We start from the raw sequence: 55,847 nt of genomic DNA, 5'->3' as shown, positions 1-55,847 counted from the left end.
ACCTCCGAGCGCTTCTGCCCCGGCGGCATGCGCACGAGAATCGCTTCGAGCTGCCGGCCGGCCGACACGTTCGTCAGTCGTCCGAACAGATTGGTCGAGTCGGCGAAGCTGAAAAAGCGCAATTGCTCGCCACGGCACACCGAGCGTTCCTCGCTCGGCGTCTCGACGAAATACTGCACGTTCACGCCGAGCGCCTGCGCAATGCCGGCCAAGGAGGTGATGGACGGCGAAGCCAGGCCACGCTCGACCTGGGACAAAAACGGCTTTGAAATACCAGCGGCAGTGGCCGTATCGTCAAGCGTGCGCTTCAGGCGCTGCCTGAGCGCACGAATCTTTCCGCCCAGCTCCAGCGCCGCACTTCGGGGCTGCGTATTTTCAGTGGAAGCAACCATAGCAGGCCGAAATCCGATCGTCAAAAAAAGTTTGATGGAAAGTAACGAAGTTTGATCGATATGGCTTAATCTTCGTCTTCATGACCGTGTCAACGAGACGGCCTGCGCCTTGGCGCACCCCGCGCAACGCTGCTGCGAGGCGTCATCTTGCCAGATCGCTCGTGCAATTCGTGCTCGATTCGCAGCATTCCTGATGGAAGAGTTTGCGCAGCGTGCCATCGCGGCCACGGAAAAACGGGTTGTCGCCGCATCGGTCGCGGGATTTCCCGAAGTGACGGACGGCAACCGCGTCATGACAATCGCGGCCGCACCGAAGCGCGACCACCTCGCGTCCGGCCCATCGTCATGGCCGGCACCAGCCCACCGGCTGCCTGCCGCCCCGTTTTACGCGCCCCTATCCGGTCGCCCCGAGGTTCATCCAACATGAATGCCGTTCCAAACCCCGCGCACGCAATGCGTGCCCACGCCGCCGCAACCCCTCGCGCCGCACGGCCGCGATGCAAACGTTGTCGTCATCACGCGAGCACCGCCCCACCCGCCTGAGCATCGCCCCTCTTGCCGACGCGCCGCCTTCCGGCGCCGCGACATTCCGAATCCGCCGCATTCGTCACGCACGATGCCGCGCTAAAAACGATATTCGAGGACAACGATGCCCGTCTCAACACCTGTTTCCAAAACGCGATCATTCGCAACGGTCTTTCTGATCGAAATGTGGGAGCGCTTCGGCTATTACGGCATGGTCGCGCTGATGGTGCTGTTCATGGTCGAGAAGCTCGGCTTCGACGACAGCAACGCGAACCTGATCTGGGGCGCGTTCGTGGCGCTGATCTACGCGGCACCGTCGGTTGGCGGCTGGATCGGCGATCACGTGCTCGGCACGCGCCGCACGATGCTGATCGGCGCCGCCGTGCTCGGCCTCGGCTACCTGATGCTCGCGATGCCGAACGACAATCTTCAGTTCCTCTACGCATCGCTCGGCGTGATGGTGGTGGGCAACGGCCTGTTCAAGGCCAATGCCGCGAACCTCGTGCGGCGCATCTACGAAGGCGACGACGCGCGCCTCGACAGCGCGTTCACGATCTACTACATGGCGGTCAATATCGGCTCGACCGTCTCGATGCTGGTCACGCCGTGGATCAAGGATCGCTGGGGCTGGCATCCGGCCTTCGCGGTGTGCTGCGCCGGGATGCTGGTGGGCCTCGTCAACTACACGCTGATGCAGCGCACGCTCAGGCATGTCGGCTCGCAGCCCGACGACGCGCCGATTCGCTGGGGCCGCGCGGCGGCCGTGGCGGGCGGCGGCGTGGTGCTCGCGCTGGTCACCACGTTCCTGCTCGGCCACAAGGCGCTGGCGGTCGCGGCCGTCTGGACCGCCGCGTTCGTGGTGCTGGCGATCTTCGTCTACATGATCGCGAAGGCCAACCGCTCGGAGCGCTCGGGCCTGATCGCCGCGCTGGTGCTGATCGCGCAGGTGATCCTGTTCTTCATCTTCTATCAGCAGATGTCCACCTCGCTGACCTTGTTCGCATTCCGTAACGTCGATCCGGGTTTCACGCTGTTCGGCACCACGCTGTTCACCTGGAGCGCTGGCCAGTTCCAGGCGCTCAATCCGATCTGGATCATGCTGTTGAGCCCGGTGCTCGTGTGGATCTACAACTCGCTGGCGAACCGCGGCGTGAACGTGCCGGTGGCGCTCAAGTACATGCTCGGCTTCGCCGTGGTGGCGGCCGGCTTCTTCGTGTTCGCGGCGAGCGGGCGCTTCGCGGTGGACGGCCGCGTGTCGTCGTGGTTCATGGTTGGCGGCTACGGCCTCTACTCGCTCGGCGAGTTGCTCGTCAGCGGCCTCGGCCTCGCGATGATCGCGCGCTACGTGCCGGCGCGCATGGGCGGCTTCATGATGGGCGCGTACTTCGTCGCCACCGGCATTTCGCAGTATCTGGGCAGCGTGGTCGCGAACCTCGCGAAGATGCCGTCGCACGACCTGCCCGCCACGGCGTCGCTGCCGCTGTACGTGCACCTGTTCTCGACGCTCGGCTGGGTGGCGGTGGGCGGCACGCTCGTGTCGTGCCTGCTGCTGCCGCTGATGGCGAAGCTTTCGCGTGCGCATCAGAGCCACGCGCAGGCGCGCGAGCAAGAGAGCGCCGCCCTGCACGCAAACGGCGCGGCCACTCAGTAATATCCCTCGGCGCGCGGCTCGCGCGCCACAGTCGACCGGCGAAGCGCGCCACGGCGTCCTACACTGAAAGCAGCCCACACCCGGGCCTGCTGGAGAGTGAGATGAACAAAAGGACGATGCGGATCGTGCGCACGCTGGCCGACATCCGTCGTGCGCAACGCTGCACCGCGCTGCGCGCCGCGCGGGCGGCGGCCGAAGCGGATGCCGAACTGGCTCGCGCCGCCGAACCGTCGGACACCGCCGACGAAGCCGACAGCGACGACGCCGCCACCCCTGAATCCGTCTCCCGTATTCGCTCACCTTCGCGGTGAGCGAAGCGGGCCGGAACGAAAAAAGCGCCGAAGCCCGGCGCTTTACCTCGTTGCTCGATCGCGCTGCGCCCTACGCGGGCGCACGCCGCATGCGCTGCCACCAGCCACCCGAACTCGCGAGCGTCAACAGGCAACCGAGCGCGATCGTGTCGGCCGCCAGACCCACGCCGAACGGCGAGAAGCGCGGGCTCATCGCTGCGTGGTGCATCAGCGAATCGAGCGTGAGCGAGATCGCGGTGCCCACCACATAGCACACCAGCCCGCGCTGCCCCACGGCCACCACCGGCTGCACCGCACGCGCGAGCTTGCCCACCCAGCCCGAACGCACGAGGTCGGCCATCAACCACGCTACCGCCAGGAAACTGAGCACGCGCGGCCACGCCAGGTCGCGCTTCATCAAGCCTTCGGGCAACGGCAGCCCCGAAAACAGCTTGTAGTACGCGCACACCAGCACGATGCCGAGCGCCACGCCAGTCAGCACCGCGCCGTAGCGCCCGGCCGCGAGGCCGCGATAGATCGGCTGGCAGCGCACCAGCGCGCCCAGCACGAACATCAGTTGCCACGCGAACGGGTTGAAGCTCCACTTGAACGAGGGCGTATCGAGCAGTTGCGCGCCGAGCCACCCTGACGCGAGCCACGCGGCGAAACTGCCGGCGAACAACCACACCGGCCAGCGGCGCGCGAGCGGCACGATGGCCGGCACGGCCAGCGCGAACAGCACGTACATCGGCAACACCGACGCCAGGTACGGCTGGCGCTGGAACGTCAGCACTTCGATCAGGCCGGTCAGCGGCGTGGCCAGCATCACGCTGACATCGTCGAGCGCGAGGTTCGGCGATTCGATGCCGTAATGATCGAGCACGGCGGACACCACCAGCATCAACGTGGTGGTGGCCAGGAACGCGCGATAGATCTGCACCGCGCGCCGCATGAAGCGCCGGCGCGCGACATCGGCGCCATAGCGCTCCGACATCGAGACGAACGCGCTCGCCGCCGCGAAACCGCCGAGGAACACGAACACCTCGGCCGCATCGCACAGCGCGAACGAATGCAGCGTGAACTTCGACACGATGCTGCCGCCGATATGGTCGACGACGATCATCAACAGCACGATGCCGCGAAAGAAGTCGATTTCGATCACGCGGCCCGAGCGCGCCGGCGCGGCCGCGTTGCGCGCGTTGGTCACTGCCATGACGGACGCTCGGAACAAAGCGGCGCGCGAGCGGAAGCCCGACCGGGCATCGAGAGCAAAGCGAAGGACTGCGTAGCGAGGAGCGACGACAAGCGCGCGGCGAGACACGTATGCCTGACTCGCGTGCGCCGGAGCGCCGGGGCGAAGACTGGACCGTTCATCGGAAAGGGACCGCATACGGAAGTGGGACGGTCCAGAAAGTCTATACGTCGCTACGGGCATACCCTAAGTAACAAAATGCAACCAATTCTTCCGATCCGTGACTGTCAGCCTTGCCAGACAAGCGTCAGCGATCCGTCATCGATTTTTGCCAGTTTTGATCGCAGAACGAAACAATCGAAATGACACGCGTGGAATTCACTACGTGATCCGAAAGAAAATGCAGGAAGGAGCGCGGCGCGCACAGGCGAGGTGCAAGCCGCCGAGCGGGGTCAGTGCGCCTGCACGCGCCGCATGATCAGATAGCTGTGCCAGGCCGTCAGGGCGACGGCGATCCAGATCGGGCCGTAGGTGCCGAGTTGCTGCGCGCTCAGCGATTCGCCGAGCAGCAGCACGGCGGCCGCGACGATCAACACCGGCTCCACGTAGCCGAGGATGCCGAACAGCGCCATCGGCAACATCCGGCTCGATTTCAGATAACAGCCGAGCGCGAGCGTCGACAGCACCCCGAGGCCCGGCAGCCACACCGACAGCAGCATCGCATGGCCGCCGACCGGCGTGCCGATCGTGACGAGCGTGAGCACCGCCACCGGCAGCAGCGCGAGCATTTCGACGGCGAACAGCGTGAGCGGCTCGACATCCATGCGCCGGCGCAGCATGAAGTACGGCGGATAACCGATCGCCACCACCAGCGTCGGCCACGCGAACGCGCCCGTCACCCACAGCTCGTGCAACACGCCGAGCGCCGCGAACGCGATCGCGCACCATTGCAGCAGCGACAGCGATTCGCGATAGACGAAGCGCCCCACCAGCACCATCGTCAGCGGCAGCAGGAAATAGCCGAGCGACACTTCGAGCATGCGCCCGTGCAGCGGCGCCCACAGAAACAGCCACAGCTGCATGCCGAGCAACGCCGCGCCGCCGATCACGGCCAGCGCGACGCGACGGCTGCCGAGCATGCGCCGCAGCAGCGCGGCGAGTTCGCCGAAGCGGCCTCGCAACGCCACCAGCGCGAGCGCGCCGGGCAAGGTCCAGACGATGCGCCACGCGAAGATGTCGAGGCCCGTCAGGGGCGCGAGCAGCTTCGCATAAACCGACATCAGCGCGAACAGCGCCGAAGCGGCCACCGACAGCGCGAGGCCGCGCCGTGCTTCCGGAAATTCCTGAATCATCGCTCCCGCCGGCCCCGATCAGTTTTGCTGGAACCGCTCGAAGCGCTTGTCGGTCTGGCGTTCCTCGAACTCCACCTCGCTCACGCGCGCGGCGGGCGGGCCGTGACGCAGCCAGGCGAGCATCCGGTCGATGTCGGCGGCCGGGCCCTGGATCATCGCCTCGACCGAGCCGTCCTCGAGATTGGAGACCCAGCCGCGCAGCCTCAGCGCATGGGCCTCGCGCACGGTGGCATGACGAAAGCCGACACCCTGCACCACGCCGCGCACGCGCACGTAGAGGGTTTCCACCCGTTCGTCGAGATCCTTGCCGCTCATGTCGCTCCTCATCCGTTTGCATCAAAGCCCCGCATTGTAGTCGCGTCGCATGGCGCGCGCCGGACGCCCGCGCCATGCGCAGCACGTACAATCGCGCATCACGCATAACCGCCGCGCACCGCGTTCGAACCGCGCGACATCAAGGAATGGCATGACTGATACACAACGCGATCTCGTACTCGTGACCGGCGCGTCCGGCTTCGTCGGCTCGTCGGTGGCGCGCATCGCGCAGGCCCAGGGCTATCGGGTGCGCGTGCTGGTGCGCGCCTCCAGCCCGCGCACCAACGTCGCCGGGCTCGACGCCGAAATCGTCACCGGCGACATGCGCGACGAGGCCTCGATGCGCCAGGCGCTGCGCGGCGTGCGCTACCTGCTGCACGTGGCCGCCGATTACCGGCTGTGGGCGCCCGATCCGCTCGAGATCGAGCGCGCCAACCTCGAAGGCGCCGTCGCGACGATGCGCGCGGCGCTGGCCGAAGGCGTCGAGCGCATCGTCTATACCAGCAGCGTGGCCACGTTGAAGGTGACCAGCTCGGGCCAGTCCACCGACGAAACCTCGCCGCTCACGCCCGAGCAGGCGATCGGCGTCTACAAGCGCAGCAAGGTGCTGGCCGAGCGCGCCGTCGAACGGATGATCGCCGAGGACGGGCTGCCGGCCGTGATCGTCAACCCGTCCACGCCGATCGGCCCACGCGACGTGAAGCCCACGCCGACCGGCCGCATCATCGTCGAGGCGGCCACCGGCAAGATCCCGGCCTTCGTCGATACGGGGCTGAACCTGGTTCATGTGGACGACGTCGCGCACGGCCACTTCCTCGCGCTCGAGAAAGGCCGCATCGGCGAGCGCTACATCCTAGGTGGCGAGAACCTGCCGCTGCAACAGATGCTGGCCGACATCGCCCAGATGGTCGGCCGCAAGCCGCCGACCATCGCGCTGCCGCGCGGGCCGCTCTACCCGATCGCGTACGCCGCCGAGGTGGTCGCGAAGTTCACCAAGCGCGAGCCGTTCGTGACCGTCGACGGGCTGAAGATGTCGAAGAACAAGATGTATTTCACGTCGGCCAAGGCCGAACGCGAACTCGGCTATCGCGCACGGCCCTACCGCGAAGGTCTCGCCGACGCGCTCGGCTGGTTCCGCGGGGCGGGCTATTTGACGCGCTAGCGCGTCAGCGCCGCGCGGCGGGCGTGCATCGCCGCCCTACCAGCACTTTGTTACACGTCAAGGTCGAACCGGGGGCGATGCACCGGTTAAAATCGCGGGTCCTACGTAGAGAAGGCACGCATGAACCTGAACGACCAGATCGAAGCGCTCGGTGCGGGCATCGATCAGCTCATCCACACCGCGCAAACGGTCGCGGGCGCCGCGAAGGCCGCGATCGAATCCGCGGCTGCCGATCGGGCTGCCGCCCAAGCCGCCGGTGAGGAAGCGAGCGCCGCACGCGCCAGCGCCGAACAGTTTTCCGCCGGGCAAGCGGCGGCCCACCTCGCCGCCAAGCAGGCCAGCGCCGATCGCGCGGCCACCGAAGCCCTCCATGAACAGATGCGCGCCGTGCAGGCCGCCGCCGAAGCGGCTGCCGCACAGGCCGTCACCGACAAAACCTCGGCCGAAGCGCTGGCCGCGCGCGTCGGGATCGATCGCGAAGCGGCCGATGCCGCACTCACGCAGGCCACCGCGCAGCGCGAAGCCGCGGAAGCCGCAACCAAGCGAGCCGCACATGAGCGAGACAACGCAGAACGCGCAATAAGGCAGGCGCAGACGGAACGCGAAGCGGCCGACCTCGCCATCAAGCAGGCCACCACCGAACGCGACGCAGCCGAGCTGGCCACCCAGCAGGCCGCCAGCGAATGCGCCACGGCCAAGGCCGCGATTTCGCAAGCGCTGGCCGAGCGCGAAGCCGCGCATGCCGTGGCCCGGCAAGCCGCCGAGGATCACGAAGCCGCGCAAGCGGCCGCGAAACAGGCGGCCGAGGATCGCGCCGCCGCCGAGGCGATCAGGCAGCAAGCTGCGGCCGACCGCGCGGCTGCCGAAGCGGCGGCCGCGCAGGCGGCAGCCGATCGCGACGCGGCACACGCCGCGCGCCGCGAGGCCGAGAGCACGCAAGCGGCGAGCGCCGCCGTGGCCGTCGCGTCTGCGCAAGCCATCGGCGACACCGCCACCACCGACCTCGCCACCAAGCAAGCCGCAGCCGACCGCGAAGCCGCCGATGCGCTGATGCAGCAGGCCGCCGCCGATCTCGACGCGGCCGAAGCCGCTCATCGTCAGGCCCGCGCCGAGCGCGACGCCGCGCAGGAAGCGGCGGCGCAGGCCGCGCGCGACCGCGAAGCGGCCGATACGCTCGCCGCGCAAACGCGCGCGGAACGCGCCGCGCTGGCCGACGCCTCCGCGCAGTTCGAAGCGGAGCGCGCGGCCGCGCAGGCCACGGCCGCACTCGCCTCGGCCGACAAGGCCGCCGCCGAATTGCTCGCCGCCCAGGCCGCCTCCGACAAGGCAGTGGCCGAAGCGGCGCTGCGCGAAGCCACGGCGAAGGAAGCCGCGCTCGAGCACGCAGCAGCAGCCGAAACAGCCACCGAAACCGCCAGCGCACCGGCGCCGCAGGCCGTCGAAACCGGCGCCGACGCGAAACTCGTCGTCGCCCGCCCGTCGCTGGACGCCGTGACGCTCACGATCGGCACGAACCAGGTGCCGTTCCCGCCGTCGCAATTGAGCCAGTTGATCGAGGAACTCGCACACGCGCGCGCCTCGATGACGACCGAGCAGCCCAAGGGGCTGCCGGCCGGCTGGCGCTTCGTGTCGACCCGCAATCCGATGATGGCGGTGCAGAAGCAGGCGAACGGCGATCGCCTGCTGGTCGCGCGTCACACCGGCTACGGATGGGTGCCGTTCACGTTCTCGCCGGACACGGTGATCCAGATGTACATGCTGCTGACGCAGTAAGGGCAGCAGGCCGGAACGGCCTCAAAGGCAAAACGGCACACGATCGCGAGATCGATGTGCCGTTTTTCATTGAAGCATGCGCGATGCAAGACGCGGAGGATTGTCAGACTTGAGCACGCCGATGGACATCGCCACGCGCGAATTCGTCTGGGCCGTCATGTCCGAATTTTTCGTCGACAACGAGATCGACTACGACGCCGAAGCGGCCAGACTTGCGCGCTTTCCGTTCGACGCACTGCGCACGATCTTCTTCGAGGATGTCGCGCCAGTCTGCGGCCCCAACCTGCTGACGCCGGTTCCGCCGGTCTGGCTCGGCTTCGACACGAGCACGCTGGTGGCCGAAATCCGCGCGCGGCGAGCCAGACGTGAGCGCTCGCTCACGCACCGGCTGCGCCACCGGGCGGCGGTGCTGTATTACCGGCTCGCGCTCGCCAACACCTGGAAGGCGGTGGCCGCGGCGCTCGAGCGGGCGCAAGCGCTGCCGCCGTCCGCGCCTTAACGCTCTTAACGCTCCACCGGCGCCTGCACGCGCGCCTTCCACTGGCCGCCCTTGCCTCGCCAGTAACGCCACGCCGACGCGAACGTCGCGCCGTTGTAGAACAGCGCGACCAGCGGCAACGCGGGCGCCCACAGCAGCGAACGCCGGTAATAGGCCAGCATCGGCGCGTAGGAGGCGCTCATCGCCGCCCACGCGAGCCAGGCCGGCCAGGCCTGCGCACCGTACGCGAGCGCCGCGACGGGCGGCAGCAAATAGATGATCGACATGCCGAGCAGCGTGCCGGCCAGCAGCAACGGCGAGTAGCGCAACTGCGTGAACGCGGTGCGCGCAATCATGTTCCAGATGTCGCGCCAGCTGTCGTACGGGCGCAGCGATACGCTGCGATCGGCCAGGTCGAGCCGGATCGGATGATGCCGGCCGCCGCGGTGCTTGATCTGCGCGGCCAGGCTGCAGTCGTCGATCAGCGCGCCGCGAATCGATTCGATGCCGCCCGCTTCCTCCAGCGCCGCGCGCCGCACCAGCATGCAGCCACCGGCCGCGCCGGCCGTCTTGCGGCGCGTGTCGTTGATCCACGAGAACGGGTAGAGCTTGGCGAAGAAGAACACGAACGCCGGAATCAGCGCCTTTTCCCAGAACGAATCGCAGCGCAGGCGCACCATCAGCGAGACCAGATCGCGGCCCTCGGCCTGCGCGCGCGTCACCAGTTGGGCCACGGCGTCGGCCGGATGGCCGATGTCGGCATCGGTCAGCAACAGGTAATCGGCCGGCAAGCCGAGCGTGCGGACCGCCGCGATGCCCTGCGATTGCGCCCAGACCTTGCCCGACCACCCGGCCGGCAACGGCTGCGCGGCGAGCACCGTGAGGCGATCGGCGTGCCGGGCAGCCAGCGCGGCCGCGCGCGCGGCGTCGGCGGTGCCGTCGTTGCTGTGGTCGTCGACCACGATCACGTGGAAGGCGCCCGGATAATCCTGCCGCACCAGCGACGTGACGGCCTCGCCGATCACGTCCACTTCATTGCGCGCCGGCACCACCACGGCCACTGCCGGCCATTCGCCGGCCGCGCGCGCCGGGGCCGGCAGCGGCGCCGGCGGGTTGGCGCGCCAGAAACCGCCGCGCGCGAACAACAGCACGCACCAGATAATCAGGGACAGACAAGACAGGCCAAAAACGATCTGGAGCGTCATACCCCGCCCTCCGCCGCACCGTTTTCCGACCACCCGCGCACGCGCTGCAGCAGCGCCAGATACGGGGACACACCCTTGAATTGGACTTCCATCCGGATCGCCTGTGAGGCCCGCGCGGCCAAGCTCCGCCGCAGGGCGCGTTCAAAACCGCGTAGTTTATCCGGGTTCCGTGGGGCCGGTTGCGACGGCGATTTCGGGTGCGCTGCAACACCTTCTGGCGCAGACAAAGCACGACCGGGCCGATAGCGTTAAAATGCGCGATTAATCTGGCGGTCGGTGCATGCGAACCGGTCGCCATAACATCGAGTTGGGGCGATCGGGCCGGCCTGCCGGCCGTCTCAAACCCCGCGTAGTCGTCGGAGTTCGCCCTTTATGCGTGTCATTCTTGCCCAACCCCGGGGCTTCTGTGCCGGTGTAGTCCGCGCGATCGAGATCGTCGATCGTGCGCTGCTCCAGCACGGCGCGCCTGTCTACGTCCGGCACGAAATCGTTCACAACCGCCACGTCGTCGACAACCTGCGCAACAAAGGGGCGAAGTTCGTCGAGGAACTCGACGAGGTGCCGCACGGCGCCGTCGCGATCTTCAGCGCCCACGGCGTGGCGCAAACGGTCGAGAAGGATGCCGAGGCGCGCGGGCTGGATGTGCTCGACGCCACCTGCCCGCTCGTCACGAAAGTGCACGTGCAGGGCCGCCAGTATGTCGCGGGCGGCCGCCGCCTGATCCTGATCGGGCATGCCGGCCACCCGGAAGTCGAAGGCACGATCGGCCAGATTCCCGGCGAAGTCACCCTCGTGCAGAGCGAAGCCGAGGTTGCCACGCTGTCCCTGCCGGTCGATACGCCGGTTGCCTACGTGACGCAGACCACGCTGTCCGTCGACGACACGCGCGGCATCATCGAAGCACTGACGCGCAGGTTCACCGACATCGTCGGCCCGGACACGCGCGACATCTGTTATGCAACACAAAACCGCCAGGCCGCCGTGCGCGAGCTGAGCAGCCAGGTGGACGTACTGATCGTCGTCGGCGCGACGAACAGTTCGAACTCGAACCGTCTGCGCGAGATCGGCACCGAAAGCGGTGTGCCGAGCTATCTCGTGGCCGATGGTTCGGAAGTGCGCGCCGAATGGCTCGCGAACGCGCAAACCATCGGCCTCACGGCCGGTGCGTCGGCGCCCGAGGAAATGGTCGAGGACGTGATTGCCGCGCTGCGTGCGCTGGGCCCCGTCGACGTCGTCACCATGACCGGCCGCGAGGAAAAAGTCGAATTCAAGTTGCCGGCGAAGCTTCTGCAAGCTGTCGCCCGCGAAGTCTAAGGAGGACATCAATTGTCTATTCCGCTGCTCCAGCAAGTCCGGGTCGGCGCATACATCATGCGCAACCACCTGTCCGGCAACAAACGCTACCCGCTCGCGCTGATGCTCGAGCCACTGTTCCGCTGCAACCTGGCCTGTAACGGCTGCGGCAAGATCGACTATCCGGATCCGATCCTGAACCAGCGTCTTTCCGTCGAGGAATGCCTGGGCGCCGTCGATGAAGCCGGCGCGCCGATCGTCTCGATCGCGGGCGGCGAGCCGCTGCTGCACCGCGACATGCCGGAAATCGTCAAGGGCATCATGAAGCGCAAGAAGTTCGTGTACCTGTGCACGAACGCGCTGCTGATGGAAAAGAAGATGGACGACTACGAGCCGAGCCCGTATTTCGTCTGGTCGGTCCACCTCGACGGCGATCGCGAAGCGCACGATCATTCCGTGTCGCAGGAAGGCACGTACGACAAGGCCGTGGCCGCGATCAAGGAAGCCAAGCGTCGCGGCTTCCGCGTCAACATCAACTGCACGCTGTTCAATGATGCGATCCCCGAGCGCGTGGCGAAGTTCTTCGACACGCTCGAGCCGATGGGCGTCGACGGCATCACCGTGTCGCCGGGCTACGCCTACGAGCGCGCGCCGGATCAGCAGCACTTCCTGAACCGCGACAAGACCAAGACCCTGTTCCGCGAGATCTTCAAGCGCGGCGAGGGCGGCAAGCGCTGGTCGTTCAGCCAGTCGTCGCTGTTCCTCGACTTCCTGGCCGGCAACCAGACCTACAAGTGCACGCCGTGGGGCAACCCGGCGCGTACCGTGTTCGGCTGGCAGAAGCCGTGCTATCTGGTCGGCGAAGGCTACGTGAAGACCTTCAAGGAACTGATGGAAACGACGGAGTGGGACAACTACGGCGTCGGCAACTACGAGAAGTGCGCGGACTGCATGGTCCACTGCGGCTTCGAAGCCACGGCCGTGGTCGACACCATCACGCATCCGCTGAAGGCGTTCGCACTGAGCCGCAAGGGCATCAAGACCGACGGCGCGTTCGCACCGGATATCCCGATCGACAAGCAACGTCCGGCCGAGTACGTGTTCTCGCGCCACGTCGAGATCAAGCTCGAGGAAATCACGATCGCCGGCAAGGGCAAGCTGCAGAAGCCGGCCAAGGCCGCCAGCGCGGTTTGAGGTTGACGGCCGGCTAGTTCGCTAGCCCGGCCTGCGACGATCGAAACAAGGGCGCCCCGGAGTCGATCCGGGGCGCCCTTGTATTTTGAGCGCTGCCGAGGCACGGTACGGGCATCCAACCATGCCGGCCGCTACACCCGCCCATGACCGCCCCCACCCTCGCCTGCCTCCAAACCGCCCGCGCCCTCGTCGATCGAGCCTGGGCCAACCAGGCCGCCTACGACGACACGCTGCGCGAAGCCGTCGCGCTGCTCGATGCGGAACGCCTGCGCCACCCGCACGACGTGGCCGTGCTGACCTGTCTCGGCGCGGTTCTGTGCGATCTCCAGCAGCACGCGCAGGCGCGCGAGTATCTCGAACAGGCCGTCGCCGAAGGCGCAACGGACCGCAACACGCACTTCAACCTGTTCGTCGCCCTGCTCGGCTGCGCGACGCAAGCCAAGGCGCAGGCCGCGCTGAAACGGGTGGAAGGGCTCGAAGCGAACCCCGCCACCTGGCAGGCCTACTTCGACCCGCACGCGCGATGACGATGCGGCGCGACTCATGCCCGACGCACACCTACCGCCCCTCGCTCACCGCATTCCCGGCCTCACCGCGCGCCGCCGACTGCCGGCTCAACACCACCGTCAACACCGCCGACAACGCCAGGCTCGCGCCCACCACATACAAGCCCGCCGCATAACTGCCCGTCACGCCCTTGAGCCAGCCGATCGCGAACGGCCCGACGAAGCCGCCCAGGTTGCCGATCGAGTTGATCATCGCGATCCCGGCCGCCGCGCCGGAGCCGGACAGGAACAGGCTCGGCATGGCCCACAGCGGCGCCTTCGCGGCGCTGATGCCGATGTTGACGATCACCAGCGCGGCAATCACGCCGACGATGGTGCTCGCGCCGCCCGCGAACACGAAGCCGACGCACGCCAGCGCGCATGGAATCACCACGTGCCAGGTGCGCTCGCCGCTGCGATCGGAATGCCGCGCCCAGAGGATCATCGCCACCACCGCGAGCACGCTCGGAATCGCGTTGAGCAAGCCCGTCTGCAAGGCGTCGAAGCCGTACTGCCGGATGATCAGCGGCGCCCACAGCCCGAGCGTATACAGCCCGGCCGAGGTGCCGAAATAAATCAGCGCGAGCGCCAGCACACGCATGTCGCGCAGCGCGGCGATCGGCCCGATGGTGTGGTCGACGCGCGCGTGCCGCGCCTCGGCTTCCGATTTCAGCTTGGCGATCAGCCAGTCGCGCTCGTCGGCGGCAAGCCAGCGTGCGTCGGCCGGCTTGTCGGTCAGCGCACGCAGCACCACGAAGCCGAGAATCACGGCCGGCACGGCCTCGATCACGTAGAGCATCTGCCAGTCGCGCAGGCCGAACACCGACGGCAACTGCATGATCGCGCCGGACATCGGCGAGCCGATCGCGGTCGAGATCGGCGCGGCGGCCATGAACCACGCGGCGGCCACGGCGCGCTGGCGCGTCGGGAACCACTGCGCGAGGTAATAGATGATGCCGGGGAAGAAACCGGCCTCGGCCACGCCGAGCAGGAAGCGCACCGAATAGAAGCTGGCCGGCCCGGTGACGAGCGCCGCGGCGGCCGAGACGATGCCCCACGAGATCATCACGCGCGCGATCCAGATGCGCGCGCCGACCTTGCTGAGGATCAGGTTCGACGGCACCTCGAACAGGAAGTAGCCGATGAAGAACAACCCGCCGCCGAAGCCGAACGCGGTGGGGGTGAGGCCCAGATCGGCGTTCATGGTCAGCGCGGCGAAGCCCACGTTGACGCGGTCGAGGAAGCTGACGAAGTAAAGCAGCATCACGAACGGAATGATCCGCCACATGAGCTTGCGCGTGACGCGGCGCTCGAGATCGGTGTGCATGCGTGTCTCCTGCGGCCTCCCGGCGCGATGCCGCGCGACGAAGCCGAATATCGTGATCGACGGGCTTCTACGGCCCCGTTCGATGGCGCGCCGCCCGAATGACGCGCGGCGCAACGTGATGCATGTCGTACAGAACAACCGGCGGCGGCGGGCTCGCGGCCCGCGCGCCGCCGCACCTCAGGCCGCGACGGCCGCGCGCTGCGCCAGCCGCTCGCACACCGCTGCCGTGACCTGCTCGGTGGTGGCGTTGCCGCCGAGGTCGCCGGTGTGCAGCGCCGGGTTCGCCGTGGCCGCTTCCACGGCCTGCATGACGCGCGCGGCGGCCTCGTGCTCGCCCAGGTGTTCGAGCAGCATCACCACCGACCAGAACGTGCCGATCGGGTTTGCGACGCCCTTGCCCATGATGTCGAACGCCGAGCCGTGGATCGGCTCGAACATCGACGGGTAGCGGCGCTCGGGATCGATATTGCCGGTCGGCGCGATGCCGAGGCTGCCGGCCAGCGCGGCGGCCAGGTCGCTGAGGATGTCGGCGTGCAGGTTGGTGGCGACGATCGTGTCGAGCGAGGCCGGCCGGTTGATCATGCGCGCGGTGGAGGCGTCGACCAGTTCCTTGTCCCACTTCACGTCCGGGAATTCCTTGGCGATCTGGTTGGCGATCTCGTCCCACATCACCATCGCGTGACGCTGCGCGTTGCTCTTGGTGATCACCGTCAGCAGCTTGCGCGGGCGCGACTGCGCCAGCCGGAACGCGAAGCGCATGATCCGCTCGACGCCGGCACGCGTCATCATCGACACGTCGGTGGCGGCCTCGATCGGATGGCCCTGATGCACGCGGCCGCCCACGCCCGCGTATTCGCCCTCGGAGTTCTCGCGCACGATTACCCAATCCATGTCCTTCGGGCCGCAGCGCTTGAGCGGCGCGTCGATGCCGGGCAGGATGCGGGTCGGGCGCACGTTCGCGTATTGATCGAAGCCCTGGCAGATCTTCAGGCGCAGGCCCCACAGCGTGATGTGGTCGGGCACGTCGGGGTCGCCGGCCGAGCCGAACAGGATCGCGTCCTTGTCGCGCAGCGCGTCCAGCCCGTCGGCCGGCATCATCACGCCGTGCTGGCGGTAGTAATCGGCGCCCCAGTCGAAATCCTCGAAATCGAACCCGAAGCCCGCGCCCGAAGCGGCCAGCGTTTCGAGCACGCGGCGGCCGGCCGGGATCACTTCCTTGCCGATGCCGTCGCCGGGAATGGTGGCGATGCGATAGGTCTTCATGCAGTTGTCTCCGTTTGGCTGTCTGTCAGTGCAATGACGGTAACGCGGCAGCCGGTATAAAAACCGGTGCTAGACTCAAAGCATCTTTAACTTTGATTCACAAGTGGCCGTCATGACCGATGCCGTGCAGCCCGCCGACCTGGCGTTCTTCTCGACGCTCGCCGCCTCGGGCAGCCTCAGCGCCGCCGCACGCGAGCTGGGCCTCACGCCGGCCGCGGTCAGCAAGCGGCTTGCGCAGATGGAGCAGCGCGCGGGCGTGGCGCTCGTCAACCGCACCACGCGCCGGATGGCGCTGACGCCCGAGGGCGATGTCTACCTGGAGCGCGCGCGGAAGATCCTCGACGAGATCCAGCAACTGGGCGATCTGCTGTCGAACGCCAACGGCCAGCCGCGCGGCCTGCTGCGCGTGAACGCCACGCTCGGCTTCGGCCGCAGCGCGGTCGGCCCGGCCATCTCGCGCTATGCGCGCCGCTATCCCGAGGTGGACGTGCAGTTGCAGCTGTCGGTCACGCCGCCGCCCTTGACCGACGACAGCTTCGACATCTGCATCCGCTTCGGCGAGCCGCCCGACACGCGCGTGGTGGCGCGCCGGCTCGCGTCGAACCGTCGGCTGCTGTGCGCGTCGCCGGCCTATCTGGCCGAGCGTGGCATGCCGCGCAAGCCGGCCGACCTGGCACGCCACAACTGCATCGGCATCCGCCAGGGCGACGAAGCCTATGGCGTCTGGCGGCTCACGCACGGCCGCGGCAGCGCGCGCACCACCGAGGCGGTGCGGATCGGCGGCAGCCTGACCACCAACGACGGCGAGATCGCCGTCAAATGGGCGCTCGACGGGCACGGCATCCTGATGCGCGCGGAATGGGACGTGCTCGACTATCTGGCCGATGGGCGACTGGTGCTGGTGCTGCCCGATTGCGAGACGCCGGCCGCCGACATTTATGCCGTGTATCCGCGTCGGCTGCAGATGTCGGCGCGCGTGCGCAGCTTCGTCGATTTCATCGCGGCGGAGTTCGCGCAGCCGCGGGTGGGGGCCGGCGGGTCGGTGGGAAGTGCGGTCGGAAGCACTGTCGGAAGCGCTGCGCCCCCGCCGGCGGCCGAAACCGCGCCGGCCAATCGGCGGGCGAAGCGCGGGCGTTGATTGCGTTTCGACGCGGGTCGATGCGAACCGGCGCGAACCGATGCAGTCGCATGCTTATCGACAGCTCCACGCCGCCCTGCCCGCCCGTAACCCGCCGTAACGCGCGCCACCTGGCTCCACGCGCACGAAACCGCGCCACCCGCGCCCGTGCGGATTGCGGCTGCGCGCACCGCGATGCTATCGTCGCCCGGTGCGGCGCCGGAGACAGCCGCGCCCCCGTCACGCTCCGAACCCCGATGACACCGACCACCCCCGACTCGAAACGGCCCACCACGGCCGGCCTGTTCCTGATCTTTTCGCGCATCGGCCTGACCAGCTTCGGCGGCGGCCTGAGCGGCTGGTTCATGCGCGAATTCGTCGAAACGCGCGGCTGGCTGACCGAGGAGGAATTCCTCGACGGCCTCGCGCTGTCGCAGGCGCTGCCCGGCGTCAACGTCAAGAACCTGGCGATCTGGATCGGCTACCGGCTGTGCGGCTGGCCCGGCGTGTTCGCGGGCTTCTGCGGGATCATCTTTCCGCCCGCCGTGGTGATCGTTCTGCTCGGCTTGCTGTTCGCCGAGATCACGCGCTTCCCCATAGCGCACATCGCGCTGGCCGGTGCGGCGGCGGCGGCGATCGGCTTGTCGCTGTCGATGGCGATCACGGCCGCGCGGCGGCTGCCGCGCCGCGTGGTGCCCTACGGCGTGTTCGCGGCCACCTTCGTGGCGGTCGCGGTGTTCAAGGTGCCGGTGCTGTGGACGGTGCTGACGGCCGGCGTGCTCAACGTCGCCTACGAATACTGGCTGCTCACGCGCGGCCGCCGCACCTGAGGCCCCGCCATGTCACGCACGCTCGTCGCCCTGTTCGCGCTGTTTGCGCCGCTGTCCGTGGCCACCGTCGGCGGCGGCCAGACCATCATTGCCGACATGCAGCGGCAGGTGGTGGACGTCCACCACTGGATGACACACGCGCAATTCGTCAACGATTTCGCGGTCGCGCGGCTCGCGCCCGGCCCCGGCTCGCTGCTCGCCACGCTGGTCGGCTTCCAGGTGGGCGGCCTCGCCGGCGCGCTGGTGGCCACGCTCTCGCTGTTCGGCCCGACCGCGTTCGTGATGGTCGCCGTCACGCACCTGACGGCCCGCCATCGCGACGCGCCCTGGCAGCTCGCGCTGCAATCGGGGCTGCGGCCGGTGGCGGCGGGGCTGATCCTCGCGGCTGTCTATACGCTGCTGCAGGGCCTCGATGGCGGCTGGATCGCGATCGCCACGGCGCTCGTCTCCACCGCGCTCGTGATGCGCACGCGCATCAACGCGCTGGTGCTGATCGCGGGCGGTGCGGCGCTGTTCGCGATGCTGCATGCGATCGGCGTGCTGTGAAGCGGCGGCTTGCCGGCGTGACGAGTGCCGACGAAGCCGCCGCATCGAAGCCGATACCCCCAAGCCACCGCAGGCCAACGCGACACGCCGCGACGCGCATCCGACATGTTGCCGGTATGCGCCTAAAAATAAGACTTGGCCGATATCCAAACCGGAGCCGATCGGACAGAATGGGTTCGTTGGGCGTCGCACCTGGGCGTCCAACCTAGAGAGTTGAGACGATTGGCCGCTCCTTGAGAGCGGTCTTTTTTTGTGTGCCGCGTTCACAATTTTCCCGCTGCCTTTCGTCGCCCTCCGCATGCCCCCCTCCGTCACGTTACGCACACGTAACATCCCGGGTCACATCACCCCTCGCGCAACACCTGAACCCTTGATTTCATGGGAGTTTTCACGCTGGCAAGCTTATTGCTGAGATACCTGCAACCCATCTCACCCCCACGCTCGTGGAGCTTCACATGGATATCGCAGGCGTCGCACACTCGCTGCTGGACATCAACGAATTCGACGTGATCGACGGCGACACGCTGATCCGCGAATCGCGCAACGCATCGCCGGTTCGCAGCGGCGGCCCCTCGGTCATCGACGCGCCGCCGCTGACGCTGTACGGCGCTTATCGCCAGGGCGTGGCCGACTATTTCGCGCGCCGCCCGAACCCGTACCGCAACGGCAGCCGGCTCTCGGACGTCTGGCACGAAGGCCGTCTCGAAGCAGCCACGCGTACCGCGCGCAAGGCCCACTGAACACGGCGCGCGCGGCGCGCATTCACCCCGCCTCGCGTGCTTACAACACGCCGCCGCGCGCCCTGCCCGGCAGTCAACGCATTCAATCCGGCATCGACCAATCGAACAGCGCCGCCTTCAGGCGCGTCACCGCATCGTCCGTCATCGTCTCGTTGGCCACGTGATGGAGCCAGGCCGGCGACGCGTCGCTTTGCTCGCCCACACCGCGCACGATGCCCGTCAACGTCAGTGCCTCGACATGGCCGGTTTCGGTGGCTACCGGCAGCGCGACGGCCAGCGTTTCGCCAATGGCGGCCAGCGCACGGTCGGACGCAATCGAAAAGCCGCTCGGGCTGACGTCGAGCACCAACCCCACACCTTGCGCATCGCCGGCCGTGTAGCGCGCGGCGAGCCGCACCGGCACGCGCGCATCGCGACGTTCGCGCACGCGCTTCAGGTTGGCGGGCGTCGACAGGATCAGATACGGCGCCGGCTCGTACGCCACCGCCTCGACCACCGACGTGAACCAGTAGACGGCCGACTGACCGATCGCCATCGCATCGACCTGATCGTTCGGCGCGAAATCCACAGCGCGCGGCTGCAGCGGCCGCACGAACAGCGGGCCGGACGGATGGGTGCCGAGCAGGCGGAAGCGGTTCAACTGGCGCATCGTCGAGCCGCGGCGGCGCAGGCCGATCATCGCGTCGGCAGGCAGCGCCAGACGCGGCACCGCCGACGCGGACGCTGCCGATTGCAGCGCCGCCGCATTCGCTTCGGCGTCGGCCAGTTGCGCGTCGGACACGCAGTCGGCCTGGGCGCTGTCGCGTTCGACACGGCGCACCGGCGCGAAACGCGCGAACAGGAAGGCGATGGCGTCGGCGTCGAGCGTTGCGCCGGCCGGCATCAGCGGTGCGCCGCCGGCATCGAACAGCGGCCAGGGCAGCGGCGCATCGGCCGTCAGATCGGTGGCGACAACGGGCAGGACGGGACGGGTTTCGGTCATCGGGCTCACTCTGGGCGTGGGAATGTTGATTCGTATGACGGCTGCACACGAAAAAACCTGAGCACGCAGTGATACCTCAAAACGCGGCTGCCCGCATCCATCACGGGATTTTTGTATTGCCTCGATGAATGCGTCGACATGAAAATCGTCGGGTTCGGATTCGGCGCCGAACGGCGCCCATGAAAAAAGCGCGGGCCGACAAGGCCCGCGCTTCGTTTGTGCTTCCACACCGCTTACCGGCTCAACAGCACTTCCCCGCCCCGCTGCCGTAGCGCGCGTTCTGCCGCTCGCGGAAAAACGCCTCGTACGTCATCGGCTCGCGATCGGGGTGCGTCGCGCGCATGTGCGCGACGTAGGTTTCATAGTCGGGCACGCCGACCATCAGCCGCAGCGCCTGGCCGAGATAGCGGCCCGCGCTGCGCAGGTCGTCGCCGAGATCGGTGAACATGGTGCGCCCCCGTGCCGTTCAGCGGCCGCTGCCGAGCGCCTGCCCGGCGGGCAGCGGCTCGAACGGCGTTTCGCTCGAAGTGGGCCTGGCCGCGCGGCGCGCGCGCAGCACGGCGATCACGCCATATATCGCGATGCTGACCACCACGAACATGAACAGCCCCGCCAGCACCGCGTCGATGTAGTCGTTGACGATGATCCGCTGCATCTGCGCGATCGACTTGGCCGGCGCGAGCACGGTGCCTGCATCCACCGCGGCCTGCAGCTTCGCCGCGTGCGCGAGGAAGCTGACCTTCGGGCTGGCGTCGAACAGCTTCTGCCAGCCGGCCGTCAGCGTGCACATCAGCAGCCACACGGTCGGCACGATCGTGACCCACGCGAAGCGCTCGCGCTTCATCTTGAACAGCACGACGGTGCCGAGGATCAATGCGATCGCCGCGAGCATCTGGTTCGAGATGCCGAACAGCGGCCACAGCGTGTTGATGCCGCCGAGCGGATCGACCACGCCCTGATACAGGAAGTAGCCCCACGCGGCCACGCACAGCGCGGTGGCGACGAGGTTGGCCGGCAGCGATTCGGTGCGCTTGAGCGCCGGGTGGAACGTGCCGAGCAGGTCCTGCAGCATGAAGCGGCCCGCGCGCGTGCCGGCATCCACGGCCGTCAGGATGAACAGCGCCTCGAACAGGATCGCGAAGTGATACCAGAACGCCATCATCGCCTGGCCGCCGATCACTTGATGGAGGATCTGCGCCATGCCCACCGCCAGCGTGGGCGCGCCGCCGGCCCGCGCAACGATGGTGGTTTCGCCCACCGCCTGCGCGGTTTGCGCGAGCATCTCGGGCGTCAGCACGAAGCCCCATTGGCTGACGGTTTGCGCGACGGCTTCGGGCGTCGTGCCGAGCACGGCGGCCGGCGCGTTCATCGCGAAATAGATGCCCGGCTCGATCACGCTGGCGGCCACCAGCGCCATGATCGCCACGAACGATTCCATCAGCATCGCGCCGTAGCCGATGAAGCGCAGGTTCGCTTCGTTGTCGACCAGCTTCGGCGTGGTGCCCGAGGCGATCAGCGCGTGGAAGCCCGACACCGCGCCGCACGCGATCGTGATGAACAGGAACGGGAACAGATGGCCCGACCACACCGGGCCGCTGCCGTCGACGAACTTCGTCAACGCGGGCATCTTCAGCTCCGGCGCGACGAACAGGATGCCGATCGCGAGGCCGAGGATCGTGCCGATCTTCAGGAACGTCGAGAGGTAATCGCGCGGCGCGAGCAGCAGCCACACCGGCAGCACCGAGGCGATGAAGCCGTAGCCGATCAGGATCCACGTCAGTTGCGTGCCCGAGAACGTGAACAGCGCGGCGAGCACCGGCGAATCGTGCACGTGCTGGCCGAACGCGATCGACGCCATCAGCAGCACGAAGCCGATGATCGACACCTCGCCGATCCGGCCCGGGCGGATATAGCGCGTGTAGATGCCCATGAAGATCGCGATCGGGATCGTCGCGGCCACCGTGAAGGTGCCCCACGGCGAATTGGTCAGCGCCTTCACGACGATCAGCGCGAGCACCGCGAGGATGATCACCATGATCAGGAACGCACCGAACAGCGCGATCACGCCGGGCACGGTGCCCAGTTCCATCTTCACGAGATCGCCGAGCGAGCGGCCGTTGCGGCGCGTCGAGATGAACAGCACGATGAAATCCTGCACCGCACCCGCGAACACCACGCCGGCCAGCAGCCACAGCATGCCGGGCAGGTAGCCCATCTGCGCGGCCAGCACCGGCCCGACCAGCGGCCCGGCGCCCGCGATGGCGGCGAAGTGATGGCCGAACAGCACGTACTTGTTGGTCGGGACGTAATCGAGGCCGTCGTTGAACTTGACGGCCGGCGTCATGCGCAGGCCGTCGAGCTGCACCACGCGAGTGGCGATGAAACGGCTGTAGAAGCGGTAGGCGATCAGGTAGACGCAGATCGCCGCGATCACGATCCACAGCGCACTGATGCGCTCGCCATGGGCGAGTGCGATGGTTCCGAACGAGAACGCGCCGAGCAGCGCGACTGCAATCCAGAGCAGGGTTCCGGAAGCCCGATTCATGGTGTCTCCTGGCTATTTTTCGACATCGTCGCGCCGCAAGACAGCGCGAACTGGCGGACGCGCGAGGCCCGTTTCGACGGGCCCGGCGCTGCCGCGTATTGTTCGCGTTCGGGGTTCCGCTCACAAGCGGACAACTACGTAAGCCCGCTACGTAGCAATGCGTACGGGTAAGTCAGGGGAGCACCGGCGGACGCCGGCGCGGCGGGGGTCAGCCGTGGGGTTCAGCCATGCGCCACGTCGCGCACCGAGATGGCGGCCACGTCCACGCGCGACGGCAGGATCGCATCGCGTTGCGCGCGATCGGCCACGCGTTGCAGCACGGCGATGTCGTCGTTCGTCACGGCGCGCTGCGCGATCGACGCACGGCCGGTGATGTCGGCGGCCGCATCGGGCGGCAGGCGCGTCAGCGACGCATACACCTTCGCGTAATCGGCCGGATGCGCGAGCGCCCAGCGGCCGGCCTGTTCGAGCCGCGTCAGCACGTCGGCCAGCGCGGCGCGCTTGGCGCGATCGGCCAGCGTGGGCGCGGGCGAGGTCAGGAAGCCGAGGCCCGAGTTGATGCCGCTGCCGTCGCGCACGATGCGCGCGCCGCGCCGCACCACGTGGCCGTAGTAAGGATCGAACGTGGCCCAGATGTCGATGCGTTTCGATTCGAACGCCGCGAACGCATCCACCGGCAGCACGAAGCGCACCTCCACGTCGTGCCGCGACAGCCCGCGCTCTTCCAGCGCGCCATACAGTTGGTACTGCGAAATGCTGCCGCGCGCCGACGACACGATCACCGTCTTGCCCTTCAGGTCGGCCACGCTGCGCACCGGCGAATCGGGCTGCACCACGATGCCGAGCGCGGCGGCCGAACCGGCGCGCGTCGCGACGATACGCAGGTCGGGATCGCCGAGCGCCGCCGTCAGCACCGGCAGGTCGCCCGCGGGCGCCAGGTCGATCGCGCCGGCGCGCTGCGCCTCGAACAACGGCGCGGCGCCCTGGAAATTGGCCCAGCGGAATTGGTAGCGCGTGCCGTCGAGCACGCGCGCGGCCTCGGCCAGCGCGCGCAGGCCGCCGGCCTGGTCGCCGAGCACGAGCGTGACGTTCGAGACATCGACATCGCCCTGCGCGGCGAGCGCGAGTGGCGGCGCGACGGCGAAACCGGCGAGCGCCGCGCCGGACAGCCCGGCGAGATCGGCAAGTCGGCGCAACGCGCGGCGGCGGGCGGGCGACAGTGCGGGCAACAGCGGCTGGGAGGATTCACGACGCATCGATGGCGGCCCCGAATGGCGCCGCGCCCCGGTGGCGCGGCAGGCCGCCAAGATTAAGGAAGCGCGCCGCCGCGACCAACCATCGAAATGCGAAATGCTTATCAGCGGCGGCGGGCCGCTTCAGGCAAGCCTCAGGAACGCAGCGAACGGATGAAGCCCACCGCCAGCACGGCATAGAAGCCGCCGCAGAACAGGCCGAAGGCCTTGCGCGTGCGCGCGAAGAACGGCCCGGCCGCGCGCGCCGAAAACGCCAGCGCATAGCCCATGAAGATGCCGGTGCCGAGCAGCGCGCAGAAGCCCACCAGCACGAAGCTCGTCCAAGCCGGTGCGTGCGGCGACAGCCCGAGCGAGGTCACGGTCAGCCAGGTCAGGATCGCCTTCGGGTTGGTCAGGTGGATGCCGAGGCCTTGCAGATAGAAGCGCGTGAGCCGACGGCCGTGCGCCGGCGCGGCCACGGCCAGCGGGTCCTGCGGCGACAGCGCGCCGCGCACCGCCTTGTACGCCAGCCAGAACAGATACAGCGCGCCCAGCACCTTGAGGGCGATCAGCCATTGCCGGTACGACATCAGCAGCGCGGACATCCCGGCCGCCGCCGTCACGCCCCAGCACAGCGAGCCGCTGATCACGCCGGCCGCCATCGCGAACGCCGGCTTGCGGCCGTGATGGAGCGCCGTGTTCGCGATCGACAGATTGGCGGGGCCGGGCGACAGCGTGCCCACCAGATAGACGGCGAACGCGACGCCGAGATTGGAAACCACTTCGACGGACATCGTGACGATCCTTGGGGGCGGTGGCGAAGCACGGAGGGCGACGCGGGCGCATCGGCGCGCGTCGGGGTCGGCCGATTATGCGCCGCGCCACGGCGCGCGACAGAGACGCCTGCCACGGCGCACGGCCGGAACTGTCACGTCGTTTCGAGCGGACACTTGGCGGCGAGCGGGAAGAAAGCGAACCATGAAATGGCGATGCACGCGATGGCGCAAGATGAATCGGCAATTCGAATTCCGATTAAAAATCGAAATTCATTATTGCGATTATTGGAGTGTCGCGCATAAAAAAGAGCGGCCGAAGCCGCTCAAGCGTGACTCGTCTGTCTACCCACAGAAAGTGGAAACGAGTGCGCGAACACTAACACCGATCACATCACGCTATTGATCCGATTTAGTTAATTAATCATTGCAGAATCACAAGGAATCAAGCACCGCAGCCTTGCTGCTCAATCCTTGGGCAGAATTGTTTCCAATTCAGACGAAAGTGCGCGGAACAAGCCAGGTGATTCGGCTTCATTTTTTCATTTAAAAGAATAATACGGAAAATCTAACAAATCTTTCTGTGCAATCCGTGCGTATTGTTTTCGATACAACACTGAATTTCATTTTTCCGAATTAAATCTGACTGGTTAGTCTCACGTCACTCCAAAACCACCACACGCAACCCAACTGCCAATAGGAGCTGACACACATGAAACGCATCGCCCTGACGCTCGTTTCGCTCGCATCCATCGCAGCGATGAGCAGCGCCCACGCCCAATCGAGCGTGACGCTGTACGGCCTGATCGACACGTCGCTGACGTACGTGAACCACGCCCAAGGTTCGAAGAATTCCTGGCTGCTGGGCAACAGCAGTAACGGCAACCTGTCGGGCACGCGCTGGGGCATCAAGGGCAGCGAAGATCTCGGCAGCGGCCTGAAGGCGATCTTCCAGTTGGAAGACGGCTTCAACCCGAGCACGGGCGGCCTGGGCCAAGGCGGCCGCATGTTCGGCCGTCAGGCGTTCGTGGGCCTGTCCAGCGACCACTTCGGTACGGTCACGCTGGGCCGCCAGTACGATCCGCTGATCGACCTGATCCAGCCGATCACGGCCGACAACTACTTCGGCAGCGCGTTTGCCACGGCAGGCGACGTCGACAACTACGACAACAGCTTCCGCGTCGACAATGCCGTCAAGTACACCTCGCCGCTGATCTCGGGCGTGCAGTTCGAAACGATGTACTCGTTCGGCGGCATCGCCGGTTCGACGAGCTCGAAGCAATCGTACTCGGCAGCCGTGTCGTACAACGGCGGCCCGGTGGCCCTGGCTGCCGGCTACTACTACGCAGCGAACACGGCCGGCAACGCAGGCCAGCGCGCAGGCTGGTCGAGCACCTCGGACGGCACGTTCGACGGCCCGATCAACGGCGGCTACCAGACGGCTCACTCGCTCGGCATCGCACGCGTGGCCGGCCAGTACACGTTCGGCGCATTCACGGCCGGCGCGAGCTACAGCAACGCGCAATACAGCCGCGACGGCGCCTCGACGTTCGCCAAGGCCGAGCGCTACAACACGGGCCAGGGCTTCCTGAACTACCAACTGAACCCGTCGCTGCTGCTGGGCGTGGGCTACAGCTACACGAAGGCCACCGGCGACACGTCGGCAACGTATCACCAGGCATCGCTGGGCGCGGACTACACGCTGTCGAAGCGCACCGACATCTACATGACGGCCGCCTACCAGCACGCCAGCGGCACGACGCGCGACTCGGTCACGGGTCAGACGGTGGCCGCGCAAGCGTCGATCGGCTCGTACGGCTACGCCGGCACGAACTCGCAAACGCTGGTCAACCTCGGCCTGCGTCACCGCTTCTAAGCATCGGCGCAACGGCACGGGCGGTTCGCTTCGAATCGCCCGCGGCACCCGCGCAAACGAATGGCCGCCCTCGGGCGGCCATTTTCATTGCAGCGACGACAGCGGCAGCGCGTTACAGCGCGCCGTCGAGAATGCGCCGGTAGAACGCATGCTCGGCGTCGAGCGCGTGCGCCTGGTTCGCGGCCTGGCGGAAGCCGTGCCGCTCGTCGGCGTAGTAATGCACCTCGTTCGGCACACCGTTCGCGTCGAGCGCGGCGGCCATCGAGCGCGTCTGGTCGGGCGTGACTACCGCGTCAAGTTCCCCCTGGAAGAACACCACCGGCACGCGGATCGCATCGGCGTGCACGAGCGGCGTGCGCGCCAGATAGCGCTCGCGGTCGGCCACCGGATCGCCGATCAGCCAGCGCAGGTAGCGCGCCTCGAACTTGTGCGTGTGCGCGTCGAGTTGCAGCGGATCGCTGACGCCGTACAGGCTCGCGCCGCCGCGAAACACGTCGCGGAACGCCAGCGCGCACAGCGCCGTGTAGCCGCCCGCGCTGCCGCCGCGCACGAACGCGCGTTCGGCATCCACCAGGCCTTGTTCGGCCAAGTGCGCGATGGCGGCGCAGGCGTCGTCGACGTCGGCCACGCCCCAGGTCAGGTGCAGCGCCTGCCGGAACGCGCGGCCGTAGCCGGTGCTGCCGCGATAGTTCAGCAACACGATCGCGAAGCCGCGCTGCACCCAGTATTCGAGGCGCGGGCTGTACACGGCGTAGTTCGCGGCGGTCGGGCCGCCGTGAGCGAACACCACGACGGGCGGGGCGGTGCTTGCGGTCGCGGTCGCGGTCGCGGTCGCGTTGGCGTTGGCGTTGGCGTTGGCGTTGGCGTTGGCTGCGGCTGCGGCTGCGTCGGCATCATCGGCCGCCTCGGGCAGGTACAGATAACCGTAGGCCTCGCCGTCGCCGCTCGGAAAGCGCAGCGCGCGCGGCAGCGTGATCCGCTCGATCGGCATCGACGGCGTGACCGCGCGCAACACCTCGACGCGATGGTCGCGGCGATCGATCGCGAGAATCGCGGCCGGGCAGGTGGGCGACGCGGCGATGCAGTACAGATGCGTCGCGTCGGCCGCCAGGTGATGGAACTGGCTGTAGTCGAGCGCGAGCGGCGTCAGCGTGCCGTCGGCGTCGCGCACGCCGAGCCGGCCCCAGCCGGATTCGAACCAGGTCGAGAAACTGCCGCCGCCGTCGAGCGGCAGCCAACTGCACGCGCCAAGCTGCCACGGCGCGGCGGCGTGGTCGCCGGCCTCGGCCGGCAGCGGTGCGAGCGCGGCCGTGTTTTCCTGACCGGCGCCGTCGCCATCGAGCCGCCACGGCTGCCAGAAATTCGCGCGATCGGTCAGGCACACGAGCCGCCCCTCGGCGTCGAACGCGGGCTGCTGCACGGCCTCGTCGTCGGCCGCGCCGGCGATCGTGCGCGCGGCTTCGCCGCCGTCGCGCAGCATCAGGCGCGTGGCTGTCCACGGTTGATGCGGATGCTGCCATTCGATCCAGGCAAGCCGCGCGCCGTCGGCGCTGCGCACCGGCGCGGCGTAGAAATCCGCGCCCTCGGCCAGCACCTCGCGCGCACCGTCGAGCAGGCCGATCGACACCAGCCGGTGCGTCTCGCCATCCTGCTCGACGGCGAGAATCCGGCCATGCGCGTGGCGCAGGTCGCCGTAGCGCAACCCTTCGGGCGTCAACGGCTGCGGCTCGGCCAGGCTGTCCGGCGCGAAGCGGTAGATGCGCTGGTCGCGCTCGTTGACGAACGCCAGGTGCTCGCCCGCCACGCAGAACGCGCCGCCGCCGTATTCATAGACGCGCCCGCGTGCGCTGAAGCCGTCGGGGCTCACGCACTCGATCGCGCCGTTGCGCGCGCGCCAGATCCGGCACATCGCGTCGGCCGGATCGTATTCGGTCCAGTAGACGCCGGACGCGCCGGCCGTCAGTTCGACGAAATCGCGGCCGGCGGCCACGGCTTCGGCGGCCGTCAGCGGAGCGACGCGCTCACGGCTTGAGTCGTTTGGATTGCTTGGCATTTCGGAAGATCAGCGGGTGCGTGGTGGTGGGCCGGGGCTGCACGGCTTCATCGCGCGCGCGCAGGATCACCGGGTGATGGGGCGACTTGCCGCAAACCGGGTCGGCATTGGCCGCGTCGCCGGTCAGCATGTAGGCCTGGCAGCGGCAGCCACCGAAATCCTTCTGCTTCTCGTCGCACGAGCGGCACGGCTCGGGCATCCACGCATCGCCGCGAAAGCGGTTGAAGCCGAACGAGTCGTGCCAGATATGCCGCAGGTCGTGATCGCGCACGTTCGGGAACGCGATCGGCAATTGCCGCGCGCCATGGCACGGCAACGCGGTGCCGTCGGGCGTGACGGTCAGGAAGATGCTGCCCCAGCCGTTCATGCAGGCCTTCGGCCGCTCCTCGTAATAATCGGGCGTCACGAAGATCAGCTTGCACGGGTGATTCTGCGCGGCGAGCTTCTCGCGATAGTCGTTGGTGATGCGCTCGGCGCGCTCCAGTTGCGCGCGCGTGGGCAGCAGCGCCTCGCGGTTCAGGTAGGCCCAGCCGTAAAACTGGCAGGTCGCCAGCTCGACGAAATCGGCATCGAGCGCAATGCACAGCTCGATGATGCGGTCGATGTGATCGATGTTGTAGCGGTGCGTGACGAAGTTCAGCACCATCGGATAGCCGTGCGCCTTCACGGCGCGCGCCATCTCGAGCTTGTGCGCGAACGCCTTGTCGGAGCCGGCCAGCATGTTGTTGACCTGCTCGTCGCTCGACTGGAAGCTGATCTGGATGTGATCGAGGCCGGCGCGCTCGAACGCGTCGAGCTTGGCCTCGTCCAGGCCGATGCCCGAGGTGATCAGGTTGGTGTAATAGCCGAGCCGGCGCGCCTCGGCGATCAGCTCGGGCAGGTCGGGCCGCACCAGCGGCTCGCCGCCCGAGAAGCCGATCTGCGCGGCGCCCATCGCGCGCGCCTCGCCCATCACGCGCACCCAGTCGGCGGTCGTCAGTTCCTCGCCCTGTCGCGCGAAATCGAGCGGATTCGAACAGTACGGGCATTGCAGCGGGCAGCGGTAGGTGACTTCCGCGAGCAGCCACAGCGGCAGACCGACCGGCACGGCCGGTGCGGCGGCGGAAGCGGGCGCAGAAACGGAAGCGGCGGTGGCGAGGGCGTCCGTCATTCGCGCAGTTCGATCCAGTGCTTGTCGAGCGCCACCAGCATGAACTGTTCGACATCCTCACCGAGTTCGGGCACGCCCGGAAACTGCGCGTCGAGTTCGGCGACGATGGCGGCCACGCTGCGCTGGCCGTCGATCAGCCCGCCGATCGCGGCCGCGCTCTCGTTCAGCTTGATCATCCCTTCGGGGTACAGCAGCACGTGCGCGTCCTGCGCCGGCTCGAACTGGAAGCGGTAGCCGCGCCGCCAGACCGGGGTGCGTGATCGATCGAAACTCATGGTGCGATTCCCTTGTGCCAGGCGCGTTCGGCGGTAACGGTGTGATACGGCGGCCGGTTCAGCTCGTAGGCCATCGACATCGCGTCGAGCATGGTCCACAGAATGTCGAGCTTGAACTGGAGGATTTCGAGCATACGCTGCTGCGCGTCGTGGGTCGTGTAGTGCTGCAACGTGATCTGCAGCCCGTGCTCCACGTCGCGACGCGCCTGGCCGAGCCGCGAGCGGAAGTAGTCGTAGCCGGCCGGGTCGATCCACGGGTAATGGCGCGGCCAGGTGTCGAGCCGCGACTGGTGGATCTGCGGCGCGAACAATTCGGTCAACGAACTGCTGGCCGCTTCCTGCCAGCTCGCGCGGCGCGCGAAGTTGACGTAGGCGTCAACAGCAAAGCGCACGCCCGGCAGCACCAGCTCCTGCGAGCGCAGTTGATCGGGGTCGAGGCCCACGGCCTGGCCGAGACGCAGCCACGCCTCGATGCCGCCGTCCTCGCCCGGTGCGCCGTCGTGGTCGAGCAGGCGCTGGATCCACAGCCGGCGCACCTCGCGATCGGGGCAATTGGCGAGGATCGCCGCGTCCTTCATCGGGATGTTGACCTGATAGTAGAAGCGGTTCGCGACCCAGCCCTGGATCTGCTCGCGCGTCGCGCGCCCTTCGTACATGGCGACGTGATACGGGTGATGAATATGGTAGAGCGCGCCTTTGGCGCGCAAGGCCTGCTCGAACTGTTCGGCGCTCAGGGCGGTCTGGCTCATGGTTCCTTCCATTCCTTCCAGTGGTTCGGATGTTGCGGGGCGGGCCGGGGCCCGCGAAACGGCGCGGCCTGCGTTCAGAGGTCGATCCGCATGCCGTCGAACGCCACCTCGATATGCCGCCGCGCGAGTTCCGCGCGTTCCGGCGACGCTTCGTCGAGGATCGGGTTGGTGTTGTTGATGTGCGTGAGGATCTTGCGCGGCGCCGGGAAACGTTCGAGCACCTCGATCATGCCGCCGGGGCCGCTCTGCGCGAGATGGCCCATCTGGCGGCCGGTGCGCGTGCCCACGCCGCGGCGCTGCATTTCGTCGTCGTGCCAGAGCGTGCCGTCCACGAGCAGGCAATCGGCTTGCGCCATGCGGGCGGCCAGCGCGTCGTCCACCACGCCGAGGCCGGGCGCGTAGAACAGCGTGCCGCCGGTGCGCAGGTCTTCCACCATCAGGCCGATGTTGTCGCCCGGATGCGGATCGTGACGATGCGGCGAATACGGCGGCGCGGCGCTTTCCAGCACGAACGGCAGGAAGCGCAGGTTCGGGCAGGCCGGCACGGTGAACGCGCGTTCGGGCTCGACCGGGTTCCAGCGCAGGCCGCCGTTCCAGTAGCGCAGCATGGTGAACAGCGGAAAGCCGGTGCTGAGGTCCTCATGAACCATGTCCGTGCACCACACGTCGAGCGGGCAACCCTCGCGCAGGCTCAACAGCCCGGTGGTGTGATCGATCTGGCTGTCCATCAGCACGATCGCGGCGATGCCGGTGTCGCGCAGCGCGCGGCCCGGCTGCATCGGCGCGAACTGCTGCAACTGGGCGCGGATGTCCGGCGAGGCGTTGCAGAGCACCCACGACACGCCGTCGTCGGAGATCGCGATCGACGATTGCGTGCGGGCGCGGGCGTCGACACTGCCGTCGCGAAACCCGGCGCAGTTCGCGCAATTGCAGTTCCATTGCGGAAAGCCGCCGCCGGCGGCGGAGCCGAGGATCTGGATATGCATGCGTGTGATCGGTGAGGGGCCGACGCCGGCACGAACGCCGGGGCCGGCCACAAGAAAAATAGCCTCGGCGAACCGAGGCTAGGCATGGCCTTGGGAGCGGCGTCGAATCAACGATTCGAGATGTACATCGTGATTTCGAAACCGAGGCGCAGGTCGGTGTAGGCAGGCTTGATCCACTTGGACATGGCAATTCTCCATTCGGGCGATACGGGCAGCCCGGCGTGACGCCGGGCACGAGACGACCGTGAAACGCCAACGCAAACGCGCGGCAGGAGCCGCGCGACTGGTTTTTGTTTCGGAAAGGTCTGCGGGCATCCTATCACTTTGTCCGATCCGGTGAATTCCGGCGCCGGCAGGCGATCGTGCCCCGTGACCGTGGCAAAGCCGCTGCGCTAAGATGCCTGCTCCTCTCCCTCTCGCCCCCGCCGCCCGCCATGAGCATCGAATTGACGAAGGAAGCCCGCGCCGACGCCATCGCGTCGCTGCAGCGCTATTTCGAAAGCAACATGGACGAGCCGATCGGCAATGTCGCCGCGGGCGCGCTGCTCGGCTTCTTCCTGGAAGAAATCGCCCCGACCGTCTACAACCAGGGCGTCGCCGACGCGCAGACGCACCTCCAGGAGCGGCTCGCGGAACTCGACTACACGGTGCACGAGGACGAATTCACGTACTGGTCGCGCCAGGCGCCGAAGGCCAAGAGCCGCAGCAAGTAACGGGCCTCGCGGCGGCGGCTTTTGCCGCTTTTGCCGCCGTTACCGCTGATACGTTATCCGGCCGCGCCGTTTCGTTCGACGCGGCCCGCCTCGCTCAACGGCGCGGCACGTTCTGGTCGAGGAAGCGGTGGATCACCGGCGCGATCTCGGCCACGTTGGTTTCCAGCGCGAAGTGGCCCGCGTCGAAGAACTGCACCTGCGCCTTCGGCACGTCGCGCTTGAACGCTTCCGCGCCCGGCGGCAGGAAAAACGGATCGTTCTTGCCCCACACGGCCAGGATCGGCGGCTGGTACTTGCGGAAATATTCCTGGAACGTCGGATACAGCGCCACGTTGCTCGCGTAGTCGCGGAACAGGTCGAGCTGGATCTCGTCGTTGCCGGGGCGCGCGACGAACGCCGCGTCGAGCGTATAAGCCTCGGGGGCGACCTGTTCCGGGTCCTTCGCGCCGTGCGTGTATTGCCACTTGATCGCATCGGGCTTCAGGAACGCGCGCAGCGCGTCGCGATTCGCCTGCGACGGGTCCTTCCAGTACTTCTGGATCGGGTTCCAGCCGTCGCTCAGGCCTTCCACATAGGCATTGCCGTTCTGCGACACGATCGCCGTCACGCGCTCCGGATGCGCCGCCGCGAGCCGCCAGCCCACCGGCGCGCCGTAGTCGAACACTTCCAGCGCGTACGTGTCGAGATGCAGGGTTTCGGTGAAATGATCGATCGTCTGCGCCAGATGATCGAACGTGTAGGCGTAGTGGCTGCGATCGGGGCTTTCGGTGAAGCCGAAGCCCGGCAGATCGGGCGCGATCACGTGATAGCGGTCGGCCAGACGCGGCATCAGATCGCGATACATGAACGACGACGTCGGGAAGCCGTGCAGCAGCAGCACGGTGGGCGCCGACGGGTTGCCGGCCTCGCGGTAGAACACCTTCACGTCGTCCACCTGCACGTAATGGTGACTGATCACGGGCACGGCGGTCGCCGGCGCAGCTTGCGACGCCGCGTGCGCCTCGGCGCCGCCCGTCAGTCCGCCCACCACGCCGACCGTCATCAGCGCACCCATCAGCAACGTATTGATCTTCATAGCAAAACCTCAGATTGGAATGTGATCCGGAAACCCGCACGGTTGCCGTCTAGCGTCATGTAACTGGCAACAACGTTTTTTCAGGTTACGGACACGGAACGTAACCTGTCAACATGTTTTTTATGAGTTACAATCCGTCCATCGATTTTCCGGGGGTTCAGGATGAGCACCGCAAGCACGGCCGAGGGCGCGACGGCGCTGTTCGTCGGCGACGATCTCGCGCTCGATTTCATCAACACGAAGTACGGCGTGGACGACGGCCGGCGCGACCTGCTCACGAGCGACGCGGCCGTGGTCGACTGGCTCATGCAGGCCGGCGTGCTGCCAGCCACGGATCGCGGCACCGCGCCGGTCGGCCTGCTGGACGCGGCGCTGGCGCTGCGCACGAGCGCACGCACGCTGGTCGAGCGGCGTCAGGCCGGCCAATGGGCGGACCCGACCACGCTCAACGCGGTGCTCGCATCGGGCCGTCATCATCTGGAATTGCAGTGGACGCAGGCGGGCGAGCCCGCGCTGGTGTCGCGGCGCACGGACCTCGGCGCGGCGGCGGTGCTGCTGCCGGTGGCCGAGGCGCTGGCGCGGCTGCTGGCCGAGGCCGATTTCGGCCTGGTGCGCAAATGCGAGTGCGACGAGTGCACGCTGCTGTTCCACGACCGCACCAAATCGCATCGACGGCGCTGGTGCAGCATGGCGATGTGCGGCAACCGGATGAAGGTCGCGGCGTATCGGGCCCGGCAGAAGGGATGAGCGAAGGGGGAGGCGCAGGGATCGGGGCGGTGAAGCGCCCGCGAAGGCGGGGGAAAATGGTGAAGCCCGATCGCGGCGCGGCGGCGGCGGTTTGAGCCCCCGCTGCCGCACCATGTCGATCGCCTACGGTTAAGAAGCCGTTGCGAAATTAGGTATTGGGCCTGTTAACTTTCTGTCTTGTTTTGCCGGACAGGTCCCTGGATCTGGCCATCGAAGCCCGGCGTGGTGGCCGGGAAGGCCGCGCGCAAGAAGTCAGCAACGCCCTGAGTGATCTGCTGGGAAACGACTAGGGGTTGCATGTCAAAGATCCTCCGCCTTGGCCGTTACATAAGCCTGATGCGGGTGTTTGGCACTTTCCGGGTAACGGAAACGCAGTTCGCCGTCGCGCACCATCGGAATCAGATGCTTGTTACGCAGATATTGCCGAGCAAGGTTGCAAGCTGGTCTCCCGTCAGTGGAGCCCAGGAGCACAGGCGGCGGATGCCTTCTCGCAGGGCTTTCCCCGTGGTGCGGCCTTTCAGGGTTGCAAGAAAGGTTGCAAGCTCGGGCGGCAAGGTTGCAAGTTCAAGGTTGCAAGCTTCGTCGGTTCGGGTGGCATGCTCGGCCGAGCGACTGTGCAGGGTATCGGCATGGGGCGGAACTGTAGCGGCCTAATCAACCCGGACACCGATTTTAGGGGCTCGTGCCGTTGCCGCCCGTGGAGGGCGTGTCGGGCGTGGGCGTCGGCGAATCCGAAGGCGGCTCCGACGGGAAGCCGTTGCCTGCGCCTCCGCCGTTCGCTCCGGCGTTGCCGGGGTTGTAGGCACCGTTTCCGGTACCGCCGTCACCCCCGCTCGCGCCATTGCGTCCACGATTGCCCGCAGCCGGCGCGGGCTGCTGCAACACCGGCGGCGCGGACGCGCTGAACGTATCCACCCCCGACGCCGCCCGCGCACCCGCCGCGCCGCGATTCAGGAACGCGCCGAGCGGGTCCGAACCACCATCGGCCGCCGCCGCCGTGCTGGCAGCGCTAGCGGCACTGGCCGCGCTCGCCGCCTGCTGCTGCGCCTCGTCAGGCACCGGTGCAGGCGCCGGCGTCGCACGCGGCTTCGCCGGCGCGGCCGTCTTCTCCGGCTTCGACGGGAACAGATACGTCATCCAGTCGGTCAGCTTGCCGCGCAGCGTATCGAAGAAGCCCGGCGGCGATTCGGTGTCGAACTTCGCACGCGCATCGATCAGCCTGGCGCGCAACGCACGCTGGTAGAAATCGCCGACCATCGGCAACGCGCTGCGCGCGCCTTGCCCCCAGTTGTCGCCGAGCGTGACGCGACCATCGTCGAAGCCCACCCACGCGCCCGCCACGAGCTGCGGCTGCATCAGGATGAACCAGCCGTCGGTATTGCCCTGCGTGGTGCCGGTCTTGCCCGCCACGTCACCGCGAATCCCGAAGCGCGAGCGGATCGCCGCGCCGGTGCCGCGATTGATCACGCCGCGCAGCGCATCGACCAGCGTGCGCGAGGCCGACGCCGACAACGTGCGCTCCGGTGGCGCGGGCGCGAATTCGGCCAGCACGTTGCCGTTGCGATCCTCGACCTGCGTGACCATGCGCGGCTCGACGTAGCTGCCGAGGTTCGCGATGGTCGCGTAGCCGGACACCATTTCCTTCAGCGTGACCGGGCTGGTGCCGAGCGCCAGCGACGGCACCGCTTCCAGCGTGCTGTCGCGCACGCCCATCTCGCGCGCGAGCCGCGCCACCTTGACCGGACCGACCTGCTGCATCAGTTGCGCGGTGATGCGATTGCGCGAATAGGCGAGCGCGTCGGCCAGCGTCATCGGCTTGCCGGTGGGCGGCTCGGCGTCGTCGGGGCGCCAGATCTCGCCGCCCTTGAGCGGAATTTCGACGGGCTGGTCGATGAACGTGTCGGACGGCTTCATGCCGTCGGCAAACGCCGCGCCGTACACAAACGCCTTGAACGTCGAACCCGGCTGGCGGCGCGCCTGCTGCACATGGTCGAACGGCTCGTTGGTGAAATCGCGGCTGCCCACCCACGCGCGGATCGCGCCGTCGCGCGGGTCGATCGCCATGAAGCCGGCCTGCACGTCGGCCTTCGCCTTGCACAGATTGCGCAGAAAATCGCGATCCTTGTCGAGCGTCTTGAGTGCGGCCGCGTCGTCCGCGCCGCCGTCGCGCGCGGCATGGTACTCGGGCGTCTCGCGGATGAAGGTCTGGAACAGCGGGCTGCCCGCGGCACAGCCGCTGCCCGAATTCCACATGCCGTTGGCGACGCCCTGCAACTGGTTGGCCTGCAGGCGCAGCGCCTGCGTCGCCATCGCCTGCAGCCGCGAATCGATCGTGGTCCTGACGATCAGCCCATCCGAATAGACGTTGTAGTCGTTGCGGTCGGCCCAGCCGATCAGCCATTTCTTCAGTTGCTGCGCGAAGTGCGGCGCGGGGCCGGGCGGCTCCTTCTGGCGCTCGAAATCGATGCGCAGCGGCTTCTTCTGCAACACCGCGAACTGCGCCGGCGTGAGCTTGCCGAACTTGACCATCTGCCCGAGCACCGTGTTGCGCCGTTGCAGCGCGCGCTCGGGGTTGATCACCGGGTTGTAGTAGCTGTTGCCCTTGAGCATGCCCACCAGCGTGGCGCTGTCGAGGATGTCGAGCTGATCGGCGGATTTGTCGAAATAGGTGCGCGCGGCCATCTCCACGCCGTAGGCGTTGTAGAGGAACGGCACCGTGTTCAGGTAGGTTTCGAGGATCTGCGGCTTGCTGTAGACGGCCTCGATCTTCAGCGCCGTGATCGCTTCCTTGAGCTTGCGCGTCAGCGTGGGGGCGCGCCCGATCTCGTCGGGATACAGGTTGCGCGCGAGCTGCTGCGTGATGGTCGAGCCGCCCTGACGGTCGCCCGAAAAGGTATGCAGCGCCGCACCCGCGGTGCGCTTCCAGTCGAGGCCGTGATGCTCGTAGAAGCGGTGATCCTCGGTCGCGATCAGCGCATCGACCATGTGCGGCGAGATGTCGGACAGCGCCACCCATTCGCGATTGGACGGCTTGAACTCGGCCAGCAGCTTGCCGTCGGACGACATCACCTGGGCCGGCGCATCGACGCGCGCCTTGCGGATATCGCCGATGCTCGGCGTGAACGGAATCAGGATCACCACGTACAGCGCCAGCAACGCCGGCAGCGCGGCCACCGCGATCAGCACGCCGCGGCGCGTAGGGTGCCGGACATGCCCGAGCGCACGCGAAACATACGGCCGGGCGTGTTCGACGGCGGCGGCCACCCGGGGCCGGGCGGCGTCCCGCCAGGCGGCGAGGCGGGACAACAGACGAGTCAGGAAACGACGGCTCACGCGAAACACCCGGAAAGGCGAAAGCGTGCATCGTATCAAAGCCGCCGGGGCGGCCGGTCAAGCGCCTGCCCGGCACACCGGGCCGCCGAACGCGATGCGCGCGGGCCGAATTCGCCCGCTCGGTCCGCTGACATCGCCACGATGTTTTTCGCGCCACATTATTTCGGTTTCCGAATCGATGAAAACAGGCATCGGGCAACACGTTCGTGAACGCGGAACCGCCCGCCCGTCTCGCCATTTCTTGCCGTCATCCCGGCGCCCCGGCCCGATGGCATAATCGGTCCCGCTCTCACTCCGTCGCTGCGTGCCGCGCGCCGGCACCTCCCCACGATGACCGATTCGATCACGCTTCCCGCTCCCGACAACCCGCTGCGCGTGCTCGTCGTCGACGACATCGCCGCGAGCCGCACGGAAACCGCCTCGCAAGTTCGCGCGGCCGGCCACCGCGTGATCGAGGCCGACAGCGGCGCGACCGCGCTGCGCATCGTCGAGGGCACCGATGTGGATCTCGTGCTGCTCGACCTGCTGATGCCCGACATGGATGGCTTCGAGGCCACGCGCCGCCTGCGCGCGCTGCACGAGCGCGCCTGGCTGCCGATCGTCGTGATGTCGTCGCTGAGCGGCGCCGAACATTTCGTGCGCGCGGTGGAAGAAGGCGCCGACGACTACCTCGTGAAGCCGGTGGACGGCGCGCTGCTCGCCGCCAAGATCCGCAACATCGGCCACGTGCTCGAGCTGCAATCGCGCGTGTCGCACCTCGCCGCGCACAACCGCGAACTGTTCGATCACGTGGGCGACGCGGTGCTGACCATCGAGGACGGCGTGCACATCTGCGATGCGAACGAGGCCGGCTATGCGCTGCTCGGCCTGGCCGCGTTGCCCGATGACGGCGTGCCGCTCGATTCGCTGCTGCCCGCCGAGCTGGCCGAACGGCTGCGCACCGATACGCCGCCGGCTTCGTGCCAGGCCCACGTGCGCGGCCCCGCGGGCGACGCGTTCCCGGCCGACATCCGCATCAGCCGCTGGCGCAACAGCACGCGCCCGCGCGTCTCGCTGGTGATCCGCGATCTGACCGAACAGCGCCGGCTCGACCGCCTCAAGGACGATTTCCTCAGCACCGTCAGCCACGAGCTGCGCACGCCGCTCACCTCGGTGAAGGGCGCCATCGATCTGCTCGCGGGCGGTGCGGCAGGCGCCTTGCCCGCGCCCGCGCAGAAGCTGGTGGATATCGCGCGCCGCAACGGCGAACGGCTCGGCCGCCTGATCGACGACGTGCTCGACGTCGCCAAGCTCGAAGCCGACCGCATGGCGCTGCAACGCCGCGCCTGCGCGCTCGATACGCTGCTCGACGAGGCGCTGGCCGCCAACCTCGACTACGCGCGCCGCGCGGGCGTGGTGCTCACGCGCGTCGGCAAGCCGTTCGGCTGCGAGGTGTGGGTCGATCCCGACCGCTTCCTGCAGGTGATGGCGAACCTGCTGTCGAACGCGATCAAGAATTCGCCGGCTGGCGGCGCCGTGGAAATCCGCGGCCACGCCGACGGCACGCGTGCCCGGATCGCGGTGCGCGATCATGGCGGCGGCATCCCCGAAGCGTTCCGCGCGCGCATCTTCGAGAAATTCTCGCAAGCCGACGAGCGCGACCGCCGCGTCGGCACCGGCACCGGGCTCGGGCTGCATATCACGCAGGTGCTGGTCGAGCGCATGCACGGCCGGGTCGGGCTGGTATCCACGCCGGGCCACGGCGCCGAATTCCACGTGGACCTGCCGCTCGGCGATGCCTCGGCCACGCTGCCGCCGGCACGCCCGGTGGCGTTCGTGATCGACGCCGATGCGCTCGCCCGCGCCCGCACGGCCGCCGCGCTCGCGCCCCGATTCGACACGATCGAGGCCGCCGCGCCCGACGCGCTGGGTGACGCCGCCGTGATCGCGCCGGCGCTGCTGGTCGCCGATCCCGCGCCGGACAGCACCGAAGCGGCGCACCTCGCGCGCCGCCTGCGAGAAATCGCCGGCCCCGCGCCGATCCTGCTCTACACTGACGACGTTCCGGCCGCCGCTTCGGCACTCGCGGCCGACCGGTTGCCCAAACGCGGCACCGACGACGATGCGCTGCTGCGTGCCGCGCGGCGCATCGCCCACCCCGACGGAGGTTCCCATCGATGAGCGCGACGCTCCACAAGGTGCTCTGCGCGGAGGACGACCCGGATATCCGGGCGATCCTCGAATTCAGCCTCGGCGCGGTTGGCGGCTATGAAGTCCGGCTGTGCCCGGACGGCGCCGACGCACTGGCCGAGGCCGACGCATTCCAGCCCGACCTGATCCTGCTCGACGTGATGATGCCGACGCTGAGCGGCCCCGACACCATGCGCGCGCTGCGCGAAAGGCCGGCGTTGCGCGACACGCCGATCGTGCTGATGTCGGCGCGCGCGCTGCCCGACGAAATCGAGGCGCTGCTCGAACACGGCGCCACCGGCGTGATCGTCAAGCCGTTCGATCCGATGACGCTGCCCGAACATCTGAAGATCTACTGGGATTACGCCCGTGATAAACGCGCCGGACACGCCTCCTGAATTCGAGCGCCAGCTCGCGTTGCTGCGCGCGCGCTTCACCTCCGGGCTCGGCGCACGCCGCGACGAACTGACGGCCGCCTGGCACGAATGGAACGCCCTGGCGGGCACACCCGATGCCGACCGGCCGCGCGCGGTGCTCGCAATCGCGCTGCACCGCCTGGCCGGCGCGGCGCTGTCCTACGGCTTCGAGGCGATCGGCCAGGCCGCGCGCGCGCTGGAAGGGCGCATCACCGCCGACGGCGCGCAGCCGGACAGTCAGAGCGCGCCGTTCGCGGCGCTCGTGGCCGGTATCGACGAGGCGTACGCCGGCGCATCGCGCACCGCCCCCGACACGCCGCCCACGGCCCAATAGCGTCCCCGTGCCGCCGCCCGCCGGGCCGCGGCCAGCCCCAAGAGGATCATCGAGATGGAATTGCAGACCACCCACGCGCCGTCCGGCCCGCTGCTCGTACGCTCGGCCGACCCGCATCTCGACGCCGGCAACGTTCAGGCGTTCAAGGATGCGATCGCACCGCTGCTCGCCCAGGAAGCGCGCATCGTGTTCGACATGTCGTCCCTGAGCTTCGTCGACAGTTCCGGCCTCGGCGCGCTGATCGCGTGCCTGCGCGAGACGCATCGGCGCGGCGGCGATTTCAAGCTGTGCGCGATGACCAAGCCGGTCAACGCGCTGTTCGAGCTGATGCGGATGCATCGCGTGTTCAGCGTGCACGCGAGCGCCGACGACGCGCTCGCCGCGTTCGCGTGAACCCGGGCCGCCCGGCGCACTGATGCCGAAGCGGTCCGTCACGATCGCGCCACACTTTCCGTCCCCACCCATGCTGCAATGCACGCCCGACGGCCCAGCCAGCCCCGGCCGGGCAGCCCACCGATGCGCGCGGAACGCGCAAGGAACGACACGATGGCCCGCTGGCCCGACCTGCGCACTCTGACGAAACGGCTGCCGCGCCGCCCGCCGGCCCGCGCCTCGGCCCATGCTTCGGCCGCGCTGCTGTGCGCCGCGCTCGCGAGTGCTGGCAGCGACGCCGTCGCCGGCAGCGTGCTCGATCGCATCCACGCCACGCGCACGCTGCGCGTGTGCCTCTCGCAAAGCGACGCCGGCATCAACTACCGCGACCCGCGCACCGGCCAGCCACGCGGGCTCGACGTCGATCTGGCGGCCGCGTTCGCCACCGATCTCGGCACCCAGCTCGTGATGATCGACACCCGTTTCGACACCTTCTCCGACGACCTGCTGGCCGAGCGCTGCGACATCGCCATGCTGGCGATCGCCGCCACGGCATCGCGCCATGCCACGCTGCGCTTCAGCAAGCCCTACCTGGAAGGCGGCATCGTCGGGGTCGCATCGCGCGGCAGCGAGGTGGTGCGCAGCTGGGCCGATATCGACCGGCCCGGCGTGCGGGTGGGCGTGCAGCGCGGCTCGCAGGTCGAACCGCGCCTGCGCGAGACGCTCGGGCACGCGACCATCGTGGTGCTCGACCCGCAACGCAACCGCGAGGACGAGCTGCAATCGGGCCGCATCGACGTGCTGATCGGCGGGCTTCCGTATGCGCACCGGCTGCTGGAGAATGCCGAGTGGGCGCGGCTCGTCGCGCCGCCGCAGCCGTTCGATCCGATGCCGTACGCGTATGCGGTGCGCCCCGGCGACGATGCCTGGCTGCACACCGTCGACGCCTTCATCACGCGCATCCAGCACGACGGCCGGCTCGCCGCCGCGGCGCGCCGCCATCACCTGACCGAGGTCATGCTGCTCCAGTGAAACGAATCGAAGCGATCATCCGGCATCACACCGCGCACCTTCCGGCCTGGCTCACCAGCCGCTCGGTGCTGATCGGCGGCACGCTGGCCGGCGCGCTGCTGATCGGCGCGGCCGGCGCGTTCGCCTGGTGGGAGCATCGCGGCGCGATCAACGACGAACGCAACGCCGCCGTGATGCTGGCGCGCGCGCTCGACGACGAAAGCGGGCGCGCGATCGGCACCGCCAATTCGATCGTGCGATCGATCGACAGCATGCTCCAATCGCCCGACCGGGCGGGCGCCGGGCTGGCCGACGCGATGCTCGCGCGCACTATCACCGGCACGCCGGCGATCCGCAGCGTCTCGCTGGTCGACAGCGAGGGCGAGGTGATCGCCAGCTCGTACGAGCCGAACGTGGGCATCCGCATCGATCAATCGCGGCTGCCGGGGCCGCGCGTGCCGAACGCCGACGGCAATCTCACGATCGGCCGGCCGCTCGCGGGCCGCGACCTGGCCGATTCGCTGCTGGTGCGCGGCGCGCGGCCCGCGCCGCCCAATGCGCTGCCGCTGCGCTTCATCCCGCTCGCGCGCACCAGCGTGACGCCGAGCGGCGACGTGGTCCGCATCGTCGTCTCGCTGAACCCCGATTACCTGAAGAGCACGTTCCAGATGCTGCTGGCCGACGCGCCGCGTTCGGCCGCGCTGGTCATGCTCGACGGCACGCCGGTGATATCCACCGGGGCGCCGCTCGACAAGGGCGACAACCTGGTCGGCTCGCCGCTGTTCCGCACGCGGCTGCCGCATGCCGAAGCCGGCGCGTTCTCCGCGCTCGACCTCGACGGCGTAAGCAGCATCGGCGCCTATCGAACCGCGCGGCGCTGGCCGCTCGTCACCATCGTCGCCACCCCGGCCGATCGGGCGCTGGCCGGCTGGCGCGCGCTCGCGTGCTGGGTGGCATTCGGCGCCGGCGCGGTGCTGGTGCTGTGGGGCGTGGTGTGCACGGCCGCCGCGCGCAGCCTGCGCCAGAACGCGCTGACCATCGCCGCGCTCGGCCAGTTGATGCGCGAGATCGCGAGCAGCGAGGCGCGCAACACGGCGGTGCTGACCAGCGCGATGGACGGCATGGTCACGCTCGACGCGCTCGGCCACGTGGTCGAGTTCAACCGCGAGGCCGAACGCATCTTCGGCTACCGCGCCGAAAACCTGATCGGCCAGCCCGGCGAGGCGCTGCTGCCCGACGAGATCCACGAACTGATGCGCGAACGCGCCGCCGGCGAGGACGATCGCTCGAACGCGCCGCGCAGCCGGCTCGAACTGAACGCGCGGCGCGCCAACGGCCGCGTGTTTCCGGCCGAGATCTCGGTCGCGCCGGTGGACGTGGACGGCGAGCTGTTCTACTTCTGCACGGTGCGCGACCTGTCGGAAGCCAAGCGCGTCGCGCAGGAGCGCGCCCAGTTGCTGGCCAAATACCGCGATTCGTCGTCCGACCTGCGCGGCCTGAAGAACGCGCTCGACGAGCACGCGATCGTCAGCATCGTCGCGCCCGACGGCACGTTCCTCTACGCGAATTCGATGCTGGCGTCGGTCAGCGGCTACCCGAGCGACGAACTGATCGGCCAGTCGTTCCGCCTGCTGCGCCCCGACGACGCCGCCGAACAGGCCGTGGACCGCCTGCCCGAGCTGATCCGCGAAGGCGCGCCGTGGAGCGGCCAGCTCGTGCACCGCCGCCGCGACGGCTCGCTGTTCTGGACCGCCTCCACCCTGGTGCCGATCATGAACACGTCGCAGAACACCAAGCACGCGTTCCTGATCCAGACCGACATCAGCCAGCAGGTGGCCGGCGAACACGCGCTGCAGGCCGCGCAGCGCGCCGAATTGGAACTCGGCGCGGGCATCCAGCGCGGCCTGCTGATCGGCGACCTGCCGCCGGCCGTGCACGGCTGCCTGATCGCCAGCTTCAACGTGGCCTCGCGCGGCATCAACGGCGATTTCTTCGACTGGTTCGAATTCGACGAAGGCTGCTTCGACCTGCTGGTCGGCGACGCGATGGGCAAGGGCGTGCCGGCCGCGCTGCTCGGCGCGGCGCTGAAGATGCAGTTCTCGCGCTCGATCGCCGAGCTGATCGCGCACGGCGTGCCCGGCGCACCGCGGCCGTCGCCCGCGCGCATCGTGGCGCACGCGCAGCACGCCATGCACGCGCGGCTGCAGGCGCTCGACAGCTTCGTCACGCTTTGCTACCTGCGCATCGACCGCGCGCGCGGCACCGCCACCTGGGTGGGCTGCGGGCACGAGGAAACCATGGTGTTTCGCGGCAAGGCGCCGCCCGAATTCCTGCGCAATCAGCATCCGCCGCTCGGCGTGATCGAGGAGGACGAGGTGTTCGAGGATACGGTGCGGCTCGGCGCGGGCGACACCGTGGTGCTCTATTCGGACGGCCTGACCGACGCGGTCGATCGTGCCGGCGAGCGATTCGGCCTGAATCGTTTGTCGTCCACGCTGCGCGGGCTGCTGCCGAGCCACCGCCGCCCCGGCACGATCGTGCGCGGCATGCGCGCGGCGGTGGAAGCCTTCACGCACAGCGCGCGGATTCCCGACGACATGACGATGCTGGTGCTGCAACTGCCGGACGGCGAAGCGCTCGCGCGCCGCGCGCGGCTCGACCTGCCGCGCACGCTGTCGCAGTTGCAGTTGCTGCGCGGCTTCGTCATGACGCACGCGGCGGCCGGCATCGGCGAGGACGCCGCCGCCGCGCTCGCGCTGGCCGCCGTCGAACTGGCCAGCAACGTGATGCGCCACGATTCGCAGCCGGGCGACGGGCCGATCGAGGTGGTCTGCACGGCCAATCACGGCGTCGCCACGCTCGAATTCGTCTACGACGGCCGGCCGTTCACGCCGCCGGCCGAGCTGGCGCCCGATTTCTCGGGCGAATCGGAAGGCGGCTTCGGGCTGTTCATCATTCGGGAAAGCTGCGACGAGGTCAGCCACGCGCACCTCAACGGCATCAATCGCGTGCTGCTGACCAAGCGGCAACATACGGTGCCGATCTGACACCACTACCGGGGCGGCCGCACAGGCCGCCCCGGTAGTAGCCGTTTTCTCCTCAAGTCCCTCGAACGTCAGGCATCCGGCCCTTTATAGGTACCTACGTTTGCAGTTTCGTCACGATTCCTCGGCCGATTCGCGTTGAAATACGCCCATCCACGCAGCAGGGGCTACGCGATGATCGCAATTTCTTTGGACGCACAACAACGTTGCAGCCGCCAGTCGGGCGGCAGGCAGGACGACGTTCGCCTGCAGCCGGGACGGATGCGTCATCTGCCGCAATCGGCCCGCGAATGGCGCCGGCTGCGCGCGAACGCCGCGCCGCTGCGCCGTCAGCCCGCGCCGTGCTGGGTCGGCAGCGCGTTCCGCGCGCCGATGGAGGAAGAATTTTGAACGCGCCGCGCATCGCCGTGGTGGTGACGGGGCGCGATCGCGGCGGCGCACTGTCGCGCTGCCTGCGCAGCGTGCACGGCGCCGACTGGCATGATCTGCCGGTCGAGGTGATCTACGCGACCGATACGCCGCTCGGCCGGGACGCCGCGCTGGCCGCCCTGAAAGGCGCCCGCGTGGTGCGGGCCGAATCGCTCGCGGCCCACCATCCGGTCACGCGCGGCGCGATGCGCAACGCCGGCTGGCGCGCGACCGAAGCCGACACGGTGCTGTTTCTCGCCGCCGATACGCTGCTCGACCGTCAATTTCCGCGCAAGGCGCTCGCCCAACTCGAACGGCACGGCTACGCCGCCGTGCGCGGCCAATGCCGCGAAGCGCTGCCGCATCAGTCCGGCTACGCGGCCGTGGTCGACCTGGACGGCCTGATGCCGGCCGGCGACGCGCTCGATTGCGCCGGCGATGCGCTGTACCGCCGCGAAGCACTCGATGAAGCCGGCGGCTTCGACCCCTATTACATCGACGGCGAAGCCGCCGACCTGTGCCAGCGCCTCAACGCGCAACGCTGGCAGATCGCCGAGCTGGATCTGCCGATGGCGCGCCACGACGACGCGCTGGCGCGCTTTGGCGACTATTGGCGCCGCGCGGTGCGGATCGGCGAATCCTATGCGGCCGCCGATGCGCGCGCCGAAGGCCGCGCCGCGTTTCCGCACGGCCATGCGCCGCAACGCAACCTGGCCTGGAGCGCCGCGCTCGGCGTGGCGCTGCTGACCTTTTCCGTGCTGCTCGCCGTGCTGCCGCAGATCGCGTGGAGCATCGCCGCGCTGTTCGCCGCCGCGCTGCTGCACACCACGCTGAACGCCCGCTCGAATGCCGGCGATTGGCGTCTTGCCACGCTCTATGCGCTGCATGCGCATCTGCAACAACTGCCGATTCTCTATGGCCAACTCGCCTATCGCAGCCGTTACGCCGCCGCACGTGCGCGACGCGCGGCTCGCCACCAGCCTGGCGAAGCGCAATGACGAGGCCGGCCGCGCGCCAGCGCCGGAATCCACCGTGATCCGGCTCTATGGCACCCGGCAGGCCGCGCCGTCCGACACCCGCCCGTCCCCGCACAAGCACGTGCTGGCCCGACGGGCGTTGTCGATCCTGATCGTCGCGCACAACGCCGCCGATCGGATCGACGCGCAACTCGAGATGCTGGCGATGGCCGCGCGCTATCGCGACTGGCAGGTGATCGTGATCGACAACGCCTCGACCGACGGCACCGCCGAGCGCATCGAGACGCGCTTCGACTGGGTGCGGCTGATCCGCTCGCCGGTCAATCTCGGCTATGCGGCGGCCTGCAACCTGGCCGCGCAGGAGGCGCTCGGCGCGCTGCTGCTGTTCCTGCATCCCGGCGCTCACGCGCAGCCCGCGATGATCGCGCGCGCCGCCGCGCGCATGCTCGTCAATCCGCAGGTGGGCATCGCGGGCGGGCGGCTGGTCGATCGGCAGGGCTACGACGTGCCGACCTCGCACCGGTTCCCGACCACCCTCGGCGACGCGTTCGCGTGGCGCGGGCCGGCCGCGCACGGCGAGCAGCCGCGTCATCCGGCGCTCGATCCCGACCTGCTGCCGCGTCCGCCGGCGCGTCGCGTCGATTGGGTGTCCGACGCGTTCGCGATCGTGCGGCACGACGTATTCCGCTATCTCGACGGCTTCGATACGCGCTTCTTCATGTATTGCGAGGACATCGATTTCTGCCGGCGCGTGGGCGAGGCCGGTTTCGAGGTGATGGTGTGGCCGGACGTGCGGGCGCGGTTCGTGGCGCGCACCCATGCCGATGCCTGGTTCGAACCGCAGGCGGCGGCCCAGCGCGAACGCTGGCGGCTGCGCAGCCGCCTGCTCTATCTCGGCAAGCATCGCGGCACGACCAGCGCGTGGCTCGCGAACCGCGTCGAATCGGCGTGGCTCACGCTGGCGGGATGGGGGTATCGCTGCGGCGGCGGGTTGTCGTCGAGCGGACAGGGGCATCGTCATGCGCTGGCCCGACGCGCACAGGTGGAAGACGCCTGGCGCGCCACCGACGGCGGCCGAAACGCGCCGCCCGGCCCGTGGCAATGACGCGCATAGGTACGACGATCGAAACAATCGCAGGGAATGAAACGAAAACGCCGCAGCGCGTCGCGATGCACGACGCGCTGCGGCGTTGACCGCCTTGTGAACGCAGCCTTGTGAAGCCGGCCGCCCGGCTTTACTCCGGCGCGTCGAGCCGCACGCAGCGGTAGCCGTAGCCGTAGATCGGGATCACCTTCCAGCCGTTCGAGCCGTCGAGTTGCAGCTTCTTGCGCAGGCGGCTCACGTGGGTGTCGACGGTGCGCGTGTCCACATCGGCATGCACGCCCCACACGCGGTTCAGCAGGTGATCGCGCGACAGCAACTGGCCCGGGCTCTGGAACATGTAGACGGCCAGATCGAATTCCTTCTGGGTCAGATCGACCGCCGTGCCGTTCACGGAGATCCGCACGCGCTGGATGTCGATCTCGTAGGCGCCGAGCGTGAGCGGCGCCTTGCCGCCCAGCCCGTAGCGGCGCGCCACGGCCGCGATCCGCGCCAGCATCTCGGCCGAGCGGGCCGGCTTGACGAGGTAATCGTCGGCGCCGGCGCGCAGCGCGGTCAGCACGGTCTGCTCGTCGTCGCGCGCGGTCAGCACGATCACCGGCACGTTCCAGCCGAGGTTGTCGCGCACCCACTGGATCATCGCGTCGCCCGTGGTGTCGGGCAGCATCCAGTCGATCACGAGCAATTGGTAGCGGTCGTTCTTCAGCGCCTCGGTGAATGCGGCGCCCGTTGCGAAACCCTGTGCGCGATGCCCGCCATGTTCGAGCCACAACATGATCAGGTCGCGTTGGTCGGCATCGTCTTCCAGCACGGCGGTCAGCATTGCGGGTACTCCATCCAGAAAATGGCCCCATCTTACTCACCCCGTGGGCGATTGGGAAATCGACTTCTCACATCGCCGCGCGCGCGAGGCCGGCAAGCGTGCACGGCCGGCCGCGCTGCGGCGCGGCGAAATCGCGGACAATAGCGCCGGCGCCCGCCCCACGGCGGGCCGTGTTTCCCCGTCGACCGAACATGAAACTCAAGGCGAAGATCCTCCTGCTCGCGATCGTGCCGTTCCTGGCCGCGATCGCCGCGATCGGCTTCGGCGTGCGCCAGCAGGCCACGTCGCTGGCGCGCGCGCAGCACGAGACGATCGAATCGGCCTATCTGGCCAGCAAGGAACTCGAACTCAAGCATTACGTCGAGCTGGCGACCAGCGCGATCGCGCCGCTGTACGCCGCCTCGCGCGACGGCGCGGCCGGCGAGGACACGCGGCGCGCCCAGGCGCTCGAAATCTTGCGCAAGATGGATTTCGGCCCCGACGGCTACTTCTTCGTCTACGACCTGCAGGGCAATTCGCTGATGCATCCGCGCGAGCCCGAGCGCGTGGGCCGCAACTTCTGGGCGATGCGCGACGCATTGGGCGCGCCCACCATCCAGCAGCTGGTGGATGCGGCCTCGCACGGCGGCGGCTACGTGCGCTACCAGTGGCAGCGGCCGTCCACCGGGCGCATCGAGGGCAAGCTCGGCTACGTGGTGGCGCTCGAACGCTGGGGCTGGATGCTCGGCACCGGCATCTATCTCGACGACGTCGATCGCGCGCTGGCCAACATCGACGCACGCGCCTCGGCCGAAATCGACAGCACGATGAAAGGGCTGGCCGCGATCGCGCTGGCCGGCGCGGCCGTGATCGCGCTGTGCGCGCTGGTGCTCAACGTCAGCGAATCGCGCCACGCCGATGCGCGTCTGAAAGCGCTCGCGCAGCGCGTGGTGGAATCGCAGGAAGACGAACGCGCGCGGCTCTCGCGCGAGCTGCACGACGGCATCAGCCAGATGATGGTGTCGGTCAAGCTGATGCTCGAATCGGTGCTGGAACGGCTCGAACGCGGCCCGGCGCGCGATGCGTCGGCCGAAGGCGCGCTGGCCAAGAGCGCCACGCGGCTCGGCGACGTGCTGCGCGAGGTGCGCCGCATCTCGCATGCGCTGCGGCCCGCGATGCTCGACGATCTCGGCCTGGCCGCCGCGCTCGATCAGTTGATCCGCGAATTGCAGGGGCAGGGCGAGAGCGGCGTCGAGATCGGCTACACGCAGGTCGCCCATTCGGGCGCGCCGCCGCTGCCGGCCGCCGTCAACACCGCGCTGTTCCGGATCGCCCAGGAAGCGCTGACCAACCTGCTGCGCCATGCGCAGGCCACGCGCGGCGCGGTGTCGCTCGACATCGGCGCGCATTCGGTGGCCCTCAGCGTGGCCGACAACGGCCGCGGCTTCGACGTCGAACGCACCCAGGCCGATCCGCACCGCGGCGTCGGGCTGCGCAACATGCGCGAGCGCATCGCGGCGCTCGGCGGCATCCTCACGATCCGGTCGCAGCCGGGCCACACGGTGATCAGCGCGCGCGTGCCGCTGCGCGCCACTGCGCCCGCCGCCGCCCGACCCACCGACACGGAATCACGATGACGGCTTTCTCTCCCGACGCTTCGGCGCCCACCGCCCGGCTGCTGCTGGTCGACGATCACCCGCTGGTGCGCGACGGCCTCAAGATGCGGCTCGAAGCCGTGCCGGGCCTGGTGGTGGCCGGCGAGGCCGGCAATGCGGCCGACGCGCTCGCGCTGGCCGCATCGCTCGAACCCGATCTCGCGCTGATGGATGTCGGCATGCAGGGCATGAACGGCATCGCGCTGGCCGGCGTGTTCCACGAGCGCTTTCCGGCGATCCGGGTGGTGATGCTGTCGATGCACGACAACGTCGAATACGTGACGCAGGCCGTGCGGGCCGGCGCGAGCGGCTATCTGCTGAAGGATTCGCCGGCCAGCGAGATCGTGCGCGGCATCGGCGCGGTGCTGGCCGGGCAGACCTTCTTCAGCGAGGGGCTGGCCGCGCGGATGATCCACGCCAGCGCGGGGGCCGGGCCGGTGGAGCGGCTCACGCCGCGCGAGCGCGACATTCTGGATGCGCTGGCCGAGGGGCTGTCGAGCAAGCAGATCGCGCAGCAGAACGGGTTATCCGTGCGCACCGTCGAGACGCACCGGCTCAACCTCAAGCGCAAGCTCGGCATCGAGGGGCAGGCGGAATTGATCAAGTTCGCGGTGGAACAGCGCCGCCGTTAAGCGGTGGGCGGCGAGCCGCGGGCCTCAGCGCGCGAGGCGCGCGACGGCTTCGGCGTGCTGCGGGAACTGGCGCGCGAGCGCCTGCGGGTCGGCCAGCTCGAATTCGGCGAACTCGAAGCCCGGCGCGACCGTGCAGCCCACCAGCGCGAACCCGGCCGAGTCGGCGCAGGCCGCGCCGAACCAGCGCCCGGCCGGCACCACGGCCTGGCTCACGGCACCGGGATGCAGCAGCGGATTGCCGAGACGGTGGATCACGAGGCCGTCGGCATCGTCGAGCAGGTAGACGTCGAGCGGATCGCCCGCGTAGAAATGCCAGACCTCGTCGGAGCGGATTCGATGCCAGGCGGAATACGCGCCGTCGCACAACAGGTAATAGATCGCCGTGGAGGCGCTGCGCGACGCGCCGTCGGCCTCGCGCCCCACGCGCAGCGGCGCGCGGTAGGTTTCGCGGAAATAGCCGCCTTCGGGGTGCGGCAGCAGCGCGAAACGCTCGATCAGTTCGGCGGCGGCGGGGTGGGCGGAAGCGGGCGCGGCGGTAGGCGGCATCGGAAGCACCTGGGAGCGGAGGGGGCGGCGCGGGCGCGCCAAGGCAGCAAGGCATGTGCCCGGACCGACGGCGAAACCGGAGCGGGCGGCCTGCAGATCAGGCCGGCCGGGGCGCATCGGCTGACGCGCCCCGGCCGCATCACGTCAGTTGACGCGCGCGTTGTGCTTCTGCAGGAACGCGATCAGGCCATCGATGCCGCCCGCGGCGAGCTGCGCCTTGAACTGGCCTTGATAGACCTGGATCAGCCACGCACCGGACATGTCGATGTCGTAGATCTTCCAGTCGTTGCCGTCCTTGCCGAGCCGGTAGCCGACGTTCTGCGTGTCGCCCGGCGTGGTCACGGTGGACTGCACCAGCGCATCGCTGCCGTTCGCGCCGCCCGCCTTGAACGAGAACTTCGCGTCCTGGCCGCCGAGCTGGGCCAGCGAGGCCGCATAGGTGCGCGTCATCAGGAGCCGAAATTGCTTGTACAGCTCCTGTTGCTGGGCCGGGCTGGCCTTGCCCCAGTCGGCCCCGACGGCGATCCGCGTGGTGCGCTCGAAGTTGGTGACGGGCAGGAAACGCGTCTCGACGACCTGCGTGATCTTGCCCATGTCGCCGCCGCGCGCGCCCGGATCGGTCTTCATGGCGTTGACCGTGCCTTCGACGGCGTTACGAACCACGTCCACGGGGGCGCTTTGCGCGAAAGCCGACACGGAGACGGCCGCCGCAGCGACGAATGCAATCAGATGACGTTTCATACGGTGTTCGTGCTCGCTAAAAAAAGAAGCCGGCGCCAATAGGCTCCGGATCGAAACAGTATAGCGGCCCGAGCCGGGCGCAGCGCCGTCGAGCCCGCTGCGGAGCGCGCCGTTACGTTTCGCTTACGTTTGTCACGGACTACTGACATGATGTGGCCGGCGGCGCGCCGCATCCGGCCACCCGATGCCGGTCGGGTCGGACGCTTTTTCCGCCGATCGCCCCGGCCAGCACCGCTGCGTGGGGATAACAGCCCCGAAATCGTGGCGCCGGTATACTTGAGCACTTTGTCCGAAGGACGTCCCGCCAGCCCGCCCCATGCTGACAACCCTACTCGTCCGACTCGTTGCCTGGTCGGTGCGGCGCCCGTTGCTGGTCGTCGCGCTATCGCTCGTGATCGCCGCGTTCAGCGGCGTCTATACCGTCCAGCATTTCAAGATCAACACCGACATCAGCAAGCTGATCGACAACGCGCCGCAATGGGCCGCGCTCGGCAAGGCCGTGGACGACGCGTTCCCGCAGCGCAGCCAGACCATCCTCGCGGTGGTGGAAGCGCCCGCGCCCGAATTCGCCTCGGCCGCCGCCAACGCGCTGGCCGCCGCGCTGGAGAAGGACACCCAGGCCGGCAAGATCGGCCAGGTGTCGCTGCCGGCCGGCGGGCCGCTGTTCGAGCGCGACGCGCTGCTGTTCCTCACGCCCGACGACGTCAAGCGCACCACCGCGAAGCTCGCCGACGCCCGCCCGCTGGTCAACACGCTGGCGCAGGACCCGAGCGTGCGCGGCCTCGCCACCACGCTGTCCACCACGCTCGGCCAGCCGCTGCTGACCGGCCAGGTCACGCTGCCGGGCATGAAGACGCTGCTCGCCCGCGCCGCCGCCACCGTCGACGATGTGCTGGCCGGCAAGCCCGCCGCGTTCTCGTGGCGCGCGCTGGTCGATAGCGATTCGGCGAAACAGCCGGCGTTCGCGTTCGTGACGGTCGAGCCGATGGTCAACTACGGTGCGCTGAAGGCCGGCGAGCAAACCTCCCAGACCATCCGCGCCACCGCCGCCTCGCTCGGCCTCGACAAGCGCTTCGGCGCCGTGGTGCGCCTGACCGGCGAGCAGCCGCTGGCCGACGAGGAATTCGCGTCGGTGCAAGACGGCGCCGCCGTCAACGGCATCGGCACGCTGATCGTCGTCCTGATCATTCTGTGGCTCGCGCTGCGCTCGAAGCGGATGATCGGCGCGGTGCTGATCACGCTGGTGGTGGGCCTGGTCGTGACGGCCGCGCTCGGCCTCGCGATGGTCGGCTCGCTGAACATGATCTCGGTGGCGTTCATGGTGCTGTTCGTCGGGCTGGGCGTGGATTTCGCGATCCAGTACGGCGTGAAATACCGCGAGGAGCGCCACCGCGATCCGAACCTCGATCACGCGCTGCTCGGCGCGGCGCATGCGATGGGCATGCCGCTCTCGCTGGCCACGGCGGCCGTGGCGGCCAGCTTCTTCTCGTTCCTGCCCACCGCCTATCGCGGCGTGTCGGAGCTGGGCCTGATCGCCGGGGTGGGCATGTTCGTGGCATTCCTGACCACCATGACCCTGCTGCCCGCGCTGCTCAAGCTCATGCACCCGCCGGGCGAGGCCAAGGCGCCGGGCTTCCCGCGCCTCGCGCCAGTGGATGATTACCTCGACCGGCACCGCAAGCCGATCCTGATCGGCACGCTGGCGGTGGTGATCTGCGCGCTGCCGCTGCTCACGCGCCTGCATTTCGACTTCAACCCGCTGCACCTGAAGGATCCGCACACCGAATCGATGGCCACGCTGATCGCGCTGAAGGATTCGCCGGAAGCGGGTGTCAACGACGTGCACATGCTCGCGCCCACGCTGGCCGACGCCGACGCGGCGGCCGCGCGCCTCGCGAAGCTGCCGGAAGTGGGCCGCACCACCACGCTCACGTCGTTCCTGCCGCCCGACCAGCCCGAGAAGCTCGCCACCATCAAGACGGCCGCCGACACGCTGCTGCCCGCGCTGACGCAACCGGCCGCGCCGCCCGCCGCCGACGCGCAACGCGTGGCCGCGCTCAAGCGCGCGTCGGCGCTGCTCGAATACGCGTCGGAAGATCACCCCGGCGCGGGCGCGGCGGAGGCCAAGCATCTGTCGCAATCGCTCGCCAAGCTGGCCGCCGCCGATGCCGCCGCGCGCGACCGCGCCGAGGTGGCGTTCTCGAACACGCTGACCCTCGCGCTCGGCCAGCTCGCCTCGCTGCTGCAGCCGTACGAGATCACGCGCGCGAACCTGCCGCCGCAGATGGTGCGCGATTGGGTGGCGCCCGACGGAAGCGCGCTGGTGCAGATTTCCCCGAAGGTGCCGCCGGGCGTCGACCCCGGCGACGACACCATGCTGCGCCATTTCGCGCAGGCCGTGAAACGCGCCGAGCCGGCCACCATCGGCGGCCCGATCTCGATCCTGCATTCGGCCGACACCATCATCAAGGCGTTCCTGCAAGCCGCCGCGCTGTCGCTCGTGTCGATCACGATCCTGTTGTGGATCACGCTGCGCCGCTTCGGCGACGTGCTGCGCACGCTGATCCCGCTGCTGGTGTCGGGCGTGGTCACGCTCGAGCTGTGCGTGGTGTTCGGCATGCCGCTGAACTTCGCCAACATCATCGCGCTGCCGCTGATGCTCGGCGTGGGCGTGGCGTTCAAGGTGTACTTCGTGATGGCATGGCGCGCGGGCCAGACCGGCCTGCTGCATTCGAGCCTCACGCACGCGGTGCTGTTCAGCGCCGCGACCACGGCCACCGCGTTCGGCAGCCTGTGGTTATCGCATCACCCGGGCACGGCGAGCATGGGCAAGCTGCTCGCGCTCGCACTATCCTGCACGCTGATCGGCGCCGTGGTGTTCCAACCCGTGCTGATGGGCAAACCGCGCGTGCCACGCGCGCCCCAATCTCCCGACATCAATGAATAAACTGCGAATCCTGGCCGCGAGCCTGACCGCCGGCGCACTCCTGAGCGGTTGCGCGACCGGCCCCAACCGTACCCCGGGCGACCCGCTCGAACCGATGAATCGCGTGATCTTCTCCGTCAACGATACGGTCGACACGCATTTCGCCGCGCCGATCGCGCGGGGCTACCAGAAGGTCACGCCCACGCCGCTGCGCACCGCGATCAGCAGCTTCTTCTCGAACATCAGCGACATCGGCAACGTCGCCAACAACCTGCTGCAATTGCGCGTGACCGACGCCACCGAGGACGTGATGCGGGTGGTGATCAATACGGTGTTCGGCGTGGGCGGGCTGTTCGACGTGGCGACGGTGGCCGGGCTGCCGAAGCACCATCAGGATTTCGGCCTGACGCTCGCGCGTTGGGGCGTGCCGGCCGGCCCGTACCTGGTGCTGCCGCTGTTCGGGCCGAGCTCGTTCCGCGACGGCGTGGGCCGCACGGTGGACGTGCGCTTCAACCTGCTGAACTACATCGAGCCGGCCGTGCGAAACCCGATGTACATCGGGCAATTCATCAGCGGGCGTTCCGACCTGCTCGGTGCGTCGGACCTGCTGCAGCAGGCTGCGCTCGACAAGTATTCGTTCGTGCGCGACGCCTACACGCAGCAACGCCAGTCGCAGACGTATCACGGCTCGCTGCTGCGCACGTCGGGCGCGGCCGGCACGCTGCCGGGCGGGCTGCCGAATTACGACGATCCGGGCGCGAGCACCGGCGCGGGTGGCGCGAACGGCGAGCCGACCGGCCTGCCGAACTACGCCGATCCGGGCGCGGATGCAGCAGCGTCGGGCGCCAGCACGCCGGCGGCGGCTTCCGGCGCCGCGGCCACGGCCGCGCCGTCCTCGCCGCTGGCACCGTCGATCCCCGTGCCGCCGGCGGCTCCGGCTTCGCAAGCCGCGCCCGCCAGCGCCCCCGCCGCGCCCTGAGCGGGGCGCCTCGCACCCGCCCCGTCGCGGCCCGGCGGCGCCTCGCTTGCGAAG

At 68.5% G+C, this 55,847-nt stretch carries 53 protein-coding genes (1 of these 53 running past the window's edge); 28 read left to right on the top strand and 25 right to left on the bottom strand.

Translation table 11 applies throughout. The features are described from left to right. Positions 1-392, bottom strand: partial view of a cupin domain-containing protein gene (locus ACYP33_RS25275; protein WP_414442034.1) — the 5' portion only. 190 nt of this gene lie to the left of the window's left edge; the window shows 392 of its 582 coding nt (coding positions 1-392); it begins with the start codon at positions 390-392; the stop codon falls past the left edge of the window. A gap of 649 nt (positions 393-1,041) precedes the next feature. On the opposite strand from ACYP33_RS25275, the gene ACYP33_RS25270 reads away from it, so the two are divergent. Further along, positions 1,042-2,568, top strand: coding sequence for a peptide MFS transporter (locus ACYP33_RS25270; RefSeq protein WP_459624367.1), 1,527 nt, complete (start codon positions 1,042-1,044; stop codon positions 2,566-2,568). Between the two features lie 101 nt (positions 2,569-2,669). Further along, positions 2,670-2,879 (top strand): hypothetical protein, encoded by a 210-nt coding sequence (locus ACYP33_RS25265; protein WP_459624366.1) that lies wholly within the window; start codon positions 2,670-2,672, stop codon positions 2,877-2,879. A gap of 70 nt (positions 2,880-2,949) precedes the next feature. Here the strand turns inward: ACYP33_RS25265 and ACYP33_RS25260 are convergent, their stop codons facing one another. The 3 genes from ACYP33_RS25260 to ACYP33_RS25250 all read right to left on the bottom strand — a co-directional run bounded on the left by ACYP33_RS25260 (position 2,950) and on the right by ACYP33_RS25250 (position 5,717). Continuing rightward, positions 2,950-4,071 (bottom strand): OpgC domain-containing protein, encoded by a 1,122-nt coding sequence (locus ACYP33_RS25260; protein ID WP_459624365.1) that lies wholly within the window; start codon positions 4,069-4,071, stop codon positions 2,950-2,952. A gap of 431 nt (positions 4,072-4,502) precedes the next feature. After that, entirely contained in the window at positions 4,503-5,402 is a 900-nt protein-coding gene (gene rarD / locus ACYP33_RS25255) for an EamA family transporter RarD (protein WP_414448824.1), read from the bottom strand. Positions 5,403-5,420: 18 nt separating this feature from the next. Then, positions 5,421-5,717 carry an acylphosphatase gene (locus ACYP33_RS25250; protein WP_414440520.1) on the bottom strand — a complete coding sequence of 99 codons (297 nt, stop codon included), beginning with the start codon at positions 5,715-5,717 and terminating at the stop codon, positions 5,421-5,423. 151 nt (positions 5,718-5,868) lie between these two features. Here ACYP33_RS25250 and hpnA point away from each other — a divergent pair, with 151 nt between their 5' ends. After that, positions 5,869-6,879, top strand: coding sequence for a hopanoid-associated sugar epimerase (gene hpnA / locus ACYP33_RS25245; RefSeq protein WP_414448823.1), 1,011 nt, complete (start codon positions 5,869-5,871; stop codon positions 6,877-6,879). 57 nt (positions 6,880-6,936) lie between these two features. Here hpnA and ACYP33_RS25240 read toward each other — a convergent pair whose 3' ends face one another. Next, a complete protein-coding gene (locus ACYP33_RS25240) occupies positions 6,937-7,974 on the bottom strand; it encodes a hypothetical protein (protein ID WP_459624364.1) in 1,038 nt (345 codons plus the stop codon). On the opposite strand from ACYP33_RS25240, the gene ACYP33_RS25235 reads away from it, so the two are divergent. Both ACYP33_RS25235 and ACYP33_RS25230 read left to right on the top strand, forming a co-directional pair. Then, positions 7,930-8,652 carry a hypothetical protein gene (locus tag ACYP33_RS25235; protein ID WP_459624363.1) on the top strand — a complete coding sequence of 241 codons (723 nt, stop codon included), beginning with the start codon at positions 7,930-7,932 and terminating at the stop codon, positions 8,650-8,652. The genes ACYP33_RS25240 and ACYP33_RS25235 overlap by 45 nt on opposite strands. A gap of 109 nt (positions 8,653-8,761) precedes the next feature. After that, positions 8,762-9,151, top strand: a complete 390-nt coding sequence (locus ACYP33_RS25230) for a DUF7079 family protein (RefSeq protein ID WP_459624362.1) — start codon at positions 8,762-8,764, stop codon at positions 9,149-9,151. A 5-nt stretch (positions 9,152-9,156) separates the two neighbouring features. On the opposite strand, the gene ACYP33_RS25225 is transcribed toward ACYP33_RS25230, so the two are convergent. Further along, on the bottom strand, positions 9,157-10,335 hold the full coding sequence (locus tag ACYP33_RS25225) for a glycosyltransferase (RefSeq protein ID WP_459624361.1): 1,179 nt from the start codon (positions 10,333-10,335) through the stop codon (positions 9,157-9,159). 372 nt (positions 10,336-10,707) lie between these two features. Between ACYP33_RS25225 and ispH the strand changes: the two genes are divergently transcribed. From ispH to ACYP33_RS25210, 3 genes are all read left to right on the top strand, one after another. After that, on the top strand, positions 10,708-11,649 hold the full coding sequence (ispH, locus tag ACYP33_RS25220; protein ID WP_414440525.1) for a 4-hydroxy-3-methylbut-2-enyl diphosphate reductase: 942 nt from the start codon (positions 10,708-10,710) through the stop codon (positions 11,647-11,649). A 12-nt stretch (positions 11,650-11,661) separates the two neighbouring features. Continuing rightward, complete coding sequence (hpnH, locus tag ACYP33_RS25215) at positions 11,662-12,822, top strand: adenosyl-hopene transferase HpnH (RefSeq protein WP_414448819.1); 1,161 nt, start codon at positions 11,662-11,664, stop codon at positions 12,820-12,822. Positions 12,823-12,965: 143 nt separating this feature from the next. After that, a complete protein-coding gene (locus tag ACYP33_RS25210) occupies positions 12,966-13,349 on the top strand; it encodes a hypothetical protein (RefSeq protein WP_459624360.1) in 384 nt (127 codons plus the stop codon). 31 nt (positions 13,350-13,380) lie between these two features. On the opposite strand, the gene ACYP33_RS25205 is transcribed toward ACYP33_RS25210, so the two are convergent. Both ACYP33_RS25205 and ACYP33_RS25200 read right to left on the bottom strand, forming a co-directional pair. Then, positions 13,381-14,694, bottom strand: a complete 1,314-nt coding sequence (locus ACYP33_RS25205) for an MFS transporter (RefSeq protein ID WP_459624359.1) — start codon at positions 14,692-14,694, stop codon at positions 13,381-13,383. 177 nt (positions 14,695-14,871) lie between these two features. After that, positions 14,872-15,957, bottom strand: coding sequence for a tartrate dehydrogenase (locus tag ACYP33_RS25200; RefSeq protein WP_414448815.1), 1,086 nt, complete (start codon positions 15,955-15,957; stop codon positions 14,872-14,874). A gap of 112 nt (positions 15,958-16,069) precedes the next feature. On the opposite strand from ACYP33_RS25200, the gene ACYP33_RS25195 reads away from it, so the two are divergent. The 4 genes from ACYP33_RS25195 to ACYP33_RS25180 all read left to right on the top strand — a co-directional run bounded on the left by ACYP33_RS25195 (position 16,070) and on the right by ACYP33_RS25180 (position 19,190). After that, the gene (locus tag ACYP33_RS25195; RefSeq protein ID WP_459624358.1) at positions 16,070-17,095 is read left to right on the top strand and encodes a LysR substrate-binding domain-containing protein; all 1,026 of its coding nucleotides are present in this window, start codon (positions 16,070-16,072) and stop codon (positions 17,093-17,095) included. A 236-nt stretch (positions 17,096-17,331) separates the two neighbouring features. Continuing rightward, the gene (locus tag ACYP33_RS25190) at positions 17,332-17,904 is read left to right on the top strand and encodes a chromate transporter (RefSeq protein WP_414449140.1); all 573 of its coding nucleotides are present in this window, start codon (positions 17,332-17,334) and stop codon (positions 17,902-17,904) included. 9 nt (positions 17,905-17,913) lie between these two features. Further along, positions 17,914-18,450 carry a chromate transporter gene (locus tag ACYP33_RS25185; protein ID WP_414440531.1) on the top strand — a complete coding sequence of 179 codons (537 nt, stop codon included), beginning with the start codon at positions 17,914-17,916 and terminating at the stop codon, positions 18,448-18,450. A gap of 455 nt (positions 18,451-18,905) precedes the next feature. Further along, positions 18,906-19,190: a hypothetical protein gene (locus tag ACYP33_RS25180; RefSeq protein WP_459624357.1), complete on the top strand. Its 285-nt coding sequence runs from the start codon at positions 18,906-18,908 to the stop codon at positions 19,188-19,190. 82 nt (positions 19,191-19,272) lie between these two features. On the opposite strand, the gene ACYP33_RS25175 is transcribed toward ACYP33_RS25180, so the two are convergent. The 5 genes from ACYP33_RS25175 to ACYP33_RS25155 all read right to left on the bottom strand — a co-directional run bounded on the left by ACYP33_RS25175 (position 19,273) and on the right by ACYP33_RS25155 (position 24,743). Beyond that, the gene (locus ACYP33_RS25175; RefSeq protein ID WP_459624356.1) at positions 19,273-20,172 is read right to left on the bottom strand and encodes a PilZ domain-containing protein; all 900 of its coding nucleotides are present in this window, start codon (positions 20,170-20,172) and stop codon (positions 19,273-19,275) included. 241 nt (positions 20,173-20,413) lie between these two features. Continuing rightward, complete coding sequence (locus tag ACYP33_RS25170) at positions 20,414-20,620, bottom strand: YbdD/YjiX family protein (RefSeq protein WP_414440539.1); 207 nt, start codon at positions 20,618-20,620, stop codon at positions 20,414-20,416. An 18-nt stretch (positions 20,621-20,638) separates the two neighbouring features. Further along, positions 20,639-22,717: a carbon starvation CstA family protein gene (locus ACYP33_RS25165; protein WP_459624355.1), complete on the bottom strand. Its 2,079-nt coding sequence runs from the start codon at positions 22,715-22,717 to the stop codon at positions 20,639-20,641. Between the two features lie 221 nt (positions 22,718-22,938). Next, the gene (locus ACYP33_RS25160) at positions 22,939-23,973 is read right to left on the bottom strand and encodes an ABC transporter substrate-binding protein (RefSeq protein ID WP_459624354.1); all 1,035 of its coding nucleotides are present in this window, start codon (positions 23,971-23,973) and stop codon (positions 22,939-22,941) included. A 131-nt stretch (positions 23,974-24,104) separates the two neighbouring features. Beyond that, positions 24,105-24,743: a LysE family translocator gene (locus ACYP33_RS25155; protein ID WP_414448809.1), complete on the bottom strand. Its 639-nt coding sequence runs from the start codon at positions 24,741-24,743 to the stop codon at positions 24,105-24,107. 691 nt (positions 24,744-25,434) lie between these two features. On the opposite strand from ACYP33_RS25155, the gene ACYP33_RS25150 reads away from it, so the two are divergent. Beyond that, on the top strand, positions 25,435-26,598 hold the full coding sequence (locus ACYP33_RS25150) for a porin (RefSeq protein ID WP_414448808.1): 1,164 nt from the start codon (positions 25,435-25,437) through the stop codon (positions 26,596-26,598). 112 nt (positions 26,599-26,710) lie between these two features. Here the strand turns inward: ACYP33_RS25150 and ACYP33_RS25145 are convergent, their stop codons facing one another. From ACYP33_RS25145 to pqqA, 6 genes are all read right to left on the bottom strand, one after another. Then, complete coding sequence (locus tag ACYP33_RS25145) at positions 26,711-28,651, bottom strand: alpha/beta hydrolase family protein (protein WP_459624353.1); 1,941 nt, start codon at positions 28,649-28,651, stop codon at positions 26,711-26,713. Beyond that, positions 28,620-29,801, bottom strand: coding sequence for a pyrroloquinoline quinone biosynthesis protein PqqE (gene pqqE / locus ACYP33_RS25140; RefSeq protein ID WP_459624352.1), 1,182 nt, complete (start codon positions 29,799-29,801; stop codon positions 28,620-28,622). Before pqqE ends, ACYP33_RS25145 begins: the two co-directional genes overlap by 32 nt. Beyond that, positions 29,798-30,076 carry a pyrroloquinoline quinone biosynthesis peptide chaperone PqqD gene (pqqD, locus tag ACYP33_RS25135; RefSeq protein ID WP_414440546.1) on the bottom strand — a complete coding sequence of 93 codons (279 nt, stop codon included), beginning with the start codon at positions 30,074-30,076 and terminating at the stop codon, positions 29,798-29,800. Before pqqD ends, pqqE begins: the two co-directional genes overlap by 4 nt. Next, positions 30,073-30,825, bottom strand: a complete 753-nt coding sequence (gene pqqC / locus ACYP33_RS25130; protein ID WP_459624351.1) for a pyrroloquinoline-quinone synthase PqqC — start codon at positions 30,823-30,825, stop codon at positions 30,073-30,075. The genes pqqD and pqqC overlap by 4 nt, the downstream gene beginning before the upstream one ends. A 74-nt stretch (positions 30,826-30,899) precedes the next feature. After that, on the bottom strand, positions 30,900-31,811 hold the full coding sequence (gene pqqB / locus ACYP33_RS25125; RefSeq protein WP_459624350.1) for a pyrroloquinoline quinone biosynthesis protein PqqB: 912 nt from the start codon (positions 31,809-31,811) through the stop codon (positions 30,900-30,902). A gap of 107 nt (positions 31,812-31,918) precedes the next feature. Next, on the bottom strand, positions 31,919-31,996 hold the full coding sequence (gene pqqA, locus ACYP33_RS25120) for a pyrroloquinoline quinone precursor peptide PqqA (RefSeq protein ID WP_013691668.1): 78 nt from the start codon (positions 31,994-31,996) through the stop codon (positions 31,919-31,921). Between the two features lie 249 nt (positions 31,997-32,245). Between pqqA and ACYP33_RS25115 the strand changes: the two genes are divergently transcribed. Further along, on the top strand, positions 32,246-32,524 hold the full coding sequence (locus tag ACYP33_RS25115; RefSeq protein WP_414440549.1) for a DUF2164 domain-containing protein: 279 nt from the start codon (positions 32,246-32,248) through the stop codon (positions 32,522-32,524). A 94-nt stretch (positions 32,525-32,618) separates the two neighbouring features. Here the strand turns inward: ACYP33_RS25115 and ACYP33_RS25110 are convergent, their stop codons facing one another. After that, positions 32,619-33,599: an alpha/beta fold hydrolase gene (locus tag ACYP33_RS25110; protein ID WP_459624349.1), complete on the bottom strand. Its 981-nt coding sequence runs from the start codon at positions 33,597-33,599 to the stop codon at positions 32,619-32,621. Between the two features lie 162 nt (positions 33,600-33,761). On the opposite strand from ACYP33_RS25110, the gene ACYP33_RS25105 reads away from it, so the two are divergent. After that, positions 33,762-34,346 (top strand): CGNR zinc finger domain-containing protein, encoded by a 585-nt coding sequence (locus ACYP33_RS25105; RefSeq protein WP_459624348.1) that lies wholly within the window; start codon positions 33,762-33,764, stop codon positions 34,344-34,346. A 164-nt stretch (positions 34,347-34,510) separates the two neighbouring features. Here the strand turns inward: ACYP33_RS25105 and ACYP33_RS25100 are convergent, their stop codons facing one another. Further along, positions 34,511-34,645: a hypothetical protein gene (locus tag ACYP33_RS25100; RefSeq protein WP_459624347.1), complete on the bottom strand. Its 135-nt coding sequence runs from the start codon at positions 34,643-34,645 to the stop codon at positions 34,511-34,513. A gap of 373 nt (positions 34,646-35,018) precedes the next feature. Then, positions 35,019-37,679 carry a penicillin-binding protein 1A gene (locus tag ACYP33_RS25095; protein WP_459624346.1) on the bottom strand — a complete coding sequence of 887 codons (2,661 nt, stop codon included), beginning with the start codon at positions 37,677-37,679 and terminating at the stop codon, positions 35,019-35,021. Positions 37,680-38,009: 330 nt separating this feature from the next. Between ACYP33_RS25095 and ACYP33_RS25090 the strand changes: the two genes are divergently transcribed. From ACYP33_RS25090 to ACYP33_RS25050, 9 genes are all read left to right on the top strand, one after another. Further along, positions 38,010-39,839, top strand: coding sequence for an ATP-binding protein (locus ACYP33_RS25090; RefSeq protein ID WP_459624345.1), 1,830 nt, complete (start codon positions 38,010-38,012; stop codon positions 39,837-39,839). Continuing rightward, positions 39,836-40,246: a response regulator gene (locus ACYP33_RS25085; protein ID WP_414448788.1), complete on the top strand. Its 411-nt coding sequence runs from the start codon at positions 39,836-39,838 to the stop codon at positions 40,244-40,246. The genes ACYP33_RS25090 and ACYP33_RS25085 overlap by 4 nt, the downstream gene beginning before the upstream one ends. Continuing rightward, positions 40,218-40,598, top strand: a complete 381-nt coding sequence (locus ACYP33_RS25080) for an Hpt domain-containing protein (RefSeq protein ID WP_414448787.1) — start codon at positions 40,218-40,220, stop codon at positions 40,596-40,598. Before ACYP33_RS25085 ends, ACYP33_RS25080 begins: the two co-directional genes overlap by 29 nt. A 54-nt stretch (positions 40,599-40,652) precedes the next feature. Next, a complete protein-coding gene (locus ACYP33_RS25075) occupies positions 40,653-40,991 on the top strand; it encodes an STAS domain-containing protein (RefSeq protein ID WP_414448786.1) in 339 nt (112 codons plus the stop codon). A gap of 153 nt (positions 40,992-41,144) precedes the next feature. Beyond that, the gene (locus tag ACYP33_RS25070) at positions 41,145-42,002 is read left to right on the top strand and encodes an ABC transporter substrate-binding protein (protein ID WP_459624344.1); all 858 of its coding nucleotides are present in this window, start codon (positions 41,145-41,147) and stop codon (positions 42,000-42,002) included. Further along, a complete protein-coding gene (locus ACYP33_RS25065) occupies positions 41,999-45,028 on the top strand; it encodes a SpoIIE family protein phosphatase (RefSeq protein WP_459624343.1) in 3,030 nt (1,009 codons plus the stop codon). The genes ACYP33_RS25070 and ACYP33_RS25065 overlap by 4 nt, the downstream gene beginning before the upstream one ends. A 171-nt stretch (positions 45,029-45,199) precedes the next feature. Beyond that, on the top strand, positions 45,200-45,415 hold the full coding sequence (locus ACYP33_RS25060; protein WP_459624342.1) for a hypothetical protein: 216 nt from the start codon (positions 45,200-45,202) through the stop codon (positions 45,413-45,415). Then, on the top strand, positions 45,412-46,431 hold the full coding sequence (locus tag ACYP33_RS25055) for a glycosyltransferase family 2 protein (RefSeq protein WP_459624341.1): 1,020 nt from the start codon (positions 45,412-45,414) through the stop codon (positions 46,429-46,431). Before ACYP33_RS25060 ends, ACYP33_RS25055 begins: the two co-directional genes overlap by 4 nt. After that, complete coding sequence (locus ACYP33_RS25050; protein ID WP_459624340.1) at positions 46,349-47,515, top strand: glycosyltransferase family 2 protein; 1,167 nt, start codon at positions 46,349-46,351, stop codon at positions 47,513-47,515. The genes ACYP33_RS25055 and ACYP33_RS25050 overlap by 83 nt, the downstream gene beginning before the upstream one ends. A 130-nt stretch (positions 47,516-47,645) precedes the next feature. Here ACYP33_RS25050 and ACYP33_RS25045 read toward each other — a convergent pair whose 3' ends face one another. Beyond that, positions 47,646-48,335 carry a response regulator transcription factor gene (locus tag ACYP33_RS25045; RefSeq protein WP_414440561.1) on the bottom strand — a complete coding sequence of 230 codons (690 nt, stop codon included), beginning with the start codon at positions 48,333-48,335 and terminating at the stop codon, positions 47,646-47,648. A 191-nt stretch (positions 48,336-48,526) separates the two neighbouring features. Here ACYP33_RS25045 and ACYP33_RS25040 point away from each other — a divergent pair, with 191 nt between their 5' ends. Together ACYP33_RS25040 and ACYP33_RS25035 are read left to right on the top strand one after the other, a co-directional pair. Further along, positions 48,527-49,951, top strand: coding sequence for a cache domain-containing protein (locus tag ACYP33_RS25040; protein ID WP_414448780.1), 1,425 nt, complete (start codon positions 48,527-48,529; stop codon positions 49,949-49,951). Further along, a complete protein-coding gene (locus ACYP33_RS25035) occupies positions 49,948-50,601 on the top strand; it encodes a response regulator (protein ID WP_414448779.1) in 654 nt (217 codons plus the stop codon). Before ACYP33_RS25040 ends, ACYP33_RS25035 begins: the two co-directional genes overlap by 4 nt. A 24-nt stretch (positions 50,602-50,625) precedes the next feature. Here the strand turns inward: ACYP33_RS25035 and ACYP33_RS25030 are convergent, their stop codons facing one another. Both ACYP33_RS25030 and ACYP33_RS25025 read right to left on the bottom strand, forming a co-directional pair. Further along, positions 50,626-51,147, bottom strand: coding sequence for a cupin domain-containing protein (locus tag ACYP33_RS25030; protein WP_459624339.1), 522 nt, complete (start codon positions 51,145-51,147; stop codon positions 50,626-50,628). Positions 51,148-51,291: 144 nt separating this feature from the next. After that, positions 51,292-51,888 (bottom strand): MlaC/ttg2D family ABC transporter substrate-binding protein, encoded by a 597-nt coding sequence (locus ACYP33_RS25025; protein ID WP_414448777.1) that lies wholly within the window; start codon positions 51,886-51,888, stop codon positions 51,292-51,294. A gap of 316 nt (positions 51,889-52,204) precedes the next feature. Between ACYP33_RS25025 and hpnN the strand changes: the two genes are divergently transcribed. Continuing rightward, entirely contained in the window at positions 52,205-54,835 is a 2,631-nt protein-coding gene (hpnN, locus tag ACYP33_RS25020) for a hopanoid transporter HpnN (RefSeq protein ID WP_459624338.1), read from the top strand. Further along, on the top strand, positions 54,828-55,793 hold the full coding sequence (locus tag ACYP33_RS25015) for an MlaA family lipoprotein (RefSeq protein WP_459624337.1): 966 nt from the start codon (positions 54,828-54,830) through the stop codon (positions 55,791-55,793). Before hpnN ends, ACYP33_RS25015 begins: the two co-directional genes overlap by 8 nt. The last annotated feature ends 54 nt before the right edge of the window (positions 55,794-55,847 follow it).

This window comes from Burkholderia sp. 3C (genome assembly GCF_054589155.1).
This window is presented reverse-complemented; position numbering and strand designations above follow the sequence as displayed.

Excerpts from the sequence above, each read along its gene's own strand:
- ACYP33_RS25270 (WP_459624367.1), top strand. The coding sequence starts at position 1,042 with ATGCCCGTCTCAACACCTGTTTCCAAAACGCGATCATTCGCAACGGTC.
- ACYP33_RS25265 (WP_459624366.1), top strand. The coding sequence starts at position 2,670 with ATGAACAAAAGGACGATGCGGATCGTGCGCACGCTGGCCGACATCCGT.
- ACYP33_RS25260 (WP_459624365.1), bottom strand. The coding sequence starts at position 4,071 with ATGGCAGTGACCAACGCGCGCAACGCGGCCGCGCCGGCGCGCTCGGGC.
- rarD (WP_414448824.1), bottom strand. The coding sequence starts at position 5,402 with ATGATTCAGGAATTTCCGGAAGCACGGCGCGGCCTCGCGCTGTCGGTG.
- ACYP33_RS25250 (WP_414440520.1), bottom strand. The coding sequence starts at position 5,717 with ATGAGCGGCAAGGATCTCGACGAACGGGTGGAAACCCTCTACGTGCGC.
- hpnA (WP_414448823.1), top strand. The coding sequence starts at position 5,869 with ATGACTGATACACAACGCGATCTCGTACTCGTGACCGGCGCGTCCGGC.
- ACYP33_RS25235 (WP_459624363.1), top strand. The coding sequence starts at position 7,930 with ATGCAGCAGGCCGCCGCCGATCTCGACGCGGCCGAAGCCGCTCATCGT.
- ACYP33_RS25240 (WP_459624364.1), bottom strand. The coding sequence starts at position 7,974 with ATGAGCGGCTTCGGCCGCGTCGAGATCGGCGGCGGCCTGCTGCATCAG.
- ACYP33_RS25225 (WP_459624361.1), bottom strand. The coding sequence starts at position 10,335 with ATGACGCTCCAGATCGTTTTTGGCCTGTCTTGTCTGTCCCTGATTATC.
- ispH (WP_414440525.1), top strand. The coding sequence starts at position 10,708 with ATGCGTGTCATTCTTGCCCAACCCCGGGGCTTCTGTGCCGGTGTAGTC.
- ACYP33_RS25210 (WP_459624360.1), top strand. The coding sequence starts at position 12,966 with ATGACCGCCCCCACCCTCGCCTGCCTCCAAACCGCCCGCGCCCTCGTC.
- ACYP33_RS25205 (WP_459624359.1), bottom strand. The coding sequence starts at position 14,694 with ATGCACACCGATCTCGAGCGCCGCGTCACGCGCAAGCTCATGTGGCGG.
- ACYP33_RS25200 (WP_414448815.1), bottom strand. The coding sequence starts at position 15,957 with ATGAAGACCTATCGCATCGCCACCATTCCCGGCGACGGCATCGGCAAG.
- ACYP33_RS25195 (WP_459624358.1), top strand. The coding sequence starts at position 16,070 with ATGACCGATGCCGTGCAGCCCGCCGACCTGGCGTTCTTCTCGACGCTC.
- ACYP33_RS25190 (WP_414449140.1), top strand. The coding sequence starts at position 17,332 with ATGACACCGACCACCCCCGACTCGAAACGGCCCACCACGGCCGGCCTG.
- ACYP33_RS25185 (WP_414440531.1), top strand. The coding sequence starts at position 17,914 with ATGTCACGCACGCTCGTCGCCCTGTTCGCGCTGTTTGCGCCGCTGTCC.
- ACYP33_RS25180 (WP_459624357.1), top strand. The coding sequence starts at position 18,906 with ATGGATATCGCAGGCGTCGCACACTCGCTGCTGGACATCAACGAATTC.
- ACYP33_RS25175 (WP_459624356.1), bottom strand. The coding sequence starts at position 20,172 with ATGACCGAAACCCGTCCCGTCCTGCCCGTTGTCGCCACCGATCTGACG.
- ACYP33_RS25170 (WP_414440539.1), bottom strand. The coding sequence starts at position 20,620 with ATGTTCACCGATCTCGGCGACGACCTGCGCAGCGCGGGCCGCTATCTC.
- ACYP33_RS25165 (WP_459624355.1), bottom strand. The coding sequence starts at position 22,717 with ATGAATCGGGCTTCCGGAACCCTGCTCTGGATTGCAGTCGCGCTGCTC.
- ACYP33_RS25160 (WP_459624354.1), bottom strand. The coding sequence starts at position 23,973 with ATGCGTCGTGAATCCTCCCAGCCGCTGTTGCCCGCACTGTCGCCCGCC.
- ACYP33_RS25155 (WP_414448809.1), bottom strand. The coding sequence starts at position 24,743 with ATGTCCGTCGAAGTGGTTTCCAATCTCGGCGTCGCGTTCGCCGTCTAT.
- ACYP33_RS25150 (WP_414448808.1), top strand. The coding sequence starts at position 25,435 with ATGAAACGCATCGCCCTGACGCTCGTTTCGCTCGCATCCATCGCAGCG.
- ACYP33_RS25145 (WP_459624353.1), bottom strand. The coding sequence starts at position 28,651 with ATGCCAAGCAATCCAAACGACTCAAGCCGTGAGCGCGTCGCTCCGCTG.
- pqqE (WP_459624352.1), bottom strand. The coding sequence starts at position 29,801 with ATGACGGACGCCCTCGCCACCGCCGCTTCCGTTTCTGCGCCCGCTTCC.
- pqqD (WP_414440546.1), bottom strand. The coding sequence starts at position 30,076 with ATGAGTTTCGATCGATCACGCACCCCGGTCTGGCGGCGCGGCTACCGC.
- pqqC (WP_459624351.1), bottom strand. The coding sequence starts at position 30,825 with ATGAGCCAGACCGCCCTGAGCGCCGAACAGTTCGAGCAGGCCTTGCGC.
- pqqB (WP_459624350.1), bottom strand. The coding sequence starts at position 31,811 with ATGCATATCCAGATCCTCGGCTCCGCCGCCGGCGGCGGCTTTCCGCAA.
- pqqA (WP_013691668.1), bottom strand. The coding sequence starts at position 31,996 with ATGTCCAAGTGGATCAAGCCTGCCTACACCGACCTGCGCCTCGGTTTC.
- ACYP33_RS25115 (WP_414440549.1), top strand. The coding sequence starts at position 32,246 with ATGAGCATCGAATTGACGAAGGAAGCCCGCGCCGACGCCATCGCGTCG.
- ACYP33_RS25110 (WP_459624349.1), bottom strand. The coding sequence starts at position 33,599 with ATGAAGATCAATACGTTGCTGATGGGTGCGCTGATGACGGTCGGCGTG.
- ACYP33_RS25105 (WP_459624348.1), top strand. The coding sequence starts at position 33,762 with ATGAGCACCGCAAGCACGGCCGAGGGCGCGACGGCGCTGTTCGTCGGC.
- ACYP33_RS25100 (WP_459624347.1), bottom strand. The coding sequence starts at position 34,645 with ATGCAACCCCTAGTCGTTTCCCAGCAGATCACTCAGGGCGTTGCTGAC.
- ACYP33_RS25090 (WP_459624345.1), top strand. The coding sequence starts at position 38,010 with ATGACCGATTCGATCACGCTTCCCGCTCCCGACAACCCGCTGCGCGTG.
- ACYP33_RS25085 (WP_414448788.1), top strand. The coding sequence starts at position 39,836 with ATGAGCGCGACGCTCCACAAGGTGCTCTGCGCGGAGGACGACCCGGAT.
- ACYP33_RS25075 (WP_414448786.1), top strand. The coding sequence starts at position 40,653 with ATGGAATTGCAGACCACCCACGCGCCGTCCGGCCCGCTGCTCGTACGC.
- ACYP33_RS25070 (WP_459624344.1), top strand. The coding sequence starts at position 41,145 with ATGGCCCGCTGGCCCGACCTGCGCACTCTGACGAAACGGCTGCCGCGC.
- ACYP33_RS25060 (WP_459624342.1), top strand. The coding sequence starts at position 45,200 with ATGATCGCAATTTCTTTGGACGCACAACAACGTTGCAGCCGCCAGTCG.
- ACYP33_RS25050 (WP_459624340.1), top strand. The coding sequence starts at position 46,349 with ATGGCCAACTCGCCTATCGCAGCCGTTACGCCGCCGCACGTGCGCGAC.
- ACYP33_RS25045 (WP_414440561.1), bottom strand. The coding sequence starts at position 48,335 with ATGCTGACCGCCGTGCTGGAAGACGATGCCGACCAACGCGACCTGATC.
- ACYP33_RS25040 (WP_414448780.1), top strand. The coding sequence starts at position 48,527 with ATGAAACTCAAGGCGAAGATCCTCCTGCTCGCGATCGTGCCGTTCCTG.
- ACYP33_RS25035 (WP_414448779.1), top strand. The coding sequence starts at position 49,948 with ATGACGGCTTTCTCTCCCGACGCTTCGGCGCCCACCGCCCGGCTGCTG.
- ACYP33_RS25030 (WP_459624339.1), bottom strand. The coding sequence starts at position 51,147 with ATGCCGCCTACCGCCGCGCCCGCTTCCGCCCACCCCGCCGCCGCCGAA.
- ACYP33_RS25025 (WP_414448777.1), bottom strand. The coding sequence starts at position 51,888 with ATGAAACGTCATCTGATTGCATTCGTCGCTGCGGCGGCCGTCTCCGTG.
- hpnN (WP_459624338.1), top strand. The coding sequence starts at position 52,205 with ATGCTGACAACCCTACTCGTCCGACTCGTTGCCTGGTCGGTGCGGCGC.
- ACYP33_RS25015 (WP_459624337.1), top strand. The coding sequence starts at position 54,828 with ATGAATAAACTGCGAATCCTGGCCGCGAGCCTGACCGCCGGCGCACTC.